The sequence below is a fragment of the Posidoniimonas corsicana genome, from assembly GCF_007859765.1.
GTDB classification, from domain to species: domain Bacteria; phylum Planctomycetota; class Planctomycetia; order Pirellulales; family Lacipirellulaceae; genus Posidoniimonas; species Posidoniimonas corsicana.
On the sequence record NZ_SIHJ01000005.1, the window covers coordinates 346588 to 404258 of the forward strand.

42 protein-coding genes are annotated in these 57671 nt (G+C 68.1%); 16 read left to right on the forward strand and 26 right to left on the reverse strand.

The features are described 5' to 3' along the window. Positions 1 to 659 precede the first annotated feature (659 nt). Together KOR34_RS24700 and KOR34_RS24705 are read right to left on the reverse strand one after the other, a co-directional pair. Positions 660 to 1748: a hypothetical protein gene (locus tag KOR34_RS24700; RefSeq protein ID WP_146568808.1), complete on the reverse strand. Its 1089-nt coding sequence runs from the start codon at positions 1746 to 1748 to the stop codon at positions 660 to 662. A gap of 65 nt (positions 1749 to 1813) precedes the next feature. Beyond that, positions 1814 to 4516: a protein kinase domain-containing protein gene (locus KOR34_RS24705; RefSeq protein WP_197531721.1), complete on the reverse strand. Its 2703-nt coding sequence runs from the start codon at positions 4514 to 4516 to the stop codon at positions 1814 to 1816. Positions 4517 to 4685: 169 nt separating this feature from the next. Between KOR34_RS24705 and KOR34_RS24710 the strand changes: the two genes are divergently transcribed. From KOR34_RS24710 to glnD, 4 genes are all read left to right on the forward strand, one after another. Next, the gene (locus KOR34_RS24710) at positions 4686 to 5246 is read left to right on the forward strand and encodes a cob(I)yrinic acid a,c-diamide adenosyltransferase (RefSeq protein ID WP_146568810.1); all 561 of its coding nucleotides are present in this window, start codon (positions 4686 to 4688) and stop codon (positions 5244 to 5246) included. Between the two features lie 189 nt (positions 5247 to 5435). Further along, on the forward strand, positions 5436 to 6851 hold the full coding sequence (locus KOR34_RS24715; protein ID WP_146568811.1) for an ammonium transporter: 1416 nt from the start codon (positions 5436 to 5438) through the stop codon (positions 6849 to 6851). A gap of 174 nt (positions 6852 to 7025) precedes the next feature. Beyond that, positions 7026 to 7364: a P-II family nitrogen regulator gene (locus KOR34_RS24720; RefSeq protein ID WP_146568812.1), complete on the forward strand. Its 339-nt coding sequence runs from the start codon at positions 7026 to 7028 to the stop codon at positions 7362 to 7364. A gap of 521 nt (positions 7365 to 7885) precedes the next feature. Then, entirely contained in the window at positions 7886 to 10531 is a 2646-nt protein-coding gene (gene glnD, locus KOR34_RS24725) for a [protein-PII] uridylyltransferase (protein WP_146568813.1), read from the forward strand. Positions 10532 to 11140: 609 nt separating this feature from the next. On the opposite strand, the gene KOR34_RS24730 is transcribed toward glnD, so the two are convergent. Next, positions 11141 to 14473, reverse strand: a complete 3333-nt coding sequence (locus KOR34_RS24730; protein WP_146568814.1) for a PKD domain-containing protein — start codon at positions 14471 to 14473, stop codon at positions 11141 to 11143. Positions 14474 to 14704: 231 nt separating this feature from the next. Between KOR34_RS24730 and KOR34_RS24735 the strand changes: the two genes are divergently transcribed. Then, positions 14705 to 15598, forward strand: a complete 894-nt coding sequence (locus KOR34_RS24735; protein WP_146568815.1) for an AraC family transcriptional regulator — start codon at positions 14705 to 14707, stop codon at positions 15596 to 15598. Positions 15599 to 15781: 183 nt separating this feature from the next. On the opposite strand, the gene KOR34_RS24740 is transcribed toward KOR34_RS24735, so the two are convergent. Then, on the reverse strand, positions 15782 to 19156 hold the full coding sequence (locus tag KOR34_RS24740) for a GH116 family glycosyl-hydrolase (protein ID WP_228714759.1): 3375 nt from the start codon (positions 19154 to 19156) through the stop codon (positions 15782 to 15784). A 330-nt stretch (positions 19157 to 19486) separates the two neighbouring features. Here KOR34_RS24740 and KOR34_RS24745 point away from each other — a divergent pair, with 330 nt between their 5' ends. Further along, positions 19487 to 21367, forward strand: coding sequence for a glycoside hydrolase family 97 protein (locus KOR34_RS24745; RefSeq protein ID WP_146568816.1), 1881 nt, complete (start codon positions 19487 to 19489; stop codon positions 21365 to 21367). Positions 21368 to 21451: 84 nt separating this feature from the next. Here the strand turns inward: KOR34_RS24745 and KOR34_RS24750 are convergent, their stop codons facing one another. The 3 genes from KOR34_RS24750 to KOR34_RS24760 form a co-directional block, all read right to left on the reverse strand. Further along, complete coding sequence (locus tag KOR34_RS24750; RefSeq protein ID WP_146568817.1) at positions 21452 to 21739, reverse strand: DUF1330 domain-containing protein; 288 nt, start codon at positions 21737 to 21739, stop codon at positions 21452 to 21454. Between the two features lie 43 nt (positions 21740 to 21782). Next, positions 21783 to 22538 carry an SDR family NAD(P)-dependent oxidoreductase gene (locus KOR34_RS24755; protein ID WP_146568818.1) on the reverse strand — a complete coding sequence of 252 codons (756 nt, stop codon included), beginning with the start codon at positions 22536 to 22538 and terminating at the stop codon, positions 21783 to 21785. An 89-nt stretch (positions 22539 to 22627) separates the two neighbouring features. Next, positions 22628 to 23512, reverse strand: a complete 885-nt coding sequence (locus KOR34_RS24760) for an RNA polymerase sigma factor (protein ID WP_146568819.1) — start codon at positions 23510 to 23512, stop codon at positions 22628 to 22630. A 275-nt stretch (positions 23513 to 23787) separates the two neighbouring features. Here KOR34_RS24760 and KOR34_RS24765 point away from each other — a divergent pair, with 275 nt between their 5' ends. Beyond that, positions 23788 to 24420 (forward strand): HdeD family acid-resistance protein, encoded by a 633-nt coding sequence (locus KOR34_RS24765; protein WP_146568820.1) that lies wholly within the window; start codon positions 23788 to 23790, stop codon positions 24418 to 24420. Beyond that, positions 24417 to 24881 carry a hypothetical protein gene (locus KOR34_RS24770; protein ID WP_146568821.1) on the forward strand — a complete coding sequence of 155 codons (465 nt, stop codon included), beginning with the start codon at positions 24417 to 24419 and terminating at the stop codon, positions 24879 to 24881. The genes KOR34_RS24765 and KOR34_RS24770 overlap by 4 nt, the downstream gene beginning before the upstream one ends. On the opposite strand, the gene KOR34_RS24775 is transcribed toward KOR34_RS24770, so the two are convergent. The 8 genes from KOR34_RS24775 to KOR34_RS24810 form a co-directional block, all read right to left on the reverse strand. Then, positions 24878 to 29596: a lamin tail domain-containing protein gene (locus tag KOR34_RS24775; RefSeq protein ID WP_146568822.1), complete on the reverse strand. Its 4719-nt coding sequence runs from the start codon at positions 29594 to 29596 to the stop codon at positions 24878 to 24880. The two genes, KOR34_RS24770 and KOR34_RS24775, sit on opposite strands and share 4 nt — an antisense overlap. Before the next feature lie 277 nt (positions 29597 to 29873). Beyond that, the gene (locus KOR34_RS24780) at positions 29874 to 30311 is read right to left on the reverse strand and encodes a hypothetical protein (protein ID WP_146568823.1); all 438 of its coding nucleotides are present in this window, start codon (positions 30309 to 30311) and stop codon (positions 29874 to 29876) included. Positions 30312 to 30413: 102 nt separating this feature from the next. Then, positions 30414 to 31454 (reverse strand): zinc-dependent alcohol dehydrogenase family protein, encoded by a 1041-nt coding sequence (locus tag KOR34_RS24785; RefSeq protein WP_146568824.1) that lies wholly within the window; start codon positions 31452 to 31454, stop codon positions 30414 to 30416. 31 nt (positions 31455 to 31485) lie between these two features. Then, positions 31486 to 32475 (reverse strand): DNA integrity scanning protein DisA nucleotide-binding domain protein, encoded by a 990-nt coding sequence (locus KOR34_RS24790; protein WP_146568825.1) that lies wholly within the window; start codon positions 32473 to 32475, stop codon positions 31486 to 31488. A 129-nt stretch (positions 32476 to 32604) separates the two neighbouring features. Continuing rightward, positions 32605 to 34707, reverse strand: a complete 2103-nt coding sequence (locus tag KOR34_RS24795; RefSeq protein ID WP_146568826.1) for a hypothetical protein — start codon at positions 34705 to 34707, stop codon at positions 32605 to 32607. A 237-nt stretch (positions 34708 to 34944) separates the two neighbouring features. Further along, positions 34945 to 35637, reverse strand: coding sequence for a HEAT repeat domain-containing protein (locus tag KOR34_RS24800; RefSeq protein WP_146568827.1), 693 nt, complete (start codon positions 35635 to 35637; stop codon positions 34945 to 34947). A 187-nt stretch (positions 35638 to 35824) separates the two neighbouring features. Then, complete coding sequence (locus KOR34_RS24805; RefSeq protein ID WP_146568828.1) at positions 35825 to 36826, reverse strand: hypothetical protein; 1002 nt, start codon at positions 36824 to 36826, stop codon at positions 35825 to 35827. 300 nt (positions 36827 to 37126) lie between these two features. After that, entirely contained in the window at positions 37127 to 37495 is a 369-nt protein-coding gene (locus KOR34_RS24810; RefSeq protein WP_146568829.1) for a hypothetical protein, read from the reverse strand. 428 nt (positions 37496 to 37923) lie between these two features. Here KOR34_RS24810 and KOR34_RS24815 point away from each other — a divergent pair, with 428 nt between their 5' ends. The 6 genes from KOR34_RS24815 to KOR34_RS24840 all read left to right on the forward strand — a co-directional run bounded on the left by KOR34_RS24815 (position 37924) and on the right by KOR34_RS24840 (position 45548). Further along, positions 37924 to 39501: a hypothetical protein gene (locus KOR34_RS24815; RefSeq protein WP_146568830.1), complete on the forward strand. Its 1578-nt coding sequence runs from the start codon at positions 37924 to 37926 to the stop codon at positions 39499 to 39501. 175 nt (positions 39502 to 39676) lie between these two features. Next, entirely contained in the window at positions 39677 to 42274 is a 2598-nt protein-coding gene (locus KOR34_RS24820) for a hypothetical protein (RefSeq protein ID WP_146568831.1), read from the forward strand. Between the two features lie 308 nt (positions 42275 to 42582). Beyond that, a complete protein-coding gene (locus KOR34_RS24825) occupies positions 42583 to 43509 on the forward strand; it encodes an ABC transporter ATP-binding protein (RefSeq protein ID WP_146568832.1) in 927 nt (308 codons plus the stop codon). A gap of 153 nt (positions 43510 to 43662) precedes the next feature. Continuing rightward, positions 43663 to 44397, forward strand: coding sequence for a hypothetical protein (locus KOR34_RS24830; RefSeq protein ID WP_146568833.1), 735 nt, complete (start codon positions 43663 to 43665; stop codon positions 44395 to 44397). A gap of 289 nt (positions 44398 to 44686) precedes the next feature. Then, positions 44687 to 45043, forward strand: a complete 357-nt coding sequence (arsC, locus tag KOR34_RS24835) for an arsenate reductase (glutaredoxin) (protein WP_146568834.1) — start codon at positions 44687 to 44689, stop codon at positions 45041 to 45043. Positions 45044 to 45050: 7 nt separating this feature from the next. Then, on the forward strand, positions 45051 to 45548 hold the full coding sequence (locus KOR34_RS24840; protein ID WP_146568835.1) for a magnesium-dependent phosphatase-1: 498 nt from the start codon (positions 45051 to 45053) through the stop codon (positions 45546 to 45548). 64 nt (positions 45549 to 45612) lie between these two features. Here the strand turns inward: KOR34_RS24840 and KOR34_RS24845 are convergent, their stop codons facing one another. Then, positions 45613 to 46041 carry a hypothetical protein gene (locus KOR34_RS24845; protein WP_146568836.1) on the reverse strand — a complete coding sequence of 143 codons (429 nt, stop codon included), beginning with the start codon at positions 46039 to 46041 and terminating at the stop codon, positions 45613 to 45615. Positions 46042 to 46746: 705 nt separating this feature from the next. Between KOR34_RS24845 and KOR34_RS24850 the strand changes: the two genes are divergently transcribed. Continuing rightward, on the forward strand, positions 46747 to 47109 hold the full coding sequence (locus tag KOR34_RS24850; RefSeq protein ID WP_146568837.1) for a hypothetical protein: 363 nt from the start codon (positions 46747 to 46749) through the stop codon (positions 47107 to 47109). Positions 47110 to 47285: 176 nt separating this feature from the next. Next, complete coding sequence (locus KOR34_RS24855; protein ID WP_146568838.1) at positions 47286 to 47729, forward strand: hypothetical protein; 444 nt, start codon at positions 47286 to 47288, stop codon at positions 47727 to 47729. Between the two features lie 46 nt (positions 47730 to 47775). On the opposite strand, the gene KOR34_RS24860 is transcribed toward KOR34_RS24855, so the two are convergent. The 10 genes from KOR34_RS24860 to KOR34_RS27610 all read right to left on the reverse strand — a co-directional run bounded on the left by KOR34_RS24860 (position 47776) and on the right by KOR34_RS27610 (position 57627). Continuing rightward, complete coding sequence (locus KOR34_RS24860; RefSeq protein WP_146568839.1) at positions 47776 to 48054, reverse strand: hypothetical protein; 279 nt, start codon at positions 48052 to 48054, stop codon at positions 47776 to 47778. 239 nt (positions 48055 to 48293) lie between these two features. Next, positions 48294 to 49583 carry an NAD(P)/FAD-dependent oxidoreductase gene (locus KOR34_RS24865; RefSeq protein ID WP_146568840.1) on the reverse strand — a complete coding sequence of 430 codons (1290 nt, stop codon included), beginning with the start codon at positions 49581 to 49583 and terminating at the stop codon, positions 48294 to 48296. Positions 49584 to 49615: 32 nt separating this feature from the next. Further along, a complete protein-coding gene (locus KOR34_RS24870) occupies positions 49616 to 50182 on the reverse strand; it encodes a hypothetical protein (protein WP_146568841.1) in 567 nt (188 codons plus the stop codon). Positions 50183 to 50225: 43 nt separating this feature from the next. Then, positions 50226 to 51083, reverse strand: coding sequence for a prenyltransferase/squalene oxidase repeat-containing protein (locus KOR34_RS24875; RefSeq protein WP_197531723.1), 858 nt, complete (start codon positions 51081 to 51083; stop codon positions 50226 to 50228). A gap of 430 nt (positions 51084 to 51513) precedes the next feature. Then, positions 51514 to 52155 (reverse strand): response regulator transcription factor, encoded by a 642-nt coding sequence (locus KOR34_RS24880; protein ID WP_146568843.1) that lies wholly within the window; start codon positions 52153 to 52155, stop codon positions 51514 to 51516. Between the two features lie 292 nt (positions 52156 to 52447). Then, positions 52448 to 53062 carry a response regulator transcription factor gene (locus tag KOR34_RS24885; protein ID WP_146568844.1) on the reverse strand — a complete coding sequence of 205 codons (615 nt, stop codon included), beginning with the start codon at positions 53060 to 53062 and terminating at the stop codon, positions 52448 to 52450. Further along, the gene (locus KOR34_RS24890; protein WP_146568845.1) at positions 53062 to 56139 is read right to left on the reverse strand and encodes a PAS domain-containing protein; all 3078 of its coding nucleotides are present in this window, start codon (positions 56137 to 56139) and stop codon (positions 53062 to 53064) included. Before KOR34_RS24890 ends, KOR34_RS24885 begins: the two co-directional genes overlap by 1 nt. A gap of 131 nt (positions 56140 to 56270) precedes the next feature. Continuing rightward, positions 56271 to 56930, reverse strand: coding sequence for a tRNA (guanosine(46)-N7)-methyltransferase TrmB (trmB, locus tag KOR34_RS24895; protein WP_146568846.1), 660 nt, complete (start codon positions 56928 to 56930; stop codon positions 56271 to 56273). A gap of 44 nt (positions 56931 to 56974) precedes the next feature. Next, positions 56975 to 57469, reverse strand: a complete 495-nt coding sequence (locus tag KOR34_RS24900; protein ID WP_146568847.1) for a 3-hydroxyacyl-ACP dehydratase FabZ family protein — start codon at positions 57467 to 57469, stop codon at positions 56975 to 56977. Between the two features lie 59 nt (positions 57470 to 57528). Continuing rightward, a complete protein-coding gene (locus KOR34_RS27610) occupies positions 57529 to 57627 on the reverse strand; it encodes a 50S ribosomal protein bL37 (protein WP_369299136.1) in 99 nt (32 codons plus the stop codon). Positions 57628 to 57671: the final 44 nt, after the last annotated feature.

Here is a 57671-nt window from a genome sequence, read left to right on the forward strand (position 1 = left end):
CCACCCGCTACGGGCAACGCGCCCAGGCCGAGACCACCATCAGCATGCTCAAACGCCTCCTCGGGCCCCAGCTGCGAGCACGAAAAAAGCCCATGCAGCGACGCGAAGCCGCCCTCAAGACCCTCACTCTCAACCTCATGATCCTCTAAACATCTAGAAGCTTTCTACAGAGCTACAAAAGTCGCTGCCCACCTCAGGCCCAAGAGCTCTTTCTACGCTTGTATGCAAGTGTCTAACCGTCCTCCTGTGCCAGCGGACCGGCGACTTTTGTCCACCTCCACGCATCTATAGGGACAAAAGTGCGGTCGCTCCCTCGAAGAACTGCCGCCTGACCTGCACCGGCGGGGGCAGACCCCCGCCAGCCCCCTCTACGGAATCAATGCACTCACCATTGGACCGCGCAGGCTGGCCTGTTTTCTACTCAAATCTTGTAGGAATCCCTCATACGTCAGGCAGCATCGGCAGACCCATGATTCGGCGGCTGACAGTCGTCTAGGTCGGCCAAGTAGGTCAGGCTGTGACTGATGCCCGTCCATCAGAGTGAGGGACGGCCGTCAGGCATAGCCTGATTTGCGAAATTGGTGACCTCGACGCACCCGAAGCGCTTCACGCGTGGCGGTGAGGGCCTGCCTGGGACGCTCTAACCTGCTTGCTCTCAGCTACTTGCCGAGTAGCTTGGCAAGCCAGGACTTGGACATTGAGGGCCTCATCATCTCATCAAGCGTCTTGGGACGCTCGATCTTGCCTGCGGAGACCGCGGACACCAGCTGCTGGATGTTTCGATTCACCTCGTCTTCGGGGGCCAAGCCGATGGCATGGTTGATAGTATTGCTGGACTCGGAGACCAGACCATTCAGCAACTGGACGGCCGCGAGGTTGCCGAGCAGGTCTGCGGCGTTTGGCTTGATCGCGGCTGCTTTGGTGGCCGCCAAGAGCGCGTCTGGAAGGTTGTTTGCCGTCAGGCAGCAACTACCCAGCTCCTTCCAATACACGGCGTTCTCAGGGTCCAGCTCGACCGCTCGTCTTAGCTGACACGCAGCCTTATTCTCGTCGCCAATGGCGAACCAGGCCAAGCCCAACGCAAAGGCGACCTTAGACTCCTCAGGGTGCTTCGTGGCGAGCGACTGAAGGCCCTCGATTGTCGCGCGGACTTCGGCAGCTTCCTTTCCCTGTCGGGCGGGCATGCCCGGCTCTCGACGATGGCTCCAAACGGTGTCAAAGGCCCGCGCAATTACCTCCTCGGCGGATTCTGTCTGCCGGGCGTGGTACACGAGGCGGCCGGTGGCCTTTTCGCGGTAGGTGTCAATGCCTTCACTTCGCTCGACGAACTCGTAGTTCTTAGCGATGTCCTCGGCGCTGTGGTGCTCGACCGCGTTGGGGTCGTACTCGGCGTCGATTGACGCAGCGATAACAGTCCGGGAGTCTGAGCCGCGAAGCGTCGCGATAAGCCGCTGCTCGTACTCAAAGAGGAAGAGCCAATCGCAGGACGGGCTGATGGCCTGGTCGTGGGCGGTCACGATGACGAAGTCCGGCGAATTCCCCTCTCGCCCGAGGCCGCGGAGCTCCAACAGCTTGGCGAACTCCTCCGCATCCACCGGGGACATAAAGCTCGCCTGCGAGAGCTTTTCATCTGAGTAGCTCATTCCGCTCCGCGAGAGCTCGCAGAACGCTTCCGGGCCGCCGTCCAAGACTCGATTGATCGCGTCGTTTCGCGCTACGACTGCGGTGCATTGAATCTGAATGGGCATCGACTCTCCATTAGGGTATTCGCACCACACAGCACCCCGTTCGGAGTCCTTGGCGGTTCCACAGCCTACATCTCCGGCTCCTGAATAATCACCAGCCACTTTGCATTTGGTTGGGCCTGGCTGGGCACGTCGACGGGCAGGTAGCCGCCCCAGTACTTCTCTTGGCCGCGGCCCAGCAGCTCCGGGTAGCCCTGCAGCACGCGGTCCTCGCTGCGGTAGCGGTCGCCCTGGATGGACTCTTCGACTTCGCCGAGCGTCTGGTCCGGCAGGCGGAACGCGCTGGCGAAGCGGTCCAGGTCGGGGTGGTGCAGGATGAGGCCCTTCTCCGGGCCGCCCTCCACCTCGCCCTCGCGGAGGTCGACCAGCACCAGCTCCAGCGGGCGGGTCAGCATGCGGCTGTCTTCTAGCAGCTTGAAGTCGCCCAGCTCGATCGACATGCCCAGCACGCCCAGCACCTTGCGGTCCTCGGGGCGGCGCTCGCCGTTCTCGATCGGCACGCTGAAGGCGACCTTCAGCTGGTTGGTGCTGTCGGACCGGTAGACCGACGACAGGTGCGGGCCGCTCAGGGGCTCGGGCCGCTCGGCGTCGTCGGGCAGGTTCTTGCCCTGGCCGTGGAAGTAGTCGCGCTGCCAGTAGCTGTTGCCGATCGAGTCGCTCTCGGGGGAGCGGGCGATCTGCAGCCCGGTGCGGTCGGTGATGAACCAGCTGTTGGACGGCAGGCTCTCGTCGAACTGGAGGTAGCGTTGGTTGATCAGCGCCTGCACCGGCTTCCAGCTCTCGGGCGAGTCGGTGAGCTGCTGCATCGCTGCGCGGAGGCTGGGGTCCTTGGCGAAGTCCTCGAGCGTTGCGATGCGGCGGTCGATCTCGGCGTCGAGCTGCGGCGCCATGGCGGCCGCCAGGTTGGCGAGCTGGTCCTTGCGCTGCGCGCGGTTGGACGCCTGCAGCCCGGCGATCGTCGCCCAGGCGAACAGGCCGATCGCGACGAGCGCGGCCAGCGTGGCGATCGGTCCGGCCCAGCGGCGCCAGGCGGGGCGGGCGTCCTCGTACGATCGCCAGCTGCCGGGGTCCAGCCGCCGGCGGCCGGCCACGGTGTCCCGCGCGCGGTTCGACCCGGCGAGCGTGTCGCCGTGGGCGGCGCCGACGGTGGTCGCGCCGTGCTCGGGCGCCTGGTTGCGCTTGATCAGCGTGGTCAGGTCGGCGCCGTCGGCCAGCGGCGCCAGCGCGTCGGCAACCTCGGCCGGGGTTTGGTAGCGGTCGGCGGGCGACTTGGCCATCATCTTCTTGAGCACCGCGTCGAGCGCGCGGGGGGCGTCGCCGCGTTCGCGCACGCTGGGCGGCGCGAGCCGCTCGTGGGCCCGCTCGGGTTTGAGGTCCGAGTCGAAGTAGGGCGGGCTGCCGGTCAGCAGGTGGTAGAGCGAGCAGCCCAGGCTGTAGATGTCCGAGCGGATGTCGACGCTGGTGGTCTTCCACTGCTCGGGCGACATGTACATCGCCGTGCCCATGGCGCCGTGGTCCATCTGTGTGAGCCGTGGCTGGTCCTCGTCGACCAGCAGCGCCAGGCCGAGGTCGAGGATCTTCACCAGAGGCTGCGTGGGCGGGTCGGCGGCGGCCAGCTCCGAGGTGCGGCGCTTCTGCTCCAGGGTGAGCATCAGGTTGGACGGCTTGATGTCGCGGTGCACCATGCCCTGGGTGAGGATGTACTGCAGGCCGAGCGCCGCCTGGCGGATCACCTCGCACGCGTCGGGCACGCTGAGCGGGCCGGCGTTCTTCACCAGGTCCTCGGCGCTGACGCCGTGCACGTACTCCATCACCAGGTAGTGCGTGTCGTCGGTGGGCGCGGAGGAGTCGACGGCAACGACGATGTTCGGGTGGTCGAGCGCGCCGACCGCCTTGATCTCGCGGTAGAAGCGGCGGATGATCCCCTGGCTGCCCGCCTCGAGGTAGTGCGGCTTGATGACCTTGATCGCGCGCACGCGGTCGAACTGCACGTGGCGGGCCTTGTAGACGTCGCCCATGCCGCCGGCGCCGAGCAGCTCCTCCAGCTCGTAGTTGCCAAGCCGCCGCTTGGCGGGCGTGGAGCGGCGGTGGTGGATCTGCGTCGCGGCGCCGGCCGAGCCGCCCTGCTCGGAGTACTCGGTCAGCCCCATGGTGGCGGGCAGCACGGTCCATGCGCGGCGGTCCTCGCCCTTGGGCTTGTCGCGGGTGGGGCGGGGGCCGGAGTCGTCGTACAGCAGCTCGTAGACGTCGATCGCCCCGATGCCGCGGAGCTCGCGTTCGCCGTGCGGGTGGAACCGCACGCCCTCCAGGCCGGCGTCCTTCAGCAGGCCGAGCGCGGCGGCCGAGATCAGGATCTGACCGCCGGTGGCGTAGTCGTTCAGCCGGGCCGCGTAGTCGACCACGCGGCCGATGAAGTTGTCAGGGTCGCCCGGGTCGGCCTGGGGGAAGCCGACGTGCAGGCTCATGCGGACCTGGACCTGCTCTTCCCGCGGCGTGACGATCGGCGTGTCCTGGTGCGCCTGCTGCACCTGCACCGCCCACGACGCCGCGGCGATGGTGTTGCTGAACACCAGGAAGTGCCCGTCGCCGGCGGTCGACACCACCCGCCCGCCGTTGGCGTCCAGTCCGGACTCGATGAGCCGCCGGTGCGGCGACAGGATGTTCGTGACGTAGGCCACGTCCCGCTCGGCGTCGCTGCGGCCCGCCATCTGCCCCTTCAGCGTGACCGACTGCACGATGTCGGTGAACACGAATGTCTTCATCTCGGACATGACACAGGAGCAGTGAGGGCAGGGCGGCAGCAACTGTTTATAGCATCCTGCCGCACCGGCAGCGACCGCGATCGCGACGGTCCCACCCCTTGCGGGGCGGGCCGGGCGTCGGAGAATGAGATCCAAAGGTGACACACCCCCGGCCCCAACCTCTGCCCCCTCGCTCGTCATGAAGATCTACACCCGCGGCGGCGACGACGGCGCCACCGGGCTTTTCGGCGGCAGCCGCGTCGGCAAGAACAACGCCCGCATCGAGTCGGTCGGCGACGTCGACGAGCTGAACGCCGCGTTGGGAGTCGCCCGCGCTCAGCTAGCGGTCACGCTGTCCGACAGCCAGGAGCTGACGCAGACGCTCTCCGCGGTGCAGCACCACCTGTTCGACCTGGGCGCCGAGCTGGCGACCCCCGACCCGGAGGCCCGCGGCACGTCGCTCCTGCAGCAGGCGGACGTCGACCAGCTGGAGAACGCGATCGACTCGCTCGAGCACGAGCTGCCGCCGCTGAAGAACTTTATCCTGCCCGGCGGCGACCTGGCGGCTTCGCACCTGCACCTGGCGCGGTGCGTGTGCCGGCGCGCCGAGCGGCGGGTGGTGGCGTTGTCGCACGTCGAGCCGATCCGCAGCCTGCTGATCTCGTACCTGAACCGGCTGAGCGACTTCCTGTTCGTCGCCGCCCGCTGGACTAATCAGGCCTCCGGCGCCGGGGACGTGCCGTGGGAGAAGCCGGGCTGACCGCGGCGGCTCCGTGCGTTCATTCCGCAAAGTGCGTCCGGTAACCGGTCGGCACTTTACGCTAGCATTGCGCCGGCTTATCCTGTCTCGCCTGAGGGCAGGCCGCAGCGGCCCGCATCCGCCGCCATTTCTGCTTGGCGGCCCGCCCCAGTCAGAGCGGACACTCTTCTCACTCGGAGGATACGGATAATGGCTTGGTGGACCCGCCGCCGCTGTCTTGTTGGCATTTGTCTCCTGACGCTCGTGGCCTTCGCAGGGCCCGTATTGGCTCAGGAAGAGGGTTCCGTCGCGGAGGGCCCCACCCTCGAGAGCCTCGCGGCCGACGTCGACGGGGCCGCGCTGGCCGGGCACAACGCCTGGATGCTGACCTGCACCGCGCTGGTGCTGTTCATGACCGCCCCCGGGTTGGCGATGTTCTACGGCGGCCTGGTCCGCAAGAAGAACGTGCTGAGCGTGATGATGCAGTGCCTGTTCCTGATGGGCCTGATGACCGTGCTTTGGTCGCTGTACGGGTACTCGCTAGCCTTCGGCGGCGACAACCCCTACATCGGCAACGGCGACTACCTCTTAATGAACCAGGTGCAGCAGTACTGGGATGAAGAAGCGGCCGCCCCAGTCACGCCGATGGAAGGCGTTATCCCGCGGCTGACGCACATGCTCTTCCAGGGCATGTTCTTTATCATCACCCCCGCGCTGATCTGCGGCGCCTTCGCCGAGCGCATGAAGTTCAGCGCAATGGTGCTGTTCTCCATCCTGTGGGGCACGCTCGTGTACTGCCCGCTCTGCCACTGGGTATGGGGCGGCGGCATCCTGGCGTTCGGCGCCGATGACGCTATCTCTGGCGGCGCGCTCGACTTCGCCGGCGGCACCGTGGTGCACATCAGCTCCGGCATCTCGGCGTTGGTGTGCGCGATCATGCTGGGCCGCCGCCGCGGCTGGGGCCAGGACGACATGCGGCCCCACAACCTGACCTACACGGCGCTCGGCGCCGCGATGCTGTGGGTGGGCTGGTTCGGCTTCAACGCCGGCAGCGAGCTCGCCTCCGACGGGCTCACTTCGAGCGCGTTCGCGGTAACGCACTTTTCCGCGGCCGCGGGGGTGCTCGGCTGGTCGCTCTACGAGTGGCTCACCCGCGGCAAGCCCAGCGTGCTGGGCGCCGCGTCCGGCGCCGTGGCCGGGTTGGTCTGCATCACGCCGGCGGCCGGCTTCGTGCAGCCGATGCCGGCGCTCGCCATGGGCGCCATCGCCGGCGTGGTCTGCGCGATCGCGTGCGGTCTGAAGGGCAAGTTCGGCTACGACGACGCCCTCGACGCCTTCGGCGTGCACGGCATCGGCGGCACGCTCGGCGCGGTCCTCACCGGCGTGTTTGCGACGCGTGCCTGCTGGGACATCGCCAACGGCGAGAAGCTGGGCCTGCTGGAGGGCGGTACGGTGCTGACCGGTCAGATCGTCGCCACTGTCGTGACCTGGGTGTTCAGCATCGTTATGACGGTTGTGCTGCTGTTGGTCGTCAAGGCGATCACCGGGCTGCGGGTCGACGAGGAGACCGAACGCCGCGGCCTGGACATCATGGAGCACGAGGAAGAGGGCTACCTGCTGCTGTAGCCGCCTGCCGCGGGGCTCGTCCGGGCCCCGCGGGGAGAGGGCCGTACGCGGCGGCCCGGGACCGAATCTCCTCGGGCTCTGGGTGCGCCGCCCCGGTATGGTAAGATAGTCGCGGGGATACCGTGCAGCCGGCAGTCCGGATCGCCTCCCCGGCAACCCACGGAGTGAATCGCTATGAAGAAAGTTGAGGCCATCGTCCGCCACTACAAGCTGGAGGACGTGAAGAACGCGCTGTCTGAGCAGGGCGTGTCGGGCATGACCATCACCGAGGTCCGCGGGTTTGGCCGGCAGAAGGGCCACACCGAGATGTACCGCGGCACCGAGTACGCCGTCGACTTTGTGCCCAAGGTCAAGATCGAGGTGGTCGTCGACGACGACCGCCTGCAGATGGTGGTCGACACCATCCTCAAGTCCGCCCAGACCGGCCAGATCGGCGACGGCAAGGTGTTTGTCTCGGACCTGGCCGAGTGCATCCGCATCCGCACCGGCGAGACCGGCGGCGAGGCCCTGTAGGCGGGCGGGCTGAATAAATGGGCGCTGATTCAACGCTAGTGTTCTGTGGGGTTCGGTTCCCTATCTCCGAACAAGAGTCAGATTCCCTTGAGAGAAGGATCGATGAACGCGTTGTCCGTGCACGCGATTGCAATTTAGCGCATTGGTGGGGACGGTTTAGCGTTGACGATGTCAACGAGCAGGATTTCCTCTTCATTGGAAAGCTTGTTGGGGCGATCGGCCACGAAGGCGTCTACGAGTGCACGCTCAGTCATTCCCAGCTTGCTGAGCTATTCGAAGACACCCAACGTAAGCTACAAGCCGCGGGCTTCGATGGTGAGCCTCGGCTCTTCTTGCAGTTTGAACCTGACTACTAGCGGCGCGTACTTGCTTCCAAATGACGTACTCTAAGGGTGCCGGGGGCGCTCCGCGATAGCGGAAGCCCCCGACAGTCAAGTTGACGTCGGCGAGTACCTTACGGGGGCTTCCCTGCCGGGAGCGCCCCCGGCACCCAGATTGTCCCAGCAAACACCGACAGATTCTTGCCTCCCGACAGCTCACCAGCGCCAAGACTCCGGCAGGAACTCCTCGACGCCCGCGAGCGGCTGGCCGAGGGACGCGAGGCGATCCGCCGCCAGCACGACCTGGGGATGCCCGGCGTGCAGGTGGGCCGCAAGCTGACCGCGCTGGCGGACGCCGCCGTGCAGCGCGTGGCCGAGTCGGCGCTGGCCGACTTCCCCCGCCCCGTGGCCGACCGGCTGCGCGAACGCGCCGTGCTGGTAGCGCACGGCGGGTACGGGCGGCGCCAGATGGCGCCCTTCTCCGACGTGGACGTCATGCTGCTGCACCAGGGCCGCGTCGACCGCGACGTGGAGCGCTTCGCTCGGCGGCTGACCCAGGACGTGTTCGACATTGGTCTCCAATTGGGGCAGAGCCTCCGCACGGTGGAGGAGTCGATCCGCCTGGCCCGGCACGACGCGGTAATCGCTTCGTCGCTGGTCGAGTCGCGGCGGCTGTTCGGCTCCGAGCAGGTGATGAACGACTTCGGCGAGCGGTTCCGGCGGATGATCTCCCGCCGGGTCACGGCCCAGTGCATGGAGTTCGTCGAGGCCCGCCGCGAGGAGCGCGACAAGTACGGCGAGACCGTCTACCTGCTGGAGCCGAACGTGAAACGCTCGCCCGGCGCGCTGCGGGACCTGCACCTCCTGCGGTGGCTGTGGTTCGCCCATGCCGGCGAGAGCGACCTGGAACGCCTCCGCCTGCGGGGCGTGATCTCCAAGTTCGACCACCGGCGGCTGGTCACCGCCCGCGACTTCCTGATGCGGGTCCGCAACGAGCTGCACTTCCACGCCGGCAAGGAGCTGGACGCGCTGACCCGCGCGGAGCAGGTCCGGATCGCAGAGAAGTTCGGCTACTACGGGTCGGCCGGCCTGCTGCCGGTCGAGCGGTTCATGCGGGACTACTTCCGCCACGCCGGGCACATCAGCTTCCTGGCCACCCGCATGAGCGAGCTGTCCGCCCCGAAGCCGACCGTCGAGTGGGTGCTCGACTCGGTGTTCGTCCGCCGGGTCGAGGCGGACTACCAGATTGGCTCGCGAGAGATCGCCGCCACGCAGCAGGGCCGCGCCAAGCTCGAACGCCAGCTCGGCGAGGCGCTCCGCCTGCTGGACCTCGCCCGGCTGAGCGACCTCCGCATCGCGCAGGACACCAACTACCTGGTCTACCGCTCGGCGCCCAACTACTCCAACGAGCTCACGCCGCAGCTCAAGGCCGACTTCCTGCAGGCGCTCGACAACCCGCACGGGCTCGGGCGGCTGCTCCGCCGCGCGCACGAGCTGGGCGTGCTGGAGAAGTTCCTGCCCGACTTCGCCCGCGCGCGGTGCCTGCTGCAATTCAACCAGTACCACAAGTACACCGTCGACGAGCACAGCATCCGAGCCGTCGAGGAGGCGACCCGCTACGCCACGCGCGGGGGCCGCTCGGGCCGCGCGTACGACTCGCTCGATCGCAAGTGGTTCCTGCACCTGGCGCTCCTGATCCACGACCTGGGCAAGGGCCAGGAGGAGGACCACTCGGTCGTCGGCGAGCGGATCGCCGGCCAGACCGCCGAGCGGTTCGAACTGCCCACCGACGACCGCGACACCCTCATGTTCCTGATCCGCGAGCACCTCAGCATGAACCGCATCGCGCTGCGGCGCGACATCAGCAACCCCGACACCATCACCGCGTTCGCCGAGCTGGTCGGCACCGCCGAGCGGCTCAAGCTGCTGTACCTCCTCACGCTGGCCGACATGTGCGCCGTGGGGCCCGAGGTCATGACCAAGTGGAAGGGCGACATGCTCGGCTCGCTCTACGAGCGGACGCGCCGCCGCCTGCAGCCCGACGGCGACGACTCCCCCGGCCGCCGAGTGCGCGCCCGCCGCGAGGCGTGCTGGCGGGCGCTCTCCGCTAAGCAGCAGCGCGACCCCTGGTACCAACGCCAGAACGACGCGCTGCCCGAGTCGTTCATCACCACCCACACGGCGCAGCAGGTGGTGGACACGCTGGAGCGGCTGCGGCTGCTCAACAACCGCCGCGGCGCGGCCTGGGGCCGGCACAACCCCACGCTCGGCGCGGTCGAGTTCCTGGCCGGCGTCGACCAGGGCTCCGGACGCGGCGTATTCTCCGGCATGGCCGGCGCGCTGAGCGCCGCGGGCCTCAAGATCAACCAGGCCGAGACCGCCATGCTCGCCGACGACCTGCTGCTGCTGCGGTACGTCGCCCAGGACCCCGACTCGCCCGCCGGCTCGGACCCCGAGCGGATCTACAAGATCTCCAGGGCGATGGAGAACTCGATCGACTCCGACAAGCCGCCCCGCTTCCGCCGCGTGTGGGGCGAGAAGACCGCCCAGAGCCAGGCCGAGCTGAGCAACCAGACCAGCGAGGTGCGGCTGGACACGTCGATCGCGGAGCGGTGGCTGATTGTCGAGGTGTTCACCTTCGACCGGCTGGGGCTGCTGTACGAACTGGCCCGCGCGCTGCACGAGCTGGAGCTCGTCATCGGCTTCGCCAAGATCGGCACCTCCGGCGACCGCGTGGTCGACGTGTTCTACGTCAGCGAACGCGACGGCGCCAAGCCGCAGGGCGACCACCGGCTCGACGCCGTCCGGTCGCGGCTGGAAGAGGTGATCAGCACGCCGGCCAGCTGACCGCGGCAAAGCCCGGCCGTTCACGCCACTCGGCTGCGCAACGAGCTCTGCCTCCCGCCGGCCCGCACGTTTTCCCAGCTCTGCCCCCCGGGTTCTGTCCGATAGGTTTTGTCCAAAAACACGCGCGGAGCGGACAAAACTCGGACCGTACCTCCGCCCAGGTTGTTCTTAAGTGCTTTCGATTCAAGGCATTGCGGCAATATCCTCCAGTGGGAAGCGAGTGTTTTGTCCGATTTCGGTACCGCCGATGGGACTCAACACAGCGCCGCTTCGAGAATCACAACGGCACGAGACCACCGCACTGAGCCACAACGACGCTGCCAGGCAGACCACGCGATCCGCGGTGGTCAGATGCGACCAGAAACGCGTAGCGCTGTCCCCCTGCAAGCGGCTCGTGCGAACGCCAGCACCCCTCCATTAGACCGCGCTAGGTGGCCGGTTTCAGCAACAAACCTGAAGCCCTGTCGACGTTTCCGCCCGCACACCGATCCACCAAAGACTGCGGGATCAGTTGAAAGACGGAGGTCGGCGTTTTTGCGCCGTTCCCCATTCCGCGGACGGACTGGAGCGACCCTCTACGTTCGATAACGATAGTGTGCCGAGCGGCGACTAAGCGCTGGTCGGCAAGGTCGTTGTGAAGGGGCGGAACGCGGAACTCGGGCTAACATTGGGGGAATCGACGCCTTGCGAAGCGGAGGCCTCAAGCCGCGCTTCTTCCGAACCTGGTCTGCTTAGCCAATCGATTGCTTCGTTGTGCGCTTGGACCTCTTTCGACATCACGTAGCCATCTAAAGCAGCGGCGAGCAGCCGGGTGTCGCTCTCGGACACAATCGGCGAGTCCTCAATCGGTGCGGCAGGTTCGCGGACAGTACGGTCGGTTGCGCCGCCGAAGTAGGCGAGCGCGATGTCCATCGCCGCAACATCGACGGGGGGAGCGGGAGGGGCCACAGTTGCTGCGGGCAGCGTGAACACCTCGGCGCCCGCGACGCGGCCGTAGTTGGCCCGCCAGGTGCTGTACTGGGCCTGCCCGATGGCGCCGCCGTCGACATCGTTTGGCAACGCTCCGGCGTCAGCGCCTAGACTGTCCCGCCACGCGGTGTAGTCGGCGGCGTCCACCCGGCGGTCGCGATTGTAGTCGCCCGGCAGGCCCGCGTTCACGATGGTGACTTCGGTGAAGTCGACTAGCCGGATCGCCGGGAGGTCGGCGATCAGCACCTCCAGGCCCACCACCGCGACCGGCTGCCCCAATGCGTCGATCGTGAGCGAGTCGGCGCCGCCGGCCGAGCGGACCTCAGAAATGGCGTCCTGCTGCAGGAACGCCTCCGCGGCGAATGCACCGCTCGACTCAGTGAGCAAGAATCGGCCGATCGTTGCAGCGCTATCACTAGTGATCGACCGCAGCGAGAGCAAGGCGTCGTCGTCGCCTGAGGTGAGATCCAGAGTGAGCCCGCCCGGCGTCCCGTCGTTGATGATTGTAATGGTCTCGAACTCGGTGACCACGATCGGTGCGTAGCCGGCGACTTCGACCGTGGTTTCATCGCCGTTGGTCGTCTGGGTGACAGGCCGCCCGCCGGCGTCGATCGTAACCTCGTCGGCCCCGGCGCCGCCGGCGACGCGGCGCGGGTTGACGGTGGCGTCGATCTGGAGCACGTCGTTGAACGGGCTGCCGACGAAGTGGCGGATGGCGCTCTCGAACCGCATCGTATTCCCGTTGACGTCGACCTCCTGGTCGGAGCCCTGCAGGTCGAGGTCGACGCTGACCGCGCGGAATGCGTCGGGGAACTCGACCGAGACGACCGCCGCGGGGCCGTAGTTGAGCACGTCGCCGCTGTTTGGGGCGTGCTGGGACTTCACGCCGATCAGACCCTCGGTGGTATCGAGGGCCGTTGACGGGATATCGAGGTCGAGCAGGGGCTCGGAGTCGAGGGCGAGGGTGAACGCGTCGTCGTCGCCGCCGCCGCCATCGTTGAACACGAACTCTGGCGTGCCAGGCGACCCACCGGTGGACGCCTGCGGAACAATCGCGAACTGGTTGTTCCCAGTTGTGCCGGAGACGTCCGCGCCGCCGACCGCCGAGGACACGGCCACGTTCTCGATATCCAGGGTCAGGTCTAGGTTGATCGAGAGGTCGTCGGTAACCTGTTGGCTGCCCCCGACGGAGAGGTCGACGCTGACCGTGATCGGTTCGGCGCTGGTCGGCGGGTCGCTGGAGATCGTGAACTGGATGGTGTCGGCGTCGCCCGAGCTGTCCGTGATGTCGGTGGTCTCCATCACGCCGCTGGTCAGATCGAACTGGTAGCGGTCGTTTCCGGCGCCGCCGCTCAGCGTGTTGACGCCCGGGCCGCCGGTCAGGGCGTCGTCGCCGGCGTTGCCGTTGAGGTCGTCGTCGCCGGGGCCGCCGTCCACAATGTCGACCCCGCCGCCGCCGAGGTACTCGTCGTCGCCGTCGAGCAGGCGCGCAACCGTGTCGAGTTGGGCGTTGGTGAAGTTGTAGCGGTCGTCCTCGGGGCTGCCGTTGACCTCGGCCTGCTCAAAGTAGTCCGCGTTCGGGAGGTTGACGTTCACCTCCTCGCTCTGGGGGGCGATGAACAGCTTTTCGAGGTCGGAGATAAACGCCTGGACCTCGGGCCGGGACGAGCCGATTCCTTTGAAGAGGTTAAGCTGGGCCTCGAACTCCGAGCCGGTCAGCAGTGGGGCGAACACCTGCATCTCGTCCTGAAGGTCAGCGATGCGCAGAGTATCGAAGCCTTCGCCGCCGAGCAGTTCCTTCAGGTCGGTGTTGAAGGCCGCGCCGAAGTTAAAGCCGCCGGGGATGACGAAGGTGTCGTCGCCCGCTTGGCCGTGGGCCTCGTCACTGCCGCGGTTGGTGGTGATCACATCGTCGCCCGGGCCCGCGAAGACAACGTCGGCGCCGCGGCCACCAAAGATCACGTCGGGGCCCGGGCCGCCGGTGATCGTGTTGGTCTCGTTGTCGAGATTGCTGATCGACGGAACGAACAGCGACTGCGTGGGCAGCAGGCCGGAGGCGTCGACCGTGTTATTGCCACGGCCCAACCGGAGTTCGACCTTGCCGATCTCGTCCGATGCTCCGAGGTCTTGGTCGGCGCCGTTTACCCCTGCGATCAGCCGGCCGTTCTCGTTGCGGAGGGAGATCTCGTCGTCGCCGGGGGTGTCGGTGACCGTCGCTTTGCCGCGGACCAGGACCGTGGCTTGCACGGGGCGGAGGTCGACGTCGCCGGAGAGCGAGCTGCGCGCCGAGACGGAGCCCGATACCGTGATAACGTACGACCCCGGCTCGCTGTAGACATGGGAGGCCATCTCGTCGAACTCGAGCAGTTCTTGGATCGACGCCGTCTGCTCAACGACCGTGCCGTCTCCGAAGTCAAACCTCAGCGTGGCCTCGCCTTCGCGGTCAACCAAACCTGAATGATGAACGCTAGGGATGGACGCCTCGACCTCGACGGCTTCGCCGACGACCGTTTCGGCCGTAGCGGTGAAAGTGGCGAATGGCCTTAGCAACGCGTCGCCTGGCAGCGTGAGAGTCCCAAATCGATTGGCCGCGATCACAAACGAGTCGACCTTAGCGAGGTCCAGGTCCCCCCGTATACCCCTCTCGGTCGCCCGGGCCATGAGCGTAGCGATGGGACTGGAAAGGTCGGCTTCGGGGTCTTCGAGGAACGTCGTCGTGGCCACGGCCCCGGACGTGACGCCGGACACCTGCCGCACGAAAAAGCCGTTCTCATCGAAGAACCGTGCGCCGTGCACCTCAAAGTCGACCGGGTCGTTCGAGATGCCGGGATCCGGGTCTATGAACTCCCCGGCAACCGAAATCACGCCGTTCCCGTCGATCGTGACGGAATACGACTGGCCGTTCTCGCTGAGGACGTCGAACAGAGGCAGTGAGCTCTCAACGAAACCAGTGAGCAGGTTGCGGGATTCCAAACGTTCCAGGAACAGTCTTTGCCGTGGGCCGTGTTCTCTTCCATACATCTCGGGTCTTCCTGTCGTGCGAGACTCACCGATGCTAGACGAAAGGCAGGGATCTCCCCCCCGGGTAACGTCCAGCGAGTATAGTCGGCCTCGGCAGCGTATGCTTGTCCGAAAGTGATCCGCTCGGGCGGGCGCGCCTGAATGCGTTAGAATGCCGTATAGCCACGATCCACAGATCCACGCATGAAGATTCCTGCCGAGACCCGCCGCCGCGTGCTCGATGCGACCCTCGCCGCCGAACGCGAGCTGTGCGGCGAGCTCAGCGTCACGACCCTCGCCGACTGGGCCGGGCTGTCCGACAAGCACTTCCAGCGGGCGTTTCGGGCGGTGCTCGGCGAGGCGCCCAAGGCGTATCTGAGGCGGCTCCAGCTGCAGCGCGCCGCCTACCTGCTGAAGTGGTCGGAGCTGACGATCTTGGAGGTCGCGGTCCGCACGGGCTACGACACCCACGCCGGATTCACCAAAGCTTTCACGCGGGCGTACGGCCACAACCCGCAAGAGTTCCGCGCCGCCAGTGGCGTTGCGCCGTACCTGCACATGGGCAGTGGCCCTGGCGGCGCGGAGCGCCTTGAGGCGACGCCCCTGCCGGTGCGGATCGAGCAGGTCCCAGACCAGCGGGTAGCGGCGATGCGGCACGTCGGGCCGGTCGAGACGAGCGTTGACGCGTGGAAGCGGTTGGTCCCGTGGGCGCGACAACGCGGCCTCCTAGGCCCGGAGGCGGTGCTGCTTGGCGTGCACAACGACTACTGGGACGACAACGCCCAGGACTCCTACCGCTACGACGCAGCGGTGGTCGTGCCGGCTGATTTCAAGCCCGACGACGCGGTCAACATGTTTACGATACACGGCGGGCCGGTTGCGATGACGGAGTTCCGCGGCTCGCTCGACGACGCGGATCAGGCCTGGCGCCGGCTGGTGGACCAGTGGCTTCCGGTCAGCGGTCTGCAGCCAAGGTCTGCGTTTGCATACGACTGCTACCCGGTCGAGCTGTTTACCGGGAGTGCTTTCCGCCGGTTGCTGCAATCGCTCACCGGCTACCGCGCCACGCTATGCCTGCCGGTTAGCAAGTACACTTGACCCATCAAATAGGTTGTAGCGGGAGACGACATCTCTGGCATAGCAGCGCCCACAGGCGGATCGCGGTCGACGCGGCTGCGACAACCTACGCGCCAGACGCTCATCCGACGCACCGGATGGATGCGGCCGTGGGCCGCGTCCACCGCCGCTTTGGACCCATTTTCGCTGCTTAACTCTCCTTGGTTAGGCGAGCTCGACGCTGATCTCAAGCTGCTGTCCGGCAACCAGGTTGAGCGGTTTCTCCAGCGCCAGCATCGCTTCGCCGTTCTGCAGCTCGGCCTTTGCGGCGACGGCCCGGCCGTCTAGCTTCGCCAGCGCCGACCGGGGGCGTCTGTCCCCAGTTCCCAGGACGACCACGGTCAGGCTGAGCAGCCCTTCCTTTAACGCAATGGCGGCCTCAAGGCGGTTGGCCTCTTGAACCTGGGAGAAGAGCCCGTAGCCTTCAGCGGCGGTGAAGAAGCTGGCGTGGTTTTCTGGGGTCAGGCGTGGCCGGAAACCGATCCGTCCTGCGGGGCCGTCGTACTCGAAACCCTGCAGGGCTAGCAGCACTGACCAGACGCTGAGCGAGCGGCCGTAGAACTTGCCGCATTCGTCATCGCCGAAGGGGTTGCCCGAGTAGCCCCACGGGCCGTTCGCCATGTGGGTCACGCCCTCGGTGCGCAGGCGGCCGTCGTAGCGGTCGGCGACCGTCTTGACGACCATCAGTCCTTCTCGCAGCAAGCCGTTCTGGATCAGCGTGGCCGCCGCACCGTACTCGAACCCGGTCATCACCTCGTCGCCGTATTTCATGCCCGGGATTGGCTGCGGGCTGTTGGGCCAGGTGATCATCTTCATGCCGCCGTCGTCGACCTCGCAGTACTGCCGTGGCTTGAGCGACTGGCCGTGGAAGTCCGCCAGGTAGTTGTGCCTGAGCAGCGCCTCCATCGCGCGGCGGGAGCGGTCCTGCGGGTAGCTCCTGCCGATGCCGACCTGGTCCGCCCACCACTCGCCCAGCAGTTGGTCAATGTGGCAGCCGTCGAGGTAGTCCTGCTGGCGTTTCTGACCGACCACCTGGACGTAGTACTCGCCGTTCCACAGCCGCTGGTTCTGCAGCCTCTTGCCCGACGCTCGGATCCTTCGGTACTCGCTCGCCGAGGCCGAATCGCCCACCCGTTCCGCCATCCGCGCCCCGGCCTCAAGAGCGGCAAGGTACAGGCTGCCGATCCAAGACGAACAGCCGCTGAAGGCGCCGTCGAGCGTGTTGTGTTGGGTGGCCTGCATGTAGCCGTCGCGGTTCGGGTTCCAGTGGTCGATGCCCCAGTCAAGGGCCCGCTTGGCCTGCGGCCATTGCGCGCGGAGCCAGCCGTCATCAGCCGAGCAGAGGTGCTCTCGGTAGGTGTTCAGGATCGTGCCGAAGTGCCCATCGGCGGCCGGGCCGTTCATCGTGTGGCGGTGTGGGAGCTTGCCGTCCGGGCTCTGTGTGGCGTAGTCCTGCTCGCGCATCTTGCGGCCGAGCTCGGGCAGCAGCCGGGCGTGGCCCTGCGCGTAGTGCCACACGTGCGTGCAGTTGCCGGGGCAGCAGCCGTCGGTCGGGTTGCACCCCTCCCACGCTCCGAAGTACCCGTCCTCGGCCCACCAGCAGGTCTGGCTGCGCAGGACCGCCAGCTGCGAAGACAACCGGTCGAGCAACCAAACCGGCAGGCTGGACGCGTAGAGCGTGTCGTGGAAGCGGCGGGTGCGGGCGGTCAGCTCGTCCAGGTTGTCAAGCAGGTGCTGGGCGACCTCCAGGGCGTTGCGCCACCAGTTGGTGTAGTTCTGCCCCCGGTGGCGCCACGGCTTCTTCTGCCCGTGCATCCCGGAGTGGAAGCACCAGGTGAGGACGAAGGTGACCGACTTGCTCTCGCCCGGCGCGAGCTCGATCGGGGCCGTGAGGACGCCGTTGACGGTCTGGCCGGCCGGCGAAACGCCGGACGTGACCGGGCCGTCGCACTCGCCGCGGGCGTCGAAGGCGTCGTGCAACCGCTCAATAGACTGCCATGCGGCGGCGCCAGTGGCTCCCTCTCCCCGCGTCAGGAGCACCATATCCGACCTGTCGGCGTCCCTGCGGGTCATGTGTAGGACTGTAGCCCCCTCTCTCCTCATGACCTCGTTGTGGTTGCCGCCGTAGTTGGCGGTCTGCTGCCCTTCGTGGTACCCGAGTGCATTCTTCTGCGCGGCCAGCACGTCGACCTGCGCCGGCGCTGCCGACAGGTTTCTTGCGGTAACCGTGTAGATGACGCAGGGGATGGCCGAGTTCTTCAGGTCCATCGGGATGAACGGGTTGAAGACCTCCGACTGCACCTCGACCGGTAGCGCGGGGTCCGAGAACCGATACCTGGCGAATGGGTACTCCCCTTCGAACTCCAAGGACGCCATCGCCTGGAACGGGCCAACCGGCTCGGTCTGCAAGGCCCGCACAACTGGTCTGCCGCCGGCGGGCTGGGCCCGCACAGCCAGGAAGCTGTCGCCGACCCGGTGTTCCTCATGGTTGCAGGCAATCTGCCAGACGGCGGGCTCGCCCTTGCCGTTGAACTGGATGCCGCCCGCGCCGATCCCGCCGACCGTAAAGCTGATCGCGTCCAGGTGCTCCCCTCCGTAGACGCGGGTCGCGCCAGCGGCGGTTAGCGAAGGGTCTTTCAGCGCGGCCGCCTGTTTGCGTGCCCGCGCGGCGTCGCGTTCCGCTTTGACGCGGCCGATGGCCGCGCCGGTCTGTTCCAGGCGTTTCCCCCAGCCGGCGGCCCTCAGGTGCTGCTGGATCTCCTTCTCGGTCAGCCCCCGTGCGTAGCACGCGACCTCGTCCAGGCAGATGCCGCCGGAGGCCCACCCATCGATGGACGTGGCGCCGAACGTCATTGGCGCCTTGGCGGGGCCCTGACGCGTGAACTCGAAGGCGCCGCCGACTAGGCTGCACTCGTAGCCATCGACGTAGGCCCGCAGGTCGAGGTCGTATCCGGTGATCGCCAGGTGATGCCAACGGCCCTGGGCTACCGGCTGGGCAGTTGGCAGGTGGATTGTGGTGAGCACCTCGTCCTTGACGTTCCGGTAGACCAACGCCGACAGGTCGTTCTTGACGCCCACAATGAAGCGGACCTGCCGACCGGCGGTCTGCGCGATGAGGACCGGATCCGCTGGCCCGGTTGGCGGCGAGTCCAGCTTGAAGAACAGCTCGACCGTGGCGGAGCGGCCCCGCAGGTGGTCCGTGTTGTCGACCGTGATCGGCTCGTTGGGCGCGAGGCTGACCGCCCGCCCCCCGGCCACGCCCTCGACAAACGACAGGCCGCCTACCGCCCGAGCCGGCGCCTCTCCCAACGCGTCGACAAGGTCGCCGTCGAATCGCCAGTAGCCTCGCAGCGACCGGTCTGCCTTCACGAGCGCAGCGTAGCCGTCCCTGCTGCTGGCGGCCATCAAGGGCGCTGCGGCGATGCCCGATGCGAAGGCGCCCGCCGCCACCAGTAGGCTGCGGCGAGACAACTCTGGCTGGCAGCAGCCGGGTGAGGTGCACTCGGTGGGAGACTCGGTGATCAGCTTGTTGCGATGCATTGGTGTTGCCTTGACTTTGTCGTTCAAGGATGCCCAAGGATGGTGTGCCTTTCGCCGCGCCGCTCCGATAGTCGGCCGGTGCGCGAGCCTACCGGCCACTACTCGCACCCTGGTTCTACCTGACGCTAGTCGGAGAATCGACGTCTGCGTCGGGCGGCGAAGAAATCGCGAGAGTCGTCAGAATTCCTTCGTAATTCAAGCGTCCTCGCGCGGAGTGACCGAATGAGCCTTGGCCACTCAAAACGCTGGCGGGGATTGGCGTGTCCGTCTCGGCAGCGGAGCGAGTGAGGCGGATTCTCATTGGGGGCGTGCAAACAGGTGAGCAGCAACATGACGAGGGTTTGGTCGGTGTTCAGCGTGGTGTTCGCCGGCGCGGCGTTATGCGCCGCTGCGGACGCGTTCGAGGCTCGGGTGTCGTCGCCGGACGGGTCGGTGAGCGTCCGGTTCTCGCTCGGCAAGGACGGGCGCCCGGCCTACTCGGTCGCCGCGGACGGGCGGCCGCTGGTGCTCCCTTCGCGGCTGGGGTTCCAGCCCAACCTGCTGGACGGGTTCACGCGGGTGGGAGACTCCCGCTGCTCGGTGCGGGAGTCCTGGGAGTTCCAGTTCGGCGAGCGGCGCGACATCCCCGACGCGTACGAGGGGCTGACGGTCGAGCTCCGGCACGAGTCCGGCGCCAGGCTGAACGTGGAGCTCCGCGCCTACGACGAGGGCGCCGCGGTCCGCTACCTCTTCCCCGTCGAGCAGCCTGACGGCGTCGAGCTCCGGTTCGACGGCGAGCACACCGAGTTCCGCCTGCCCGCGGGCGCGGAGGCCTACGAGGAGCACGGCACCGAAGGGCCGTACCGGCTGACGCCGGTGTCGGCGATCGCGCCGTACTGCGAGCGGCCGCTGACGGTCGCGCTCCCGGGGGGCGGGTACGCGGCGGTTTGCGAGGCCGGCAACACCGACTACGCCCGGATGATGCTGTCGCCGCTCGCGGGAGTCGAGGGCGCGCTGGTCAGCGCCCTCGGCGGCGCGACCACCAACACCGAGGCCGAGAACCAGCGGCACGACCCTTCGGTCACGATGCGGCCCGGTCAGGCGACGCCCTGGCGGGTGCTCCTGGTGGGCAAGACGCCGGGCGAACTCCTCGAGAACAACTACCTGCTGCTCAACCTCAGCCCCCCCAGCCGGCTGTCGGACACGTCGTGGATCAAACCGGGCAAGGTGATGCGGGCGGGCCTCACCTCGGACAGCGGAAAGCAGGTGATCGACTTCGCCAAGACCGCCGGCCTGGACTACGTGCACTTCGACGCGGGCTGGTACGGGCCAGAGCGGGCCCGCAGCTCGGACGCGACCAGGGTCGCGCCCGACCGCGCCAGCGAGCTCGACCTTCGCGAGGTCGTCCAGTACGGCGCCGACCGCGGCGTGGGAGTGCTGGTGTACGTTAACCAGGTTGCGTTGAAGCGACAATTAGACGACATCCTCCCGCTGTACCAGGATTGGGGGCTCAAGGGGATCAAGTACGGGTTCGTCCCCGTGGGGCCGCAGGCGGAGACCCGGTGGTTGACCGAGTCGTTCGCGCAGGCGGCGGAGCACAGGCTGATGATCAACGTGCACGACGGCTTCCGCGCGAACGGGATCACCCGTACTTACCCGAACCTGATGACCGTCGAGGGCATCCGGGGCAACGAGCGGATGCCGACCGCGGAGCACAACTGCACGCTGCCCTTCACCCGCTACCTGTGCGGCGTCGGCGACTACACGGTCTGCTACTACAACAACCGCATCAAGACGACGCACGCACACGAGCTGGCGATGGCCGTGGTTTCGTTCAGCCCGCTGCAGTGGATCTTCTGGTACGACTCGCCGGGCCACTACCGTGGAGAGCCTGAGGTTGAGTTCTTCCGTGAGGTCCCGACCGTCTGGGACGAGACCCGTGTCCTGGAGGGGGAGATCGGCGCCTACGCCACCATCGCCCGGCGGAGCGGCAAGCAGTGGTTCGTCGGTATGATCAACGCCAACCAGCCCCGCAACGCTTCGCTGCCGCTGGACTTCCTGCCGCCAGGGGCGAAGTTCGACGCCACGCTCTACTACGACGACCCCGACGCCCCCACCAGGACACACGTCGGTCTGCGTCGGCAGCAGGTTACCGCCGGCTCCACGATTGACGTCGAACTCCCCGTCGCCGGTGGGGCCGCGCTCTGGATCCGGCCCACGGCCGGGCAGTAGGCGGCGCGCAAGCGGTTTCCACCTCAGGCTTAGCTGGTCCGTGCGGACCGACCTTGTGCTATCAGTCAATCAAGGCATGACAAGTCACACCCCCTCCACGATCAGGCCGCGGTACACAGCGCCGCGGAAGCGGTGCCGAGCCGCCTCCTGGTAAGCGGGGCTGTCGTACCAGTCGCGTGCCTCCTCCAGGCTAGGAAACTCGGCGACGACAACGCCCTCGACGTCCGGCCCCTCGAGCGTCACGTGGCGGCCGTACGCGGCCAGCGGCTTGATCGGCTGGCCCTCCATCGCGGCGGGCGCCTTCCGCCAGTACGTTTCCAGCTCCGACTGGTCTAGCGTCTTCTCACGAATGAACACGATGTAAGCGGGCATGATCGCTCCCTTGAGGTGTTGGAGTTTCCGTTAGAGTCGCCGACTACCGCAGGCCGCCCGACGCCAGGATCACCTCGCCCGTGACCCAGCCGGAGTCGTCGGACGCCAGGAAGGCGACCACCTTGGCGATATCCAGCGGCGTCCCGATGCGGCCGAGCGGGGTTAAGGCGACCAGCTGCTGTTCGAACTCGCTGCCGGCGCCGTACAACCCCGCCGACTTGGTCCCCTCGCTCAGCGTAGCGCCCGGGTTCACCGAGTTGACCCGGATCCCGCGGGGGGCCAGCTCTTTGGCGAGCACCCTGGTCGCGGCGTCGAGGGCGCTCTTGCTACCCGCGTAGATCGCGTAGCCGGGCGGGCACATCTGCGACGCGCCCGAGCCGATGTTGATGATGCTGCCGCCGGCGGCGCCGAAGTAGTCCAGCGACGCTCGGATCACCGCCAGTGGGCCGAGCACGTTGGTGTTGAACTCGCGGTGGAACTCGTCCTCGGTGAACTCTTCGATCCTCATCGGTCGGTAGACGCCCGCGTTGTTCACCACGGTGTCGAGCGGGCCGAAGGAATCCGCGACCTCCTTCATAAGCCGCTCGACATCGTCCGACCTGGAAACGTCGCCTTGGATCGCCACGGCGCGCCCGTCGGCCTCGACGATTTCTTTCACCACGGCTTCCGCGCCCGTTCGATCCGCTCGGAAGTTGACGGCGACCGCCGCCCCGTCCGACGCCAGGCGTTTCGCGATTGCTGCCCCGATCCCCTTCGATGCGCCGGTAACGAGGGCTACCCGGCCGCTCAGCTGCGACATGGTTCGTGTCCTTAGTGCCAAGGAGTATTCATCTCTCAATGGCATAGACACGCCCCGGCGCCGACTGTGACAGACGCCGCGCAAAGAAATCAGTCTAAGTCGAGTGTCGCGCGAACCTCCGGCAGATCGAGAACCCGCCGGAGCCAGCCGGCCTGCTGCGTGGGCTCGAGGAACGGGTGGTCGCGGTAGATGGCGGCGAACGACCGATCGGCGACTCCGTCGATCTCGCGGGCGGTCCCCGCCGCGGCGTCCCGGACACGCCGCACGAGCGGCGCGGCGAACAGCAGGTGGTGAGGGTCGACGTGGCCCGCCTCGATGAAGCCCCGCGTCTTCTTGGGGCAGCGGCAGGGGTTGCTTGCGTTCACCAGCCCGCACTGGTGGTTCATGAACTGGTAGAGGTCCCGGCGCGCCCGGGCCAGGCACTGACGGAAATTGGCGGGCGTCATCTCCATGACTTCGCCGCCAACGGCGTCGGTGGCGCCGATGACTTCGCCGAGCGTGAAGATCAGCCGCTGCCGCCGGTCCAGGCAGAGCAGCATCCCCGTGGTGCAGGCGACCTTGGTTTCTTCGACCAGGAGCGGCACGTCCACCGGCACACTCTGGGGATCGGGCAGGTCGAGGTCGGGGACGCCGTTGATGGCGTCCGCGTACTCGGAGAACGTGGTCGGCGTCTTCTCGGCGCCGCGGCGTTTCATGTTGAGCACGTGGTTCGCTGTGATGCGGTAGAGCCACGTGCGGAACTTGCTGTCGCTGCGGAACGTGCTGAGCCGGGTGACGACCTTGATCAGCACTTCCTGTGTCACCTCCTCGGCGTCCTGCGGGTAGAACACCATGCGGACGGCGATGTTGTAGACCCAGGCCTGATGCCGCAGCACCAGCCTTTCGAGGGCGTCGCGGTCGCCGCTGCTGGCCAAGCGGACCAGCTCGACATCGTCCGCGTCATCGTCCGAGGCCTCAGCAAAAGGATTCGGCATGATCGTCCTCCTGGGTGTCCGGGCTGGTCATTCTAGGCGATTGCAGATCGCCCCACTCACTTAGACACCTTCCCGGAGGGGTTGTGACAGAACGACCAAGTTTTCTTGTGGACGGCGAGAGTCGAATCGTTTCGTGGGAGCCATTGCCTGGTCGGCGTTCGTGCTACCGCGGCCGACGCGGCTGTGATAGCATACGCGCCAGACCGATCCGAGCCCGCTCTGGACGCTCGGTAATCGGCGCCCGTCCCCATCACTTGAAAGGCTCGGTTAACACGATGTCCACCGACGCAACCACCCCCGCAGATCCAGCCGGTGGCCCCACTGGAGGCCCGATCTCGAAACGCGAGGTGCTGACCGCCATCTCAAGCGTGTGGTGGCTGGTGCTGCTGCGGGGCGTGCTGCTGATCGTGCTGGGCGGCTACGCGCTGTTCACGCCGGGCCTAACGCTGACCGCCTACAGTTGGGTGCTGGGCGTGTTCCTGCTGGCCGACGGCGTGCTGGCGCTGATCGCGGGTGTGATGGGCTGGACCGAGTCCCGCGGCTGGACGCTGCTGCGGGGCGTGTTGAGCCTGGTGGCCGGCCTGATCATTGTCGCCCACCCGGCGTTGTTCGGCGTGGTCGCGGTGTTGATCCTGGCGACGATCATCGGCCTTCAGCTGCTCATCGGCGGCGTGCTGGAGATCTACGTAGCGATCAAGCAGCGCAAGGAGATCGAGGGCGAGGGCTGGATGATCCTAGCCGGCGTGCTGTCGATCATCTTCGGCCTGCTGGTGATCGCCGCCCCGTTGGTCGCCGGCAAGACGATGATCCAGGTGCTGGGCGTGTTCGCGATGATCTTCGGCGTGTCGCTGTGCGTGACCTCGTTCCGGCTGAAGGGCCTGGGCAGCCGGCTGACGGACGACGCATGAGCACGCGCTCGTGGGGCCACGGCGGCCTGCCGCTCGCTGCGCTCTTGGCGGTTGGTTGTTGGTCGAACGCCCCACCGCAGGCGCCCGCTACCCAGCAGGGCGGACCGCTGACGCAGCTTGGCTCGCTGACATCGGTGGACGGCGCATGGACGGTCACCGCCGAGCGCAGCTCGTCGAGCCTCGTGGACTTCACGATCGCCGATTCCGCCACGGGCGCCGAGTACGCTGCCGGCGGCGGCTTCAGCGACGCGCAGCGGTGGTTCCTGTTCTGGGACGCGCAGAACCGGCTGTGGTCCTACAACAGCGACGTCGGGCCGCTTGGCGTCTGGACCCATAACGGCGCGTCAGCCTTCACGTTCCAGCCTGTTCGGGCGGGCGGCCCGCTGGCCGCGGCGATACCGCCCGAAGTCGCCGCTGCGCTCCCCAGCAGCGTGCTGCAGAGCCTGCGGAGCGCACCCTAGACGCGGTCGCTGGCGACGGTCCGTTGCACCGAGGCCGAGGCGGACTCGGACGGCTCCTCGCCGGACGATCCGTCAGCGGTCGCGACGGAGACTTCCTCCTCCTCGGAGGCCGCAGCCGCGGGGCCTTCGTACAGCAACAGCAGCCCATCGTCCACCGCTGCCGCTGCGGCCGCGTCGGCGAGTGGCTCGGGCTGGTCGTCGCTGCTATCGGGGGGAGTGAGCAGCGCGAAGGCGGCCTGCAGCGGGTCGATACCTTCGTCGGCGTCCGTCGACTCAGTGGCGGCGACTGTTGGCGCCGCCTGCGTCGCTTCCGGCGCAGGCGCTGCGGGGGCAGGGGCCGGCGCCAGGCTGCCGTAGAGCGTGGTGTTGTCGCCCAGGTGGTCGCGCCAGACGCTGTAGTCGGCGGCGTCCACTACGCCGTCGCGGTTGCCGTCGGCGCCGTAGCCGGGGGCTTCCACGCCCGTGCCGTACGCGCTCCGCCAGGCCTGGTAGTCGGCCTGATCGACCACGCCGCTGGCGTCGTAGTCGCCGGGGATGGCGAGGCCGGCCGAGCCGGGCGAGCCCATCACGTACAGGCTCGCCCGCCAGTTGGCCGGGTCGTTGGGGTCGCCCAGCGGGTCGATGATCTCGAGCGAGGGGCCGTCGCCGTCGGGCGTGGTGGGCCAGGGCGGGTCGTCCGTGTACGTGACGCTGTGGATGACCTGCCCGGTCGGTCCGAGCAGGCTGACGGTCTCGCCGCCGTTGCTGAGATTCGAGTCGGCGTACCCGGTCGGCGCCAGGTAGATCTCCTCACCGTACACCTGCTGGAACACCTCCGTGTTGCGGGCCACGACGATGTACTCGCCGGGCGCGAGGGTCAGCCCATCGGCGAACACGTAGGGCGTCGAGGCGAAGTCCGCGATCTGCATCCCCGACAGGTCGACCGTCACGTCGCCCGTGTTGAGGATCTCGAGGAATTCTTGATCGTCCTCGTCGACGAGCGACGGGTTGAGCGGGTGGTAGTGCAGCTCGGTGATGGCGAGCGACGGCGGGTCGGTCGGGGCGGCGGCCACAAACTCGACCGGGTCCGACCAGTGGCTCCAGCGGCCGGTGTCGTCCTGCATGCGGACGCGGGCGCGGTAGGTCTCGCCCGGCGTGACGGCCGAGGCGGGGACGTCCGTCGTGGCGTTGAACTCCGTCAGCGCGCCGGAGTCCCAGCTGGAGGTCCACTCGTCCAGGAACGCGGTCGACGGGTCCGCGCCGGCCGAGACGGGCGTCACCTGCGACACCCGCCACTGCACCGCGCCGAAAGTGCCGGCGCCCTGCGGGTCGTTGAACGCGGTGGTCTGGAAGGTCAGCTCGTTGGCCGCCATGCCGGGGTCGCCCACGTAGGAGAGCGAGGGCGTGAAGGGGACCAGGGCCTCCTCGCCGGAGGCCGCCAGCACGTTGTCCAGGTAGGCGGCGCGGCCGCCGGGGCCGACAAAGCCGGTGCCACTGCCGCCGTGCGGCCAGTTGCCGCCGACAAACGCGAAGTCGAGCATGTTGCCGATGAGCGCCTCGATCGACACGGCGCCGGGGCCGGTGAGGCCGTCGTAGTTGCCGGCGTCGTCGGGCGCGCCCTGCCAGCGGGCGCGGTCGGCGGCCTCCAGCGGCTGGATGGTCGCCGCCAGCTCGCGGATCATGCCCTCGATCTGGTCGGGCTGCCAGATCAGGTCACGCAGCTCGCGGAGGGTGTTGTAGTAGCCGGGCTTGAGCAGGCTGTCGGCGTAGGCGGAGTCGAAGTTGTCGAACAACGCCTCGTAGACGATGTCCTCGCCCTCGTTCCAGCTGGGGCCCCAGCTGGCGTCGGTGTCCCAGAGCAGCAGCCACAGCTTGCCGAGGTTGTCGTTCTCGGCGGCGTAGTCGGGCTCGAAGTAGTAGGCGGCGTTCTTGTTGGCGGTGGGCCAGTAGTCGTAGTGGCGGACCGCCTCGGCGATGGCGTGGTAGACGAAGTACTGCTCGAGGTTGACGCGGTGCTCCAGGTCGTCGCTGGCGCGGCCCATCACGTACTCGACGTAGTCGTGGTCCGACCCGTCCGACACGGCGTAGGGCGCCTGGTAGTCCAGCTGCCGCAACGCGTCCTGGGTCTGGTTGTTGAGCTTGTAGAGGTTGCCCTCCTCCAGGCCGTGGGCGTCGAGGAACCGCTTGTCGTAGTCCTCCAGCGCGAAATTGACGCCCCAGAAGTCGCCGTCCCACTGGTTGGGCGCCTCGGCGGCGTCGTCGATCACGCGGAACTGGAACCAGTGCGTGTCGAGCGCCGGCAGCCCCATCATGTTCGACAGCTGCATCGTGATCGCCTCGTTGAGGGCGTACGTCAGCGTCTGGTGGTTGTCGAAGCCCTTGCCGGTGGTGAGGGTCTTCCACTGCTCGGGGTAGGGCTCGCCGTCCTGGTCGAGGGGCTCGAACCAGGCGCCGTCGTTGAAGCGGAACCGCATGCTCCGCTTGCCCTCGCCGTAGTAGCGGCCGTTGGCGCCGCGGGGGCGGTACTGGATGTTGTCGTAGACCTCGCCGTTGTAGACGATCGTGCCGCCCCAGTTGTACGCCGAGCGGGCCTCGGTGCCCTGCGGGATCTGGTCGGCCGGGTCGTAGGCGATCGCCTCCTGCATGTCCTCGGCGCGGGTCAGCAGGTGGTACACCGGCAGCGAGGCCAACGCCTCGGCGTCGGCGACCACCTGGCCCGAGTTGTTGAGGTACTCGGGCAGGCCGTCGTAGACGAAGTACGCGAAGTTGAGCGACGGGTCGTCCGCGTAGGGCGCGACCGCGGCGGCGCCGAGCGTGTCCTCCACCGCCACCCGGTACCGCACCAGCGTGCGGTGCGCCTGGGCCGGGATCGACGCGGAGTACACGCCGTCGCCGGCCGTCTGGTCGGCGCCTGTGCCGTCGTCGACCATGGTGACCGTGGCCCAGTTGGCCTCGTCCAGGTAGTCGGGGTTGGCCTTGAGCTGCTGCTCCGGGTCGGCCAGCAGGTCGTTGTGCGGCACGGGCAGCCGGGCGGGGATGTACTGGCCGGGCAGCACGATCTGGTACTGCAGCTCGACCGACGCCACGCCGTCGGGGTCGCTCACCTCGGCGGTCACCACGCCTGCCGACGTGGAAGCGTCGCCGCCCGCGTGGTCGACCGACGCGATGGCCGGCGCGGCGTTGGCGGCGAGGTTCGCGTTGGCGGCGCCGGGCGTGGCGCGGCGGGCCTCGACCACGACCTGCAGGCTGCGCGTGGTGGCGCCGTCGCCGTTGACCGCGGTGAGCGTGTACGTGGTGGTCTCGGTCGGCGTGACCCACACGCTGGTCTGGCCGGTGACATCGCCCACGTCGGGGCTGATGGAGAGCGTGGTCGCATCCGTGACGTCCCAGCGGAGCCGCAGCGGCTCGCCGGCCAGGATGGCGTCGCTGCTGGCCTCGAACGACTCGATGTTCGGACCGGCGAACACCGCGTCCGGCCCGGCGGCGTAACTCGCCGCGACCTGGCCGCTGGTCAGGGCCTGGTTGTAGATGCGGAACTCGTTGTGATAGCCGTCGAACAGCGGGTCGGGCCACTGCGAACGGCCGAGCCAGTTGTTGTTGTCGTTCAGGTCGTCCAGGTCGATGATCGTGGCGCTCGATCCGATCGCGGCGCCGTCCACGTACAGCGTCTGCACGCCCGACGCGCCGTCCCACACCACCGTGAAGTGGTACTCGCGGTTGGTGCTGGCCGCCTGGTTCCAGTCCACCACGCTCTCGGACGACGTGCCGCCATTGCGGTGGGTGAGCCGCAGGTCGCCCGAGCCGGACTCGGGGATCAATGTGACGTAGCCCTGGTTGTTGGCGCCGGTGGCCTGGTCCTCCCCGCCACCGCTGGTGCCGAACGACCAGATCTCCGCCCAGGTCCGGTTCCGCGTGACCGTGCCCCACCACTCGAACGTGGCGTTCTCGCCCAGCGAAGAGACGATGCCGTTCGGCAAGTCGACGTACGCGCCCGAGCCGAAGGGGGTCTGGTTGGAGTTCTGCCCGGAGTTGCTGCTGACGTTCAGCTGTCCATCGAAGTAGCTCGACAGCCCGGTCGGGTCGACCAGCACGCCGTCGGCGCCGCCGACGCTGTCCTCCAGGTTGCCGGAGAAGCTCCAGCGGTGCACCAGGCCTCCCGCGCCGCCCGGGTCGGTGGGCGGGTCGTCGTCCTCGACGGCGAACAGCGGGTCGGCGTAGGTCGGGCGCCAGTTGCTGCCGAGGTTGTTGTCGAGCGCGGGGTTGATCAGCTCCATCGACGGCCCCTCGCCGTCGGCGGCCACGGGCCAGGGGAACGAGGTCGTGTACTCGACCTCGTCGATCAACTGTCCGCCCGCGTCAGAGATGGCGATCCGTTCGCCGCCGTTGCTCAGGCCGCCCTCGTACTGCCCGATCGCCACCACGCCGAACTCGGCGAGCAGGGTCGCCGGGTCCTGGGCCACCACCACGTACCCGCCCGCCGGAATCTGGGCGCCCGGCTCGAAGGTGTAGTCGATGCCGTCGGTGAATTCCCAGCCCGACAGGTCGACCGGCGTGGCGGCCGTGTTGTGCAGCTCGATGAACTCTTCGAAGCTGGTGTTCTCGTCGGAGTTGTAGTGGATCTCGTTGATCACTACCGCCAGCAGGCGGCGGTCTTCGAGCGTCTCGAAACGCAGCCGCGAGGGCTTGGCCCGCTTCGCCTTGCGCGCGGACCGCTTCCTGTCACGATATCTCGCCATCTCGCCTGCCTGTTCCGAAGTTGTAGCCTCAGCGGTGTTCCGCCGGCCGCCGCACGGCGGCGCCACTACGGGTCGCCGCTGGAGTTGGTGCGAATGCACGCCGGCCCCGAGATAAGACCTGGGGCCGTGCCGGTGGAGCGGGTGCAATTACCCGTCTAGAGGTAATGCGAGCCAGCTTCCCCGATTTTAAACAGAATCTTCACAAATGCCGCGGATTTGGCGAACGAGGGCGCCTGCCTCCACCCGCAACAATGGGCCGGAAGCCATGCGAGCGGGGCTACTTAGCGCGGGCGGCCGGGCGTTCAGCCACGCCGGCGACCAGGCCGCCGCTGGCCTCCGCCGGGGCCGCGGCCTCGACGCTCTGGGTGACCTGCTTGTAGGCCAGCGCGGCCGCCACCACGATCGCCGTCCACTCGGCGACCAGCAGCGTCCACCAGACGTTGTACTCGACCGAAGTGAACGGCGTGCCCGCCGGCGGGTTGGGCGGGGTCCAGGTCCTCTCGCGTTTCCGCCCCGAGAACAGGTTGTCGAATCCGGCGAACGCCTTGGTGTGGATCTCCCGCTGCTCCGAGAAGTACAGCACCATGTAGCGGTCGCATTCGACTTTCAGCCAGGGCGGGTAGAGCAGCGTCAACGCCATAAAGAGGGCTGCCCCCAGTCCGCACAGCACGGCCACGCCGAACCGGCCAAACGCCCGCTGCGCGTTGACGGTCATGGGGTCGCTCCACGGAATTGATCGGGTATGGGGTTAGCCGCAGCCACGAGTGTAGCCGCACGAGGGGCGCGGAGCAAAGAAATTCAGCGGCGGGCGGGTGGATTACGGCGTGATCACGGTCACGCCGCAGCCGACCGGCCGGTCCAACGCCGCCAAGGCGGCGCCCGCCTCCTGGAGCGGGATCGTCCGCTCGATGAGCTGCTGCGGGCTGAGCTGCCCACGCTCGATCATCTGCAGCAGCGCGGGGTAGGCGTGCGCCTGCAGTCCGTGGCTGCCGAGCAGCTCCAGCTCCCAGCCGATGACGCGTCCCATCGGCGCCGGCGGGTCGGCGTCGGCGCCTGCCAACAGGCCCACCTGCACGTGGCGGCCGCGTCGGCGGAGCGAGAGGACCGAGTTGCGGAACGTCACGCGGGCGCCCAACGCGTCGACCGACACGTCGGCGCCGCCGCCGGTCAGCTCGTGCACCGCGGCGGCCACATCGTCCACGCCGGTGGCGTTGAGTGTCGCGTCGGCGCCGAGCTGCTTGGCCAATTGCAGCGGCTCGTCGCGGATGTCGATCGCCACGACCGCCGCGCCCAACGCCCGGCCCAGCATCACCGCCGATAGGCCCACGCCGCCGCAGCCGTGCACGGCCAGCCACTGACCGGCCGCCAGCCGCCCCTGCGTCGCCACGGCACGGTACGCGGTGGCCAGGCGGCAGCCGAGGCTCGCCGCGGTGGGGGCGTCGATCGAGTCGGGCAGCGCGACCAGGTTGGCGTCGGCGTAGCGGACCGCGACCAGCTCCGCGAACGAGCCCCAGCCGGTGAAGCCGGGCTGGAACTGGTTCTCGCAGACCTGCTGATCTCCCTGGCGGCAGTCGCCGCACCGCCCGCAGCCCGCCACGAAGGGGAGCGTGACGCGTCGCCCGACCCAGTCGCCGCGGACCTCCGACCCGACCGCGACGACCTCGCCGGCCAGCTCGTGACCGGGCACGTGGGGCAGGCGGTCGATGTCGGGGTCGTGCCCCTGCCAGCCGTGCCAGTCGCTGCGGCAGACGCCGGTCGCCTGGACGCGGATCACCGCGCCGTCGGGCGTGGGCGTGGGGTCGGGGACCTGCTCGATGGCGATCGGCCCGCCGAACTCGTGGTAGAGCGCTGCTTTCACGGGAGGGTTCCCCGGCGGAGGGCCCGGCGTGCTAGTCGGAGTTCTCGGACGCCGGGGCGCCGTCGCGAGTCGGCTCGCGGTCGGGCCCGGCCGCGGCGGGCGGGGGCTCGTTCTCAAAGTCCTTCCACTTCATCGCCCGGCGGAACGGCTCGATGCGGAGCACGACCTCGCCGTTGTGGAACACGCGGACGGTGCCGTTGGACTCGCTGACCGCCACCGCGACCGCGGTGGTGGACTTGGTGATCTCGGCCGCCGCCCAGTGCCGCGCGCCCAGGCCCTTGCTGATGCTCAGCTCGGCGGGCGGCGCCGACACGTGCTGGCAGGCCGCGACCACCGTGCCCTTGGCGGACACGACGAACGCGCCGTCCATCTGGGCGATCTCCTTCACGCCCTCGCGGACCTTGGCGTCGCTCAGCATGCGTTCGGAAACGGGGTAGCCGCGCACCGGGTCGAAGCCCATCGGCTTGCAGAAGCCGAGCGTCTTGCGGTGGTCGCCGACGATGAACAGCGACCCCACCGGCTTGCCCTCGCGGCCCTCGCGGCCGATCGCGACCGCCAGGTCGACCACGGTCTTGAGGGTCTCGGTGGGGACCTTCGCGCCCAGCTGCTTGAGGTCGCGGATGGTGAGCCGGCCGAGGTGCTCTCCCAGGCGGATCAGGCTCAGCGAGTCGATGGTGTCGGCCTCGAAGCCGCTGTAGACCGCCACCACCGGCGCGCCGGGCGCCAGGTGCTCGTCGGCCACGGCCTCGAGCAGCGCCTCGGTGAGCTGCTCGTAGACCGGCAGGTCGGGCACCGACAGCACGACCGTGTCGAACTGGGCGTCCTCGGACCCGGCCAGCACGTCCTCGGAGTCGGCCGCGACGATCAGCGCGTGGTCCCCCACGGCGGCCTGCAGCTTGTCCCACTCGGTGGGGCGCTCGGTGAGGAACAGGATCGCCTCGGCGTTGTGCAGGTCCGCCATGCGCGCCGCCATCTGGCAGAACGCATCGAGCTGGTCGCTGAACTTACGCGCTACGGCCATGCACAAAGAACACGGACGGGCGCCCGCGTCGAGAGAGCTGAGAGGGGCGGACGCGCCGCGCGCGAATCGCCAGACCGCCCTAATCTACTGGAGCCCGCCAAGCAGTTCAATCCGGAACGGCTCGCCAGCCTAGCGAGACCGCCGCGACGAGCTGCCGAAGCCGAACAGCCCGCCCAGGCCCCGCCGCTCCTCGCGTTCCTCGTGCCGGGCCTGGATGTAGTAGTAGTTCTCGCTGATGCCGCTCTGCAGCTCCTTGTAGTTCAGCTTGACCGGCCGGTTCGTCCGCCCGGCCACCTGGGCGGCGTCCGGGTTGTCGTACGGCAGGAACACCTTCTCGTCGTACAGCGCCAGGGCGTGCAACGCGTGGGCCAGCGGGCCGATCTCCCAGCCGTTGTCGGTGTTGGACGTGATCAGGTTGGTGAGGTAGTTCACGGCCGCGAACACCCGGCGGTCGTCCAGGTCCTCCTCCGGCAGCGAGTAGATCAGCCACTCCAGGATGTGCCCGGTGGTGCGGATGCGGCGGTCGACGTCGTCCTCGTCGCCGGGGCCGCGGAACCACTCGGTGCTGAGGCTGCCGTCCCGGTTCTGCAGCCGGAACGCGTACTGCTGGTACTCCTCGACAAACTTGGCGGCCTCGGCCCACTCGCCGTCGAGCGGCTCGCCCCGCGCGACGCGTTTCTTGGCCGCCAGCGCCAGGCCCGACAGCCGGTGGGTGCCGCCACACGCCGCGCCGCGGATCTTCTGGGTCCGCTCGTCGGCGATCAGCTTCGGGAAGTCCCAGTGCTCGCCCTGGTCGTTCACCCACGTGGAGTCCGACGGCAGGTAGTGCATCAGGCCGATCAGCTTGAAGGTCAGCTCCGACCGCGCGTAGCAGGTGAGCTGCTCGGCGGCCACCAGGTCACGCACGGTGAAGTCCTGGCCCTCGACCCTCATCGGGTAGTCCGGGCTCACGTTGCACTGGGCGAGCATCGCCAGCAGCTGGCCCTTGTGGCCCTGCATGCCGACCCCCACCCGCACGTCGAGGTTGCCCTCGGGCGTGAGGTACAGCATCTGGTACCGGTTGCACGGCTTGTTGAAGCAGAGGTAGCCGACCGCCGTGACCGGCTTGCCGCGGCGCCCGCCGTCCTGCACGCGGCTGTACAGCCCGTAGGACAGCATGCTGTGCATCACTTCCCACGAGTCGTGGTCGACGCTGTTGAGCGGCCGCCGGTAGTAGTACGAGAGCACCGACCGGAGCCGCCGCCGCAGGCTCATCTGGTTGCGGCTGAGCGGTTTGAGCTCGCGCTGCGGCTTCTCGACCTCTTTTGGCGTGGTGAAGTCCGGGCTCGGGCGGCGGCTGGATGAACCCGCCCGCTGCTGGCGCGCCTCCTCGGTCTCGGTGGCCTCGTCATCGGCGTCCGTCTCGGTCGCGGGTGCCTGTTCGGCGGCGGCCTTGGGCGGCGCCTGCTTGGGCTTGTCGACGGGCGCCGGCTCAGTGCGGGCCGGCGCTTCTTCGTCTTTGGCCTCGGGCTTGGCTGGTTGCTCGGGCTTGTTCTGCTCTTTGGGGGGCGTCAGCTTGGCCGGTTCGCGGGCCGGTTCCGACACGCTGGGCGCGGGCTTCGGCTCGTCTGCCGGTTCCTCGGCCGCGGGTTGGCTGGTGGGGGCGTCGTCGTTCAGCGGGCGGGCCGATTCGGCCGCGAACGGCGCCGGGCGGTCGCTGCTGGGGAGCTGCGCGGGTTGCTCGGGGAGCGACTGGCTCTCCGGCGCCGCCTGGGTGTCCGGGATGTGGGGCACGCGGAACGCGCTGTTGAGCTGCGGGCCGTCGGGCGCCGCTAGCGGCAGCGGTTCACTGGGCTCGGCCGTCGCGGCGCCGGCCACCTCTTGCCCGTTGAGCGGCAGGGGTGGCGGGGCGCCGTCGTGGCTGGGCGCAGCGCCGGGGCGCTGCGCGGTGCGGACGGGCCGCCACCGCAGGTCGTCCGTCGGGGCGTCGGGCTTGCTGGGCAGGCGGAGCTTCTCGAGCACCCGCTCGCCGACCACGCGGTCCGCCTTCACGCGGCTGGGGCCAAGCGGCGAGGCCACCGCCCAGCCGCTGTCGTAGACCTCAACGGGCTGGGCCGCCAGGGCGGCGCCGCAGGGAGCGGTCAGCGCGGCGCAGCACAGCGCCGCGCGGCAGTTGGCCGCTGCTAGCGAGCCGATTGCTCGCGGGACAGACGCGAGAGTCGAGAACGCAGCCGGCATAAAGATACGCGCCATCAAACCCGCCAGTGTGAGCCGAAGTTGCAAGCTTCCCACCCCGCGGGCGTGCTAGCACGCACGCCGCGCGGCCCGTCGGCGCAAGAGTCCCGCCAAGGACGCCGATGCCTTCTGGTATCGGGATGGGCGCGGCGGCGCTTAAAGACAATGCGTGCAATCTCAGAACCCGCAATCCACGGCGCAGGATAGCGAATCTGGGCGCTCGGAGGACGCAGTCACGCAAGCTGGGTCGGCCAGCTAGAAGGGCAGGAGTCTGCCGAAGCGCGAGGCCACGGCGGGCGGCTCGGGCTGGCCGGCGGCGGGGGCCTCGCCCTTGGCGTAGGCCAGGCAGGCCCGCACGTCGCCACCGAAGTCGCGGCCCGACGAGCGGCTCAGCGCCTGCACGCCGGCGTACTGCATGGCGGGGTCGTCGGACTCGAGGGCGGCCACCAACGCGGCGTTGGTCTCTGGCGAGCGGATCCCACCGAGCGCGCGGGCGGCCTCGATCCGCACGTCCTGGTCGGTGTCGGCGCGCAGCGCCTGGGCGAGGGCCGAGGCGCCGGCGGCGTCGCCCCGCTCGCCGAGCAGCTGGCAGCAGCGGCGGCGGACCAGCGGGTCGGTGTCCTGCAGGCCGGCGGTCAGCACCTGGCCGGCCAGCGGGATCTGGAACCGGGCGACCGAACGCATGATCGCGTCGCGGACCAGCGGGTCGGGCTCGGACTGCACCTTCCGCGCCAGCTCGACGGCGATCGCCTGCTGGGCGGCGCTGTCGGTCCCGTCGGCCTGCTCGCCGGCGGCCAACGCCTCCTCGATCCGCATGGCCGGCGTCTGGTAGGACGTCCGCTCCGGGGTGGAGAAGGGGTTCCACGCCAGCCCCCCGAGCGGCCCCGACTGGCAGCCGGCGGCGAGGGCGAGGGACAGCACGAGTAGGGTGTTCCGCGTGGCGGTCATGGCGGCTTGGTGCTAGCAGTCGTGTCGTTACTTCCCCGTCGGCGGCGCACTGGCGGGCCCGGGGGACGCGGCGGGACCGTAGCAGAGCGGGCCGACGCAACGCAAGGCGGGTTTGCCCACGGAAAAAGCCGCGGGCCGACCCGGAGGCCAGCCCGCGGCTGCGTGCTCGTCAACAAGCCCCCGACTATCAGACGTAGCCGTAGACGCGGTCGAACGCGCTATCGAGGTCGTAGTCGTCAACGTCGTTCGAGTCCTGACCGTTGCTGGCGATCCAGCGGAAGAACTCGTCGAAGCCATCGCCGCCGTCGAAGTTCACGTCGTCGGCCTCATTGTAGGCGAAGCGGACCTCGTCATTGCCGTCGCGTCCCTTGATAGTGATGTCGTCGACATCATTGAAGCCAAGGTAGGCGTAGTCGTCGTCGTAGGCGGCCGGGTCGCTCGACTCATCCCGGTGGTAGCCCATGTCGAGGTAGATGTCGTCCTGCACAGTGCTCCACTGGACCCGGGCCTCGTCGTCGCCGTTGCCCATGTAGGCGCGGATGTCGTCGGCGGTGACGCTGTCGACGTTGAGCTCGTCGTCGTCGTTCTCGGCGACGCTGTCGTAAGTCCTGACATAGAGGTCATCGGCGACCGTGGTGGTCGTGACGCTCACATAGTCGGCGCCAGAGCCCGTGCGGATCTCCAGGTCCTCCCAGCTGCCGTTGCCAATCGTCGAGCCCGAGACGGTCACCTGGTCGTTGTGGATGCCGGTGTCGATGTGCAGCTCATCTCGGGTGGTGAGGCCCGAAATACTTACCCGGTCGTGGTCCTTGATGCTGCTGTCGGTCCCGCCGACGTTGATCACGGCGTCGTCGACCGTGATGCCGCCGTTGTAGTTCAGGACGTTCAGCGTGTCGGAGCCGTTCCCGAGATTGACCAGCAGGTCATCGTTGGCGTTGATCCCGTAGAACGTGATCGAGTTGTACAGGCCCTCGCCCCCCTTGTAGTTGCCGTAGATCTGGGTGCCGTAGAGGCCCTGAACCCGGATCCCGCCGTTGGAGAGCTTGTAGACCTGCACGTGCTGGTCCTGGCCGGCGGTAAGCTCGCCAATCTCCAGGTTGCCGTCCACAACAGCGGCGGTCGCGTCGCCCGCCATCATGGCCTTCTCTTCCAACATCTGCATGCCGAGTTTCTTGCTCTTCTTGGACATCTCGAATCTCCCTTCGTGCTTGGTGGGGTGGGGCGGCCGTGGGTGGCCGCCGCGTTCACCATCACTTACGGGTGGATCCGGGCGTGTTACAAACCGCGCAGCAGAAGCCGCCGCCCGACCCGTCGGGGCGGGAGGGCTCCGCCGCCGGTGGGTGTCGGCGTGAGTGGCGTTGGGGCTGCTGGAGAAGCGGCAACGCGGCAGGACGCGCGCCTGCACGCAGATCAGCAACGGCGGGAGCTGCCCGCCAGAAAAATCTCGAAAACCGGCCGGCCGCCTGCTAGCGGCCGGCGGCCGCCGGGGCTAGTGCTCCAGGTAGCGGCCGCAGCTGGGGCACTTGGCGTACCACATCGGCACCTTGGCGCCGCACTCGCACTTGGTCTTGTGCTTGATGACCGACGAGCCGATCAGGCTGGCGCTGGTGCCGGCGTCCGCCTTGGCGGGGTGGTCGTCGAAGACCGACTCCGACGACGCCTTGGTGGAGGGCGCCGCGTGCTCGGCCCGGTGCTCGCTCAGCACCGCCTCGCGGAAGGCGCTCTCGGTCTCGTCGGTCACGTCGGGCACGTGGACCACCACCTGGCCCTCGCACTTGGGGCACAGGCCCTTCTTGCCGGCGTACTTGTCCTTGACCTTGAACGAGTGCCCGTTGGGGCACTGCACCTGGATACCCATGCTTGCGGCCTCGCGAACCTTCGCGGACGGTTGGTCGGCCCCGCGGTAGACCCCGCGTCGTTACAGGCCGGCCTCACCGAGCGGCGGCGGGTCCCGATCGAGGGGCCACGCCACGCGTACGTGCGCCTAATCTCCCCAGAAGCAGCCCCGCATCGGCTGGGCGCCCACAGCACCCACGACGCGGAATCGTGCGCCATCCTAGAAATCACTCTCCTGGCGGCCGGCCGAGCGGTGAAAAGCCAATCTCGAAAAGTCGTCGTTGGGCACGGCCGCCCCGGGGCGGGGATATCCCATCCCGCTCCCTTCACATTTCAAACTAACGCACGTCTCATGCTAAATCAACAACGCTTGTCGGCGGGGCGGCTTGGGCCGGGGCCGCTGGTTTGCCTAAACTAGTGACGATGTCGACACTTACCGCCTCCCGCTGGTTGCCCCTGGCACCAATTGCCGTAGCAGTACTGGCTTTTCTGGCCGCCGGGGCCAGGTGCCAGGGGCTGCTCGCCAACACCGCGCTGGTGGCGGTTGGCACGCTGGTTGTCGCCTTGCCAGCCGGCGGGCTGCTGGGCCTGCTGATACACAAACTCCGCCTGCCCGGGCAGGCGGCTGCGGCGGTCGCGGTGCTGACGCTGCTGTTCCTGCCGCTGCACCTGTGCGCCGCCGCCTGGCGAGCGGGCTTCGGCACGCTCGGGTGGTACACGCAGCAAGCGGCCGACGGCGGGGTCGCCAATCCGCTGCTGGAGGGCTTTGCCGGCGTGATCTGGATCCACGCCGCGGCGGCAATCGCCTGGGTGGCGGTCATCGTCGGCGCGGCGCTGCGGTCGGTCGACCGCCAGCTCGAGGAGGACGCCCTCTTGGCGATGCCGGCCTGGCGGGTGCTGCTGACGGTCTCGCTGCGAGCGGCGGCGCCGGCGTTTGTCGTGGCGGCCGGCTGGATCGCGATCACCGTCGCGCACGAGATGACGGTCACCGACCTGTTCCAGGTCCGCACGTTCGCCGAGGAGGTCTACACGCAGCACGCGCTGGAGTTGTTCGACCCGACCCAACTCGACGACCCGGACCAACGCCTGCAGCAGCGTCAGCTCTTCGCCGGGCTGGCGGTGGTGAGGGGGCTGGCGGTGGCGGTGCTGTGGTCGGCGCGGGGTTTGATCGACCGCGTGTCCGACGGCATGGCCCGGGACGCCTGGCGGTGGGACCCGGCGCCCCGTGCGCCGGCCGTGTTGGCGATGCTGCTGATGGTGGTCGTGCTGGCCGGAGTTCCGATCGGCAACTTGCTGTACAAGGCGGGCGGCAACGCCGTCCGCGAAGGCGACGCCTGGCGGCAGGAGTGGTCGCTCTCTAAGGCCGTGACGCGGGTCGGCAGGGCGCCGGTCGAGCACCGGCGGCAGCTGTGGCAGTCGGCCAAGCTCGGCCTGGGGGTCGCGTGCGGCGCCACGCTGGCCGGCGCGTTGGTGGCCTGGCGGCTCGCCCGCGGCGGCGTCGAGCAGCTCGCCTGGCTGGCGGCTATTGCGCTGGCGCTCACCACGCCCGGGCCGCTGATCGGCATCGGCGCGATCGACCTGTTCAACCGCCCGCTCGATTCCCCGCTCTGGCCACTGAGCTGGCTGTACGACCACACGCTGGCGGTGGTCTGGGCGGTTCAGATGGTCCGGGCGACGCCGGTGGTCGCGATCCTGCTGTGGCCGGTCTGGCAGGGCCTGCCGGCGGGGCTGGTCGAGTCCGCCCGGCTTGAGGGCGGGGGGCCGCTCGCCGGAGTGCTGGCGGCGGCCCGGTCGCGGTGGGGCGCGGTGGGGGCGGCCTGGCTGGCGGCTTTGGCCGTATCGTTCGGCGAGCTGAGTGCGTCGCTGCTAGTGATCCCGCCCGGCCCCCAGACGGTCACGATCGAGCTGTTCAACCTGCTGCACGCGGGAGTGGATGACCGCGTCGCGGCGATTAGCTTGGTCATGATCGCTTTGCTGGCGGTCGCGTCGTGGCTGGTGGCGCGGCTCTGGTCCCGCGCCCCCGAGTGAGGACTTTTTGCGCAAACCTGCACAGCGGACCCAAAAGCGATAAAATGCCCGACGGCAGCCGAACAGGCACCGGGACGCCGCCGCCGGGCGGGCAAGATCACGACCCGCCACACGAATCCGACTACGTGCCGCACCGGCTCCTCCGCACCCGACCGTCCGACGCCGCCCGCCACGCATGAAGCTAGACCCCTCCGCCAGACGCACCCGCCCGCTGCTCGTCGGCCTGTGCCTGCTCGCCCTGTTGATGCCGGGCTGCCGCGGCTGCGACGACGGCCTCACCCCGCAGGAGCGGGCCGCCAAGCAGCAGGAGAAGGAGGAGGAAGAGGCCGAGCGTAAGCGGAAGGAGGAAGAGGAGAAAAAGAAGAAGGCGCCCATGGTGGTCGGGCCGATGAAGCCCGTGCCGAGCCAGTCGGACCAGCCCCAGCTGTTCGTGAAGCCGGGCCACTGGACGATGGTGTCGCAGGAGATGAAGCGGAACTACGACGACTGGGTCGGCACCGAGGGCCAGGCGATCGTTGACTCGAACAACCAGCCGATCCCGCTTGACTTTACGGCCTTCTCGCTGCAGAGCCGCCGGCCGGTGGCGCTCAGCAAGGGGCAGGACAAGCGGATCGAGAGCATCTTCTTCCCGCCGCCCATCAAGCGCAAGTTTGGCGTGCGGTGGCAGATCCGCGGGCGTGACTCGCTGGACGTGATGCCGCCGCTCAGCGAGCCGACCACCCAGATGCAGTCGCACCAGTACCACTTTGTGGTGCTGGCCGCCAACCCGGCCAGCTACGGGCGGCTCGGCACGCTGCGGTCGGTCGACGCGCCGTTGCACGATGAAGTCGACGTGCAGTTCCGCGCCGGCGACTGGGCCGCGCGGCGCAACTACCGCGTGGTCGCGCCCGAGCTGGGCGACCGCGCCCCGCTGCCCGACAGCCTGTTCTGCCTGACCAGCACCGCCTACGTGCTGTGGGACGAGGTCGACCCCGCCATCTTCGACCCCGCCCAGCGCGACGCGCTGCTCGACTGGCTCCACTGGGGCGGGCAGCTCATCATCAGCGGGCCCGACTCGCTGGCGCTGCTGCGGGACAGCTTCCTCTCACCTTACCTGCCCGCCACGTCCGGCGACGCCTGGGAGATCACCGGCGATGACCTGCAGCCGATGGTCGCCGCGTGGGGCGTGGGCCGGAAGGGGCCGGATCTGCAGCTCCCCCGCCCCTGGTCCGGCGTGCGGCTGGAGCTCGTCGAGGACGAGTCCGAGCGCCGCGACTCGTCCGCGCCGGTGGCCCGCGCCACCAGCCAGCTGCGGTGCGGCGAGCTGTTCGCCGAGCGCCGCGTAGGGCGGGGCAGGGTGATCGTGTCGGCGATGCAGCTCAACCAACGCGGCCTGCAGAACTGGGAGAACGGCTACGAGTGCCTGATGAACGCGGTGGTGCTGCGGCGCCCGGCCCGCCGGTTCCGCGGCGACAACTACTCCGGCGGTTCCAGCACGGACTTCCAGGACGGCTTCAGCGTCAGCAGCGCCGAGGGCGGCGACAGCATGCTGGCGGTCGAGTGGGCCGACGGCGATCGCGTGGCCATCGACGCGGCAGTCAACTCGGGCCTCCGCCTGCTCTCCCGCGACTCCTACGACAACCCCAACCCGTGGCGGTTCTCGCTACAGAAGGTGGGCAACGGCCCGGACTACGGCATGGGCGGCTTCGGCGGGCAGTTTGGCGGCTCGTCCACCGTGCTCGCCGCGCCGGCCTACCCGGGCGGCGCCGGCGGCTGGGACGACTTCAACGCCGTGTCCTCCGCCGCGCGCGACTCGCTCCGCGAGGCCGCCGGCGTGACGGTGCCCGACTCCGGGTTTGTGCTCGCCTGCGTGGGGCTCTACCTGCTGGTGCTGGCCCCGTTCAACTGGATGGTGTTCCGCGCGATCGGCCGGGTCGAGCTGGCGTGGGTGGCGGCGCCGCTCATCGCGATCGCCGGCACCGTGGTGGTGGTCAAGCTGGCCCAGCTGGACATCGGCTTCGTCCGCGCCCAGACGCAGATCGCCCTGCTCGAAACCCAGCCCGGCTACGCCCGCGGCTGCCTGACCCGCTACACCGGCGTGTACACCTCGCTCGGCACCAACTACGACCTCACCTTCGACGACCCGGGCGCCGTGGCGGCGCCGTTCTCCAGCGGGACCGAGTTCCAGATGCTCCCCGGGCAGCAGGCCACGGCGGTCACCTACGACCGCCAGGAGAAGGCCCGCCTGCTGGGGCTGCAGGTCTCGTCCAGCACGACCGGCATGGTGCACAGCGAAGAGATGCACGACCCGGGCGGCGCGCTGCAGCTGGGGACCTCCAGCATGGGCGTGCTGCAGATCCAGAACCAGTCCGACAGGGACCTCAGCCAGCTGGCGGTGGTGTACCGCCCGGCCGAGGGCGGGCCGTCGCTGATGGGCTGCTGGGTCGGCGACCTGCCCCGCAAGGAGTCGATGGCGCTCAGCTGGGCGCCGGTCAACACCGGCGAGGGCGCTCTGCCATTCCAGCAGCAGCTGGGCGCCGCGGGCGAGCCCGGCGTGGCCGACGAGATGAACCTGACCCCGCTGTGGCGGGTGGCGCTCGACCCCGACCAGTTCGAGCCGGGCGAGTACCGCGCCGTGGCCCGCATCGACGAGGCCCTGCCGGGCATGACCGTCGCGCCCGCCGCCGCCCAGCAGACCGCCGCCACGCTGTGGGTGGCGCACCTGCAGTACGAGATCCCCACCGCCCCCCAGCCCGACAAGAACGCGCCGATCGATGTAGAGAACGAGGAGTAGAGATACGTCCAAGGCGCCCCGGACCAAACCCGTCGGGCGGAATTATCACGTAGGCCGGAACAAGCGCCAGCGCAGTTCCGGCAGAGCGAGCCTCCCTTCGAGAACCGAGACGACACAGATGAACGAAAGGCAACAAAGAGAACGAAGCGTGGCCTGAGTCTTCGTTCTCTTTGTTTGCTTCTGGCAATAGCTGAACAACGTCAACCACGCCGGAACAGTGCTCCGCTTGTTCCGGCCTACGCCCCCCGCAGGGCGCCGGCGGATCTTGCTTGGCAGTCCGCGATCCGCAATCCCCAATCCGCAATCGAATGATCGAGATCCACAACTTCCGCAAGACCTACGGCGACTTTGTCGCGGTGGAGAACCTGAACCTGAAGATCGGCGCCGGCGAGATGTTCGGGTTCATCGGCCCGAACGGCGCCGGCAAGAGCACCACCATCCGCTTCCTCGCCACGCTGCTCCGCGAGACCCAGGGCGAGGCGACCGTCAACGGTCACAGCGTGGTGAACGACCCGGTCGCCGTGCGGCGGAGCATCGGCTACATGCCCGACATGTTCGGCGTGTACGACGGCATGAAGGTGTGGGAGTTCCTCGACTTCTTCTCGGTCGCGTACGAGATCCCCCGCGCCAACCGCAAGGCGGTCATCTCCGACGTGCTCGAGCTGCTGGACCTGACCCACAAGCGGGACGACTACGTCAACGGCCTGTCGCGCGGAATGAAGCAGCGGCTCTGCCTGGCCAAGACCCTCGTGCACGACCCGCCCGTGCTGATCCTCGACGAGCCCGCGAGTGGCCTGGACCCCCGCGCGCGGCTGGAGGTCAAGGCTTTGCTCAAAGAGCTCCGCAAGATGGGCAAGACGATCCTCATCTCCAGCCACATCCTCACCGAGCTGGCCGACGTGTGCACGTCGATCGGCATCATCGAGCGCGGCAAGCTGCTGCTGGCCGGGCCGATCGAGAAGGTCTACCGCAAGATCCAGGCGAACCGCCACCTGCAGGTCCGCTTCTCCGGCGACCCGGAGGCCGGGCTCAGCCTCATCCGCAGCGACCCGCACGTCCGCAGCGTGCAGCAGGACACCCGCGGCTGCCTGGTCGAGATGGCCGGCGAGGACGCCGACGTGCAGCGGCTCTTGCACAACCTGGTCGCCGCCCAGGTCGGCCTGGTGTCGTTCGCCGACAAAGAACCGACGCTCGAGGACGTGTTCATGATGGTCACCAAGGGGTTGGTGACCTAGGAATTGGTAGCTCGGCGGTCCCCGCCGAGTATCCACAGCCGACGGATTACATCCGTCGGTTGAACCCAGGGATCGCTTCGCCAAGTTGCGAGTTGCGTAGGTCAGGCGCAGCCTGACCTACGAGAGCTGAGTGAACCCCGACAGGTTTGTTTTATGAAGCATCGAGTTCTTTATGTGTTGCTGATTGCGGTGATCGCCGCTGTCGCGACCGGCTGGCGGGTGGATCGGCGGCGTCTCGCAGAACGGTTGGAGGAAGAGGTCGAACGGGAGGGCGCGATCAGTTCATCGCTCAGCGCCGCCATGTTCAGCAATTTGATCTACACCCAGCTCGATACCCTCTCGCCCGAGGAGTTTGCTGCCAGACGCGAGTCGCAACTGCTGACCAATACTCTCTTTCTGTGGGCGCACCGCGACAACGCTGTCGATCGCACCCTCGTCGAGCAAGAGGGATACAAGGTGCGCGTGGAGCAACGTAAGGGACTGATTTCGACTGCGGGACGCTCACTCGAGCTTCTCGACGTCGCTACGGTCGACGATTTCGCCAGCAAACTCGCGTCGGCGAGGCTTACCAAAGAGTTCAAAGCGCCAGCGCTCGACGCAGACGGCGACCCAACGTCTGAATTAGTGGGGTCCATACAACTCTGCCTCGACCATCACAACTATCAGTCGCTCATCGCGAAGTACGACCTCAGCTTTGATGAGACCGTAGAGCTAGTCGAGTGCACTGTGCGGTTGTACGAAGCGGGTGAAGTAGGCATGTCTGAACTGCTACGAGCTCAAGACAGCCTGGAATCGCCGCCACGCGAATTGTCGGAGGAGGAACAATCGCTACTCGATCGCGTGCGTGAGATGCTGGGTCAGCCAATTGTTGCCCCTGCTGATTTGTAGTCCTGTAGGGTTGGCCAATAGGCCCACCGATTCAGAGCATGCCAGCACCAGTCGGTGGGCGTTCGCTTCGCGCGGGTGCCGGGGGTGCTCCGCGGTAGCGGAAGCCCCCGAGCTCGCTGCCCGCTACTGGAGCTCAGCGGGGGCTTCCCTGCGGGAGCGCCCCCGGCGCCCTCACGATCTCACTCGAGAGAGCCTTGTCGGGCTGCGAGACGAGCCCCGGTGGACCGCTCCGAATCGCGTCGCATAGAATCTGCCGGGTCATCGATACTTGCCCGACTGGAACCACCCCGTGCCCACCACCAAGATCTACCACAACCCCCGCTGCAGCAAGTCGCGCAGCGCGCTGGCGCTGCTGGAAGAGCGCGGCGCCCCGTTTGAGGTCATCCGGTACCTCGAGGACCCGCCGTCGGCCAAGGAGCTGCTGCAGATCGCGAGGCTGTTGGGCATCAAGCCGGCGGAGCTGGCCCGCAAGGGGGAGAAGCTTTACAAGGAGCTGGGCCTGGCCGACCAGCAGCTGACCGACAAGCAGTGGGCCGCCGTGCTGGCCGAGCACCCGCAGCTGATTGAGCGGCCGATCGTGGTGACCGGCGGCCGGGCGGCCATCGGGCGGCCGATTGAGAACGTCGAAGCAATCCTCGACCGCTGAGACCGCCATGCCGCTGCCCAAGCTGATTGTGTTCGACCTCGACTTCACGCTGTGGGACGCGGGCGGCGTGTGGTGCGACTGCCTGTCGCCGCCGTTCCGCCAGCGCGGCGGCCGCGTCGAGGACCGCGGCGGCCGGCACGTGCGGCTGTACGACGACGTGCCCGCCATCCTCGACGAGTGCGCCGAGGGCGGCGTGCCGGTGGCGCTGGCGTCGCGGACGCAGGAGCCGTCGTGGGCGCGGGAGCTGGTGGAGCTGCTGGGCATCACCGCGCGGTTCGCCCACGCCGAGATCTACCCGAGCTCGAAGCTGCGTCACTTCGCCGCGCTGCGGGACGCGTCCGGCTGCGACCACGACCAGATGCTGTTCTTCGACGACGAGCACCGCAACATCCACGAGGTCGGCGGCCTGGGCGTCACGAGCGTGCTGGTCGAGCAGGGCATGACCCACGGCCTGTTCCGAGAGGGGCTCGAGCAGTTCGCCGCGGGCGGCGGGCCGCGGTCTTGATAATGACGACCGCTAGGCGGGGTGTCGCGAATGACGCTCAGCCGGTTGGCTGCACGTGCACTTGCTAGCTGCCTTCTGCTGCATTCATGACCATGATCGAACGGCGTTCTGGATCGCGAAGAACATTGTGCATCCAGAGAAAACCATCGGTGCATTCATCATCTTCCATGGGTACCCAGCGGCTTGCCATTACTGGCGTATAGGTGACGCGGCACAGTGTTTCGGAGCATTGCGTCGCTGAGAATGTATTGGCGTCTGGCGATATATCAAGGCGCGTCTGAAGCGTGCTGGCGTCGTATTTCAGCAGCTCGCCATTCAGGATTACATACAGCTCGCCAGCTTCAGCACCCAAGGCAAACAAGTCACCGTTGTGCTCAAAGAAGAATCCGTCACATGCGGTGCTCTTGCCTACGGCTTCGCGTCGTTCCCGGACATCACGGGCAACGTCGACGTGCAACAAGTCCAGATACCGGTCTTTTTTTCTCAGCAGCATTTTCTTGTCGGATGACTTGCTGATAGGCGGAACGTTTCGGCGTAGACCATGATTATACCGAGTTGCTCGTAACTAAACGCTGTCGCTAGGAGGTCCCGGCAACTTGTACCAACCAAGATCGCCAAAGGCGACTAGTCGTACACCTAGACACGAAGAACCCCATCGTAGCTCGTTGGTCCTCCACCGAGAGAGGTCCGAACACGGCGTGTCCCATGGGCGAGCTGCAAGCCGGGGCGACGCCGGCAGCCTTCGGTTGGGCCGCGTTGGTCGGCCTCACGGCGGCGACCGCCGTGCTACGATGGCCGCTTCATGTTTCCGCGCAGTTCTCGGTAGAAAACAGGCCACCCGGCGCGGTCTAATGGGCGTTGTCGGGAGAGTCCCTAACGCAATCTAAACCCGAGGGCGTAGCGTCATGCGACCGCGGAACGTGAACCACCCAGGGCGTTCGCCGGAGACTTTTGACCCTGTTGGCGTTCCCGAATGGACAAAAGTCGGACGGCGGATTCGCGGGCGGTCGCGGCGGAGTCTGCTATACAAGCGTGAAACGCGTTTGCGGGGAGCGGCGCGGCCGGACTTTTGTCCCTAAGAATCGTTAGCGCCATTCGGGACAAAAGTCCCGAAGGTGTGAGAGCCAGATTGACTTCAGCCAGGGGACGCCCGGCCGCATCCGCGCCGGCGCCCCGCGGCGTTGGACTTGGAGAAGCTATGAACGGTCGAAGGGTGCTGGGCGGGATGATCGCCGCCGCGTTGCTGCTGGGGGTGCTGTTGTCGTACGGGGCCGAGGCCCAGGAGCCCAACCCGCCGGTCGACCCTGGCAAGTTCAAGGGCAAGGTGACCGTGTTCTACGTGCACGGCAGCATCGAAGGGAGCGTCATGATCCGCGACGCCAAGTTCGAGCGGGTCCGCGACCGCTGGTTCGTGACCGGCACCGCGCCCGACGTGGGCGACCAGAACGACTGGACCCGCGACACCCACGCCGCCGTCGACTGGGACCGCGTGGAGTCGTTCTACGTGTTCACCGAGGAGCAGTTCCAGCAGCAGGTGTTCGCCGACCCCGGCGCGATCTGAGGCGGTGGCGCGTCACGAGCACGCCAAGAAGCAAACCTGGGTGGCAGTGGCGCTCCCGCAGGGAAGCCCCTGATAGCGTAGGAAGTCTAATGCTGCCCGTAGGCGGGGGCTTCCGCTGTCGCGGAGCGCCCCCGGCGCCCGGCGATACAAGTTGCTGACGGCTTGAGGAACAGTCGGTGACGCCAGGTAGAAAACTAGCGATCGTCATCTGCACCGCCGTGCTGTTCCTGGCGGGCAGTTGGGCGTGGCGGGTCATCCAGGCGTGGCGCGACATCCCCGCGGCGTATGCGGCGTGGGATGCGGGCACGATTTTGGTCGCCTACCTCGAAGAGCATGACGGGCGGTGGCCGGCGGGGTGGGGAGAGCTTTCCGCGTTTGTTCAAGAGCACGATCCGCCGCTGTTCCTCCGCGGGGGCGTCTACCCGCCGGAAGACAACCACGCCGACTACCTGCGGACGCTCCGCGAGACGGTGGCGATCGACTGGAACTTCGATCCAGCAGCCGACGCTGGCGAGCCGGTAATAGGCGTCGATGGAGGGCCGCTGCCAGCTCTATGGGAGGACCCCAATCAGATGGTCCGTGAGTATCTGCAGTCGCGAAGGCTCGACGCAGAGGAGTAGGTGCTGCTCGGCTCCCCACGAGGGACGGGGAATCATTGAGCCAGAACTAAGATTCGTAGGAGGTAGGTTTTCCCACGAATGCTTTAGTTCCCTCAATCGACGCTACCAACAGTCCGGCGGTTGCTATCGTTACCCCACTAGTGAAGATCACCTGTGAAATATCAATGGCATTGTTGAGCGCTGTGATGGACGCTTCGGTCGACTCTGGGTAAATGCGGGCGATTGCAAAGTGCATTGGCAGAATGGCGCCTATCACCGCGACAGCCATTCCTGCTACGCATCCCCAAACGCCGATAGCGATCCGAATCCGTTGCTTGCGGGACATATCCCTAGCTCTCGTGTTAACAAGTTGACGCACGGAGTCTAACACCAGGAATATCTCACCTAAAAGAGCAGACGGCGGAGTGCTGCTAGCGAGTACGTGTCAGGGACGCCCATGCAATACTTCGCACCGCCACACGGTGGTCGTCGCGGAGCGCCCCGGCACCCATGTGGGACGGTTTAGCGGTGCCGCGTCCTTCCCTAACCCTCCCCAAGTGGGACGGGGGCTTGTCGCTAGCCGCGCTACGCGATGGCGGGCAGGCCGTCGGCGGGTTCATCCTCGTCGGAGTCGTCCGCCGATTGGGCGGACATCCGCTCGAGCCAGGGGTCGAGGTCGTCGAACAGCTTGGGCACGTCGGGGTGGAACATGCGGCCGATTAGCAGGTTGGTGAGGGCGCCCATGTGCTCGGGGTGCTCCTTGGCGAACTTGCCGACGCGGAACTCGCCGGAGTAGAACGCGTGCACCAGCTTGCGGACCCACTTGGTCCCGGCGGAGAACTCGTCGTTCCAGGCGCCCAGGCGGGCGGCGGACGGGTCGTCGTGGCGGAGGGCGTCGATCACGCAGTCGGCGGCCATGTCGGCGGACTTCATCGCGAAGTACACGCCGGAGGAATAGACCGGGTCGATGAAGCCCCAGGCGTCGCCGGCTAGGACCCAGCCGTCGCCGGCGGGGCGGTCGGTCGAGTAGCTGAACTCCTTGGCGACCCGCAGGTCGTCCAGCGGCTCGGCGCCCTCAACGCGTTGCCGCACGCCGTCGCACTTGAGCAGCTCTTCCTGGAACACCTGCTCGGGCTTGCCGCGGCCTTTGAGGAGGTAGTCGTTGTCGGCCACCACGCCGACGCTGACGATGTCGCCGGAGAGCGGGATGTACCAGAACCACGCCTGCTTGTCGCGGGTGTGGGAGATGATGGTTTTGACGCCGCCGCCGGACTCGTCGCGGTCGGCGCCGCGGTAGTGGCGCCAGATGCTGGCCTTCCTGAGGTTCGGGTTCACCTGCTTGAGGCCGAACTTGTTGGCGAGCAGCGACTGCTGGCCGGTGCAGTCGACCACCACGCGGGCGTCGACGTTAATTGGCTGGCCGCCGGACTGGAGCCGGACGCCGGTCACGCGTTCGCCGTCGGTCAGCACGTCGAGCGCGCGGGTCTGGTCGAGGCACTCGGCGCCCTTGGCGCGGGCGTTGTTGAAGAGCAGCTGGTCGAACTCGGCGCGTTCCACGTGCCAGGTTTCGCTGCTGGGGTGCGGGTCGTGGTTGCGGAAGAAGAAGGGCTGCGACTCCTTGCCGGTGTTGTTGACGAACTGCACGCCGACCTTCTTGGCGAAGCGGCTCTGGTTGAGTTGTTCGAGCACGCCGAGCTTCTCGAAGACCCAGTAGGTCTCGGGCATGAGCGACTCGCCGACGTGCTCACGGGGCAGCGAGTCGCGGTCGACGAGCAGGGAGGAGAAGCCGGCCTGGGCGATCAGGGCGGCGGCGGTGCAGCCGGCGGGGCCGGCGCCGAGGACCACGCAGTCGTACGCTTGGTGGGTGGGGGGCATGCCTGGGCCGGTGGGTTGTGGGCCGGTTGGGGTCAGACGCGGACCATCTCAAGCAGCTCGACCGCCGGTCGTCCGTCGACCAGGATGCGGGCGGAGCGTCCGAAGATGGGCTCGCCTTCGGGCAGCCGGAGGTGTTCGCGGAGGTCGTCCCCGGGCTCGATCCGCCACAGGGCGAGTAGCTCCACCTCGCGGAGCAGGTTGTTGCGGATCAGGATCCGGCCCAGCGGCGACGCGTGGGACTCGATCTGCTCACGCACCGCTCCGGGCAGGCCGGTCAGGTCGATCCGCATTATGCCCAATTGTACGGGGGCGCCGTCCGATTGACGAGTCAGCACACTTTTGCGGGCGTACGAATGCTCGGCGGGCGCCTCGTCGACGACCCCCACCTTCACGAGCGACTCGTGGAACGCCTCGAGCGTGACGGTCATGTGGTCGTCGTGCGCGAGGAGCGACTGGTAGGCCGGCGGCAGGTCGGCCGCGCCGACCGCCGTGAGCCGGCCCAGCGTGGCGGGCTCGGGGTAGAAGACGCTCACCAGCCGGTCCATTTCCGGGCGGTGGGACTCGCCGAGTTCGGCCGACAGCTGCGATGGTCCGGGCATTCTTCCGTGGTCGGAGTCGGGGTCGGGGGGCGTGGCGGGGCGGCTATTCCTGCAGGCAGTCGCACCGCCAGTCGGCGTCGGCGCTGACGTTGGTGAGCAGGCAGGCCACGGCCCGGCGTACGATCGAGTGCGAAGCCTTGCCGGCGCTCGCCAGGGCGATCACCACAAAGCTGGTGGAGAGGACGTTGGCGCGGAAGCAGCCGTTGTCGGACTGCTGCGCGGCGACGAGCTGCAGGCAGGAGTCGACCGACGCGCCGCGGAGCCAGCGGAGCACGGGGTTCTTGGGACGCCACTGGCGGAAGCGGGCCAGGCCGCCGGCCAGCATGACGGGGTTGGTGCTGTCGAACTGGGGGCTGCTGAGCATGGAGCGGGCCCAGGTGGGGGCCGCGGCGCGTTCGAACCGCACCACCGGCGTCTGGCGCCAGCCGACCACGCCGGCCGCGGCCGCGTTGGTCAGCACGCCCAGGAGCAGCGAGCGGTCGGCCACGGTCCGCTTGAGCGCCGCCGCGCCGCCCTGAGACCGCACGTAGTGCTCCAGGCGGGGCTCCAGGTCGGCGCAGCGGGCGGGCACGCAGGTCAGCCGGAAGGCCGACAGCGCCAGCAGCGACGACGTCAGGTCCGACGGCATGCCGGGCGACTGGCCCCAGCCGCCGTCGGCGTTCTGGCAGTCCGCCAGGCCGCGCATGCCGGCCAGCATCAGCTCGCTGAGGTCGCCCCGGTACGCGACGTCGAGCATCTCGGCCTGGGCGGCCGCGAGCGACGAGTCGCCGTACTGCTCGGCCATGACCAACGCCGAGACCGCCGCCGCGGTGCTGCGCACCGAGGTCTGCGACAGGGTGGGTACGGCGATGGGGCCGGCGGGCGTGGGCATCAACTTCAAGCTATCAACCGCGGTGGGCACGCAGAGCTTCCTGGGGGTTCGCTGGGGGGAGGGGTCGTCCGCCCGGGGCGCCTGGGGCTCAGGGACCCGCTATGCGTGCTGGGTGGTCGGGGCGGCGACAATACGGGCAAGGCCGATAGGGGCCTGAGTGAGGTGTCGCCCCATTTTAGGTGGGCCGGATTGGGGTGTCGATACGCCCCGTGCTACGGCTCTGTGAACGCGCCGCAATCGACTTGCTGCAAAGAGGTTACGGCGACGGGCAGCATGAAAAGGGCGGGGAGGCAGTGGAGCGCAAGCCCCCGGGTTGACACTGGGGCTTCCTGCCCAGGAGTCTCCACTGCTCTCCCGCCGCTGCTCTTCCAAGGGTCTTCTCGGTATCGGAACGCCCTGGGCGGCGCGCCATGTGGTTGCCCACTTGTGGTGGGAACTACGACCCTTGCCAGAGCATCCGCTAGTCGACAATGCCGGCCGCGACGCACATGCGGACCAGCTCGGCGACCGAGTTCACCTTGGCGGCGCCGTAGATCTTGCTGCGGCGAGACTCGACCGTGCGGACGCACACGCCCATACGGTTGGCGATCTGCTTGTTGGGCACGCCGTCGAGCACCATGCGGAGCACCTGCATCTCGGAGTCGTTGAGCTGCGACAGACGCTCCTTGGCGACCCGCGCGGGCTCCTCGACGCGCCGGCGGCGGACGTCGGCCTCCAGCGCGACGCCGACGGCCTCTTCCAGGGCCATGTCGGAGCAGGGCTTGTCCAGCACCGACACGGCGCCGTTGCGCATCGCGTCGACGGTCACGGAGGTCGTGGCGTAGCCGGTCACGAGCACGGCCGGGGTGTGCACGCCGTTGTTGGAGAGCTGACGCAGCAGCTCGCTGCCGCGCATGCCGGGCAGGCGGTCGTCGAGCAGCAGGCAGCTCGGGCCGTTGGGCTGGCCGTTGGCGAGGAAGTCCTCGGCGGACTCGTACGCCTCGACGCGGAGCCCCTTGGGCTCGAGCATCTCGCAGACGGCGCTGCGGGCGGCGGCGTCGTCCTCGATGACAAACACGGTCTTACGCTCGTCGGAGATCGGTCCCTGGTCGGTAGCAAGCATGGGGGGAGGCCCTTTGTGTGGGGGCGCTGCCTGCTGGTCCCGTCAGCCGGCGCCCTGAGTCACGTGATCTGTATCGGCCCGCCTGCCGTGCGTGAGGTCGCGCGGCGGGCCCGACCCCGCCTGGGGGCCGCAGGGAGCGGCCTAGCAGGGGTCTACAGACATACTACGGCGGGACGCAGGCAGGGGAGAGATTGCAATCGGTGCAACTTGCCGCGGATTCCCTGGGGGCAAATGTGGGCGCCCACATCCCCGCCGCGGCCCGCTGGGGGCCGCCGCTAGCGGCCTGCGAGGGCTACTCGTCGGGCCGCGATTCCACCGCGATCCGCACGAGTTCCGCAACCGAGCCGGCGCCCACCTTGGCGAAGATCGACTGCCGCCGGACCTCGACCGTCCGCACGCTCATGTCGAGCTCGTTGGCGATCGCCTTGTTGGGCTTGCCCGCCACCACCAGGTCCATCACCCGCTTCTCCGACGGGGTCAGGCTGTCGAGCCGCTCCGCCACCTCCGCCCGCTGGCGGTCGCGCTCGTAGAGCTGGTGGTCCTGTGCCAGGGCGTTGCGGATGGCGTCCCACAGCTCGAGGTTCCGGCACGGCTTCTCGAGCAGCGTCACGGCGCCGTTCTTGATGGCCCGCACGGTGACGGGCGTCTCCGCGTAGGCGGTCAGCACGACTGTGGCGATGTTGTGCCCGCGGCTCTGCAGCTCCTCCTGCAGCTCCAGGCCGCTCATCCGCAGCATGCGGACGTCGGTCACCAGGCAGGCGGGCCGGGCGCCGTCGTACTTCTCGAGGAACTCCTCGGCGGAGCCGAACACCTCGCAGCGGACGCCCATCTCGCCCACCAGCGAGGCGACCGCCTCGCGGATCGCCTCGTCGTCATCGACGACGAAAACCGATTCGATGTGCGTCATCAGTCCGTGCCCTCGGCTACCGGGATTTGGATGGTGAAGGTCATCCCGCCCGACTCGTTGTGTTTTGCGGAGATGGCGCCGTTGTGGGTCTCGACGATGCGTCGGCAGAGCGCCAGCCCGATGCCCATGCCGTTCGGCTTGGTCGAGAAGAACGCGTCGAACAGCTCGTCCGGGTCCTTGACGTCGGCGCCCCGGCCGTTGTCGGTGAAGCGGATGGTCACGGACCGCTCGCCGGGCAGCGTGCTGATGCGGATCTCGCCCTCGTCCGTGTCGGACTCGCGGATCGCGTCGACGCCGTTCTGGATCAGGTTGACCGCCACCTGCTGCAGCTGCACCGCGTCGCCCTGCACGCGGGGCAGCCCCTCGGTCAGGTCGAACAGCACCGACGCGCGGGTCCGGTTGTTGTAGCCCATCACGAACTCCGCCGACCTTCTGAGCAGCTGGTTGACGTCGACGAACGAGATGTCGGTTGGCCGGGGACGCGTGTACTCGCGCATGTGGCGGATGATGTCGCCCGCGCGGGAGATCTGCTCCGACGACTTCTGGTACAGGTTCTCGGCCTTCTCGGTCTTGCCCGACCGCAGCGCGCTGCGCGCGGCCGCGTTGAATGTGGCGGCGGCGTGCAGCGGCTGGTTCACCTCGTGGGCGATCCCGGCGACCGTCTCGCCCATGGTCGCGACGCGTCCCAGGTGGGCGAGCTGCGACTCCAGCTCGCGGCGCTTGTCCCGGGCGTCGATCATCTCGGTGATGTCGCGGTCGACGCCGACCATCCGCAGCGGGCGGCCCGCCTCGTTGCGTTGGATCACGCGGCCGCGGTTCAGATTCCAGCGGTACTGCCCGTCGGAGTGGCGCAGGCGGTACTCGGCCTCGTAGACGGGGGTCTTGCCGGCGAAGTGCCGCTGCAGGGCGCGTTCCGCCTGGTCCCAGTCGTCGGGGTGGATGCGGTCCCGCCAGTCGTCCTCGCTGCGCGAGTTCTCGCCGGGTGGCAGGCCGATGGTGCGGAGCCAGTGGTCGCTGACCACCACCTGGCCGGACGCGATGTCCCAGTCGTACACGCCCTCCTCGACGCCCTCGATGGTCAGGCGGAGCAGCTCGCGGCTCTCCTCCAGTTCCCGTTCGGCCTTGTCACGGTCCATGGTGCTGACCAGGATCTCGCCGACCAGGCGGAGCAGCGCGATCTCGTCGTCGGTCCAGCAGCGCTCGTCGCGGTGGGTCGCCGAGCCCAGGAACCCTACGACCTCGTCGCCCGACAGCATCGGCACGTTGACCACCGACTTGGTGTTCATCTCCTCCAGCGTCTGCCGCAGCTGTTCGTTCTCCGGCGGCAGGTGGTCGAGGCTCGGCAGGTGGAACGGCCGGCCCGCTTTCATGTCGGCGGCCGACCAGGGGAACTCGTCCATCGGGAGGACCTTGACCCCGTCGGCGACCGGCGGCGCGTGCGGCGACGACCAGTAGATCCGCAGCCGAGCCTCGTTGCTGGACGGGGTCATCAGGTACAGGAAGCAGCGGTCGACACGCGTGAACTCGGCGAGCTCCTGCAGCACGCCGGAGAGGGTCTGCTCGCGTTGCTCGGGCAAAGGGTTGATCAGCCGGGTGCTGATCCCGAGGACCAGCTCCTCGTACCGCAGCCGCCTTTCCAGTTCCTCTTGGGTGCGTTTGAGGCTGGTGATGTCGCGGCCGACCGACTGGTACTCGACCGCCTCACCCTGATCGTTGAAGAGCGCCCGGTCCACCCACTGGTACCACGCCAGGGACCCGTCCGCCCTCACGACGCGGTGCTCGTCCACGGCCAGCGGCGCCTCGGGGGTGAGCCCGGCGATCTTCAGTCGCACCTGCGGCTGGTCTTCGCGGTGCACGTTGTCCAGCACACTGGTGCCAAGGATCTGCTCGGCCGGCTTGCCCAGGAACCGGCACACCGCGTCGTTAACGAACAGGTGGCCCCCCTCGGGCGTCCAGCGGACAATCATCTCGGTCTGGTCGCGGACGATCTCCTGCAGCCGTCGTTCGCTGGCGGCCAGCTTCTGCTGCGAGTCCAGCCGTTCCAGCGTGTTCGCCACGACCTCGGCCAGCACCCGCACCAGGTCGAGGTGCTCCTGCTGCCAGCGGAAGGACCGGCCGATGGTCGTGCAGGAGATGATGCCGATCAGCTTGTCGCCCAGCAGCACCGGGTAGTGCAGCGCGGAGCGGACGTCGTGGGCTTGGTACATCGTCCGCAGGCCATTGGCCTGCTTGGGCGCCTGGGCGACGTCGTCCAGGATAAACGCCTGGCCGCGGGCCAGCTCGCCGCGTTCCCACTCGAACAGGTCCGGCGGGGGGCCGCCCGCGTCCACCTGAGGCGGGACACGGCCCGGGCCGTTCCACTCGTGCTTCAGCTCGCCGGTCGGCGCCTGCTCGTCGAACAGGCTCAGCGAGCAGCGGTCGACCCCGGTGAACTCTCCCACCCTGCGCAAAGATTCGTCGAGCGCCTGGTCGATGTCGTCGTCGGCCAGGCGGATGAAGTCGGTGTTGAGCGACACCAGTGTCTTCTCGAACTGGATGCGGTACTCCAGCTCGGCGGTACGCCGCCGGACCCGCACCTCAAGTTCGTCGCTCGCCGCCCGCAGCTTGGCTTCGGCGTCCCCGTAGCTCGCCGCCACGCGGCACACGCCCTCGTGCCCGACCACGTCGCCCGCGGCCGAGAACAGCGTTCGTGGCGACACCTCGGTCAGCAGGCTCGCGCCGTCGCAGCGTCGCAGCGCGATCAGCTTGTTGGGCGAGTCGGCGCCGTCGAGCAGCTCCTGCTCGTTCGCCTCGGCCATTGAGAAGGTCGAAGCCTGCTGGTCGACGAAGTCGCGCCAGTCGCGGCCGATCATCTCGGTCGGCTCGTAGCCGAGCACCCGCTTGACCGAGGGGCTGACGTACGTCAGCAGGCTGTTGTTGTCCGCGGCGTAGATGAAGTAGTCGTTCGCGGCGTCGTCGTTGAGCCGCTCATACCGCCGGTCCAACTGCGCCTCGGCCACCAACCTCCGCCGCCGCTCCTCGGACAGCTGCGCCGCGAGGCCCGCGGCTTCGGTGGTGTCGACTGGCGGGACGGACATGGGGGCAGGGGAGGGGACGCGGTTTCGGTCGGCCGCAGCGGCTACTGTAGTGTATGCCCTAAACCGCTACGGGGCGAGCAGGTGGGAAGCCGCAGAGGCTCGTGCCACGATCGCCGAACTCCGACCGGGCCTCAGCCCCGGCCGGTCGGTTCCGGCTTTGCAAACTCCGCCCGATAGACCGGCTTGTCCGCCAGACGGGTGCGACGCTCGAAGTGCGTGCGGTAGTCCAGGTCGTGCTCGGCGGGCGTGGGGGGGACGTCGAACGGGCCCTCCAGGGGCGTCTTTTCGGCGATTAGCTCCAGTGTAGCGTCGTAGTACTCCTGGACGTCGGTCCAGAAGTGCACGCGTCCCCCGGGCCGGAGGGTGCGGACCGCCTGCAGCAGGAACGCCTCGTTGAGCACGCGCCGCTTGTGGTGCCGCTTCTTCCACCACGGATCGGGGAAGTAGACGTGGACCGCCTCGAGCGAGTCGTCCGGCACGTACTCGCGGAGCAGCCGCTGGCCGCACCCAGCGAGCATGCGGGCGTTGGTCCGCTCGCACTGGGCGAGCCGCGCCGCTGAATGCCGCGCGTAGCTGAACGAGATCTCCACCCCCAGGAAGTTGTGCTCGGGGCGGGCGCCGGACGCGGACCGCATGAACAGGCCCTTGCCGCTGCCGATCTCGAATTCCAGCGGGGCGTCGTTGCCGAACAGCGTCTGCGAGGTGCACTGCTCCGGCAGCTGCTCAAACTCCAGCAGGTGCCAAGCGTAGTCGAGGTTCTTGTCGATTCGCTTCAGCGCGCGGCGTCCCATGATGTCTCAGCAGGGAAAACGAAAGAAGAACGCGGGCGGTGGGGCTAGTCGACCACCGGCAGCGGCACGCCACGCATCTGGCCCTCGCAGACCAGCGTCTGCCCAACGAAGCACTGGAAGCGGAACACGACCATCGCGCCCGGCCGGTACTTCACCCGCTGGGCGGCGATCACCAGCCGGTCGCCGGGCCGCACCGGGCCGCGGAATCGCACGTCGTCCAGGCCGCCGAACCCTAGCGGACGCTCGCCCACCAGGCCCTGGCTGCGGGCCAGGTAGCTGCACGCCTGCGCGGCCGCCTCGCACATGATCACGCCGGGCATCAGCGGCATGCCGGGCATGTGCCCGCGTACCCAGAACTCCTGGTCGGAGGTGTCCTTGTACGCGATCACCAGGCCCGATTCGGCGTCGTCGTGGACGATGGCCGTCAGGTGCTCCATCTCGAACCGCTGCGGGTTGTACGCCCGGATCGCCTCGAGGTCGGCGCTGATTGTGTCAAAGTCGATCGTGGCGGGATCGACAATCAGGTCCTTGGTGGGCACCGGGACGGCTCCGCTGTACAGACGCGAGGAAACACTACCAGATCAAGCACGCGGCCCGATTAGGTCTTCACCTTCTGGCGACGCTCCTTGCGGGGGCGGCTGCAGGCGGGACGCTTGCCGTGGTTGGCTTTCTTCACTTTGCGACCAGGTTTGGCCATGACTGACTCCACGAATACGTGACAAACAAGCCGGCCGGGCCACG

What these genes read in the sequence shown, in the direction of transcription:
- KOR34_RS24700 (WP_146568808.1), bottom strand. Translation starts at nt 1,748, where the DNA reads ATGCCCATTCAGATTCAATGCACCGCAGTCGTAGCGCGAAACGACGCG.
- KOR34_RS24705 (WP_197531721.1), bottom strand. Translation starts at nt 4,516, where the DNA reads ATGTCCGAGATGAAGACATTCGTGTTCACCGACATCGTGCAGTCGGTC.
- KOR34_RS24710 (WP_146568810.1), top strand. Translation starts at nt 4,686, where the DNA reads ATGAAGATCTACACCCGCGGCGGCGACGACGGCGCCACCGGGCTTTTC.
- KOR34_RS24715 (WP_146568811.1), top strand. Translation starts at nt 5,436, where the DNA reads ATGGCTTGGTGGACCCGCCGCCGCTGTCTTGTTGGCATTTGTCTCCTG.
- KOR34_RS24720 (WP_146568812.1), top strand. Translation starts at nt 7,026, where the DNA reads ATGAAGAAAGTTGAGGCCATCGTCCGCCACTACAAGCTGGAGGACGTG.
- KOR34_RS24735 (WP_146568815.1), top strand. Translation starts at nt 14,705, where the DNA reads ATGAAGATTCCTGCCGAGACCCGCCGCCGCGTGCTCGATGCGACCCTC.
- KOR34_RS24740 (WP_228714759.1), bottom strand. Translation starts at nt 19,156, where the DNA reads ATGCATCGCAACAAGCTGATCACCGAGTCTCCCACCGAGTGCACCTCA.
- KOR34_RS24745 (WP_146568816.1), top strand. Translation starts at nt 19,487, where the DNA reads ATGACGAGGGTTTGGTCGGTGTTCAGCGTGGTGTTCGCCGGCGCGGCG.
- KOR34_RS24750 (WP_146568817.1), bottom strand. Translation starts at nt 21,739, where the DNA reads ATGCCCGCTTACATCGTGTTCATTCGTGAGAAGACGCTAGACCAGTCG.
- KOR34_RS24755 (WP_146568818.1), bottom strand. Translation starts at nt 22,538, where the DNA reads ATGTCGCAGCTGAGCGGCCGGGTAGCCCTCGTTACCGGCGCATCGAAG.
- KOR34_RS24760 (WP_146568819.1), bottom strand. Translation starts at nt 23,512, where the DNA reads ATGCCGAATCCTTTTGCTGAGGCCTCGGACGATGACGCGGACGATGTC.
- KOR34_RS24765 (WP_146568820.1), top strand. Translation starts at nt 23,788, where the DNA reads ATGTCCACCGACGCAACCACCCCCGCAGATCCAGCCGGTGGCCCCACT.
- KOR34_RS24770 (WP_146568821.1), top strand. Translation starts at nt 24,417, where the DNA reads ATGAGCACGCGCTCGTGGGGCCACGGCGGCCTGCCGCTCGCTGCGCTC.
- KOR34_RS24775 (WP_146568822.1), bottom strand. Translation starts at nt 29,596, where the DNA reads ATGGCGAGATATCGTGACAGGAAGCGGTCCGCGCGCAAGGCGAAGCGG.
- KOR34_RS24780 (WP_146568823.1), bottom strand. Translation starts at nt 30,311, where the DNA reads ATGACCGTCAACGCGCAGCGGGCGTTTGGCCGGTTCGGCGTGGCCGTG.
- KOR34_RS24790 (WP_146568825.1), bottom strand. Translation starts at nt 32,475, where the DNA reads ATGGCCGTAGCGCGTAAGTTCAGCGACCAGCTCGATGCGTTCTGCCAG.
- KOR34_RS24795 (WP_146568826.1), bottom strand. Translation starts at nt 34,707, where the DNA reads ATGGCGCGTATCTTTATGCCGGCTGCGTTCTCGACTCTCGCGTCTGTC.
- KOR34_RS24800 (WP_146568827.1), bottom strand. Translation starts at nt 35,637, where the DNA reads ATGACCGCCACGCGGAACACCCTACTCGTGCTGTCCCTCGCCCTCGCC.
- KOR34_RS24805 (WP_146568828.1), bottom strand. Translation starts at nt 36,826, where the DNA reads ATGTCCAAGAAGAGCAAGAAACTCGGCATGCAGATGTTGGAAGAGAAG.
- KOR34_RS24810 (WP_146568829.1), bottom strand. Translation starts at nt 37,495, where the DNA reads ATGGGTATCCAGGTGCAGTGCCCCAACGGGCACTCGTTCAAGGTCAAG.
- KOR34_RS24820 (WP_146568831.1), top strand. Translation starts at nt 39,677, where the DNA reads ATGAAGCTAGACCCCTCCGCCAGACGCACCCGCCCGCTGCTCGTCGGC.
- KOR34_RS24825 (WP_146568832.1), top strand. Translation starts at nt 42,583, where the DNA reads ATGATCGAGATCCACAACTTCCGCAAGACCTACGGCGACTTTGTCGCG.
- KOR34_RS24830 (WP_146568833.1), top strand. Translation starts at nt 43,663, where the DNA reads ATGAAGCATCGAGTTCTTTATGTGTTGCTGATTGCGGTGATCGCCGCT.
- KOR34_RS24840 (WP_146568835.1), top strand. Translation starts at nt 45,051, where the DNA reads ATGCCGCTGCCCAAGCTGATTGTGTTCGACCTCGACTTCACGCTGTGG.
- KOR34_RS24845 (WP_146568836.1), bottom strand. Translation starts at nt 46,041, where the DNA reads ATGCTGCTGAGAAAAAAAGACCGGTATCTGGACTTGTTGCACGTCGAC.
- KOR34_RS24850 (WP_146568837.1), top strand. Translation starts at nt 46,747, where the DNA reads ATGAACGGTCGAAGGGTGCTGGGCGGGATGATCGCCGCCGCGTTGCTG.
- KOR34_RS24860 (WP_146568839.1), bottom strand. Translation starts at nt 48,054, where the DNA reads ATGTCCCGCAAGCAACGGATTCGGATCGCTATCGGCGTTTGGGGATGC.
- KOR34_RS24865 (WP_146568840.1), bottom strand. Translation starts at nt 49,583, where the DNA reads ATGCCCCCCACCCACCAAGCGTACGACTGCGTGGTCCTCGGCGCCGGC.
- KOR34_RS24870 (WP_146568841.1), bottom strand. Translation starts at nt 50,182, where the DNA reads ATGCCCGGACCATCGCAGCTGTCGGCCGAACTCGGCGAGTCCCACCGC.
- KOR34_RS24880 (WP_146568843.1), bottom strand. Translation starts at nt 52,155, where the DNA reads ATGCTTGCTACCGACCAGGGACCGATCTCCGACGAGCGTAAGACCGTG.
- KOR34_RS24885 (WP_146568844.1), bottom strand. Translation starts at nt 53,062, where the DNA reads ATGACGCACATCGAATCGGTTTTCGTCGTCGATGACGACGAGGCGATC.
- KOR34_RS24890 (WP_146568845.1), bottom strand. Translation starts at nt 56,139, where the DNA reads ATGTCCGTCCCGCCAGTCGACACCACCGAAGCCGCGGGCCTCGCGGCG.
- trmB (WP_146568846.1), bottom strand. Translation starts at nt 56,930, where the DNA reads ATGGGACGCCGCGCGCTGAAGCGAATCGACAAGAACCTCGACTACGCT.
- KOR34_RS27610 (WP_369299136.1), bottom strand. Translation starts at nt 57,627, where the DNA reads ATGGCCAAACCTGGTCGCAAAGTGAAGAAAGCCAACCACGGCAAGCGT.